Source organism: Mesorhizobium sp. M00.F.Ca.ET.216.01.1.1, assembly GCF_004010325.2.
Taxonomy (GTDB): Bacteria; Pseudomonadota; Alphaproteobacteria; order Rhizobiales; family Rhizobiaceae; genus Mesorhizobium.
Genome location: NZ_SADR02000007.1, coordinates 114,169 through 171,839, shown reverse-complemented (window position 1 = coordinate 171,839; position 57,671 = coordinate 114,169). Strand labels below are relative to the sequence as shown.

The window sequence follows — 57,671 nt, the reverse complement described above, 5'->3', positions numbered from 1 at the left end:
TCATGCAGTTGCGCACCAACAACATGCCCGACATCGACCTGCCGACGGTCACCGTCACGGTGACGCAGCCGGGCGCAGCGCCGAGCGAGATGGAGGTGCAAGTCGCGCAGGTGATCGAGAATGCCGTGGCGAGCTTGGAAGGCGTCGACGACGTCTCGACCTCGATCAGCGAAGGCTCCTCCGTCACCACCATCGAGTTCTCGCTCGACACGGACCCGGAGACGGCCACCAACGACATCCGCAATGCGGTTTCGAGCGTGCAGTCCAGCCTGCCGGCGGCGGCCACGGCGCCCGTCGTGTCGAAGGTCAATGCAACAGGCAATTCGGTGCTGACCTATGTCGTCGAAGCGCCTGCCATGTCGCCCGATGCGCTGAGCTGGTATGTCGACAACGACGTCGCCAAGGCCCTGCTCGGCGTCGACGGTGTCTCCAAGATCACGCGTTCCGGTGGCGTCGACCGAGTCATCCGCGTCGAGCTTGATCCCGACCGCCTTGCTGCGCTCGGCATCAGCGCCGGCGATGTCAGCCAGACGCTCGCTTCCAGCAATGTCGACCAACCTGGCGGTCGCACCACCGTCGGCGATCAGGAGCAATCGGTCCGCACTTTGGCGAGTGCCTCGACCGTCGAGGCGCTGGCCGATACACGCATCGCCCTTTCAGGAACCGGCGACGTCAAGCTCTCCGATCTTGGCACCGTGGTCGACAGCTGGGAAAAGCCGCGGCAGGCCGCCTATCTCGATGGCAAGCAGGTTGTTGCCTTCAACATCTACAGGTCCATCGGGTCGAGCGAGATCGACGTGGTCAAGGCCGCGCGCGCGGCGATAGCCGAAAAGGGCGCCAAGACGAAAGCCGCGAAGTTCACCGAAGTCACCTCGTCTTCCGGTTTCGTGCAGGAAAGCTATGAGGCGGCACTAGAGGCGCTTTGGCTTGGTGCGCTGCTGGCCGTTGGCGTCGTCTGGCTGTTCCTGCGCGACATCAGGGCAACGCTGGTGTCGGCGATCGCCATGCCGCTGTCGCTGATCCCGACCTTTGCGATAATGGCGGCGTTCGACATCTCGCTCAACAACATCACGCTTCTGGCCCTGTCGCTGGTGGTCGGCATTCTCGTCGACGACGCCATCGTCGAGATCGAGAACATCGTGCGCCATATGCGCCAGACCGGCAGCAGCGCCTATCAGGCGGCGATCGAGGCGGCCGACGAAATCGGGCTCGCCGTGGTGGCGACCACCGCGACCATTGTTGCCGTCTTCCTGCCGGTGGCCTTCATGCCCGGCATTCCCGGAAAGTTCTTTGTCAGCTTCGCCGTCGCCGTCTGCGTGTCGGTTCTGTTCTCGCTGCTTGTGGCACGCATGCTGACTCCATTGATGGGCGCCTATCTGGTGCGCGCCGGCGGCCACAGCGAGGAGGATACTCCGGCCTGGGTGCCAACTTATCTGTGGCTGCTGCACAAGGCGCTCACCTATCGCTGGATCACGCTTGTTGCCGGCATCGCCTTTTTCGTCGGCTCGATGGCGCTGGCGACGAAACTTCCGACCGAGTTCATGGCGGCGACGGATCGCGGCCGCTCGATGATCTCCGTCGAGCTGCAGCCGGGATCGACGATCGAGCAAACGACGGTTGTAGTGCAGGAAATCACGACACGCCTGGAGGGCGAACCGGCAGTAGACAGCATCTTTGCCACAATCGGCACGGCCGCCGCATCGGGCGGAGGCCCAAATCGCGGCTCGACCTCGGCCGAGGTGCGCAGCGCCAATGTCACCATCAATCTGAAGCCTCGCAACCAGCGAACTGTTAGTCAGCAGGAATTCGAGGCCGAGACCTCGCCGAAGCTCGACGACATTCCGGGCGCGCGCATCCAGTTCGGCGCCGACGGCTTTTCGGGCGCCAAGGTGTCGATCACCCTGGTCGGCGACAATGGCGAGGCACTGCAGAAGACCAGTGACGCGCTGATCGACGAGATGAAGTCGGTGCCCGGCCTTATCAATGCGACCTCGACAGCCGCAACGACCAAGCCCGAGCTGATCGTGCGCCCCGACAGCGCCAAGGCGGCTCAGCTTGGCATCACGCCGACCGAGATCGCCGATACGGTGAAGATCGCCACCATCGGCGATACCGACACCAGCCTGGCGAAATTCAATCTCGGCGACCGCCAGGTGTCGATCGTCGTGACATTGCCTGACGGGTCCATCGACGACCCTGCGAAACTGGCCGTCCTGCCGCTGACCGGCACCAAGGGCACGGTACCGCTCGGCGCGGTCGCCGATATCAGCTTCAACGCCGGACCGAACAGCATCGAGCGGGTGGACCGCAGCCGCAGCGCCACTGTCGAGGCGGATCTTTCCAGCATCACGCTCGGCGAGGCGACCACGGCCATCCGCGCCTTGCCGGCAATGCAGAATTTGCCCAAAGGCGTGCACGAACTGGCGCGCGGCGACGCCGCCCGCATGCAGGAGCTGTTCGCCGGCTTTGCCATGGCAATCGCCGCCGGCATCTTGCTGATGTACCTCACGCTGGTTCTTCTCTTCCGCAGCTTCGTGCAGCCGGTAACGATCCTGGTCGCGCTGCCGCTGTCGATCGGCGGCGCGCTCGGCCTGTTGCTGATCACCGGCAAGGCGCTCGGCGTGACACCCCTGATCGGCCTGCTGATGCTGATGGGGATCGCAGCGAAAAACTCGATCCTGCTCGTCGAATACGCGCTGATCGCCGAACGGGAGCGCGGCCTGAGCCGCTTCGAGGCGCTGATCGACGCCGCACGCAAGCGCGCGCGGCCGATCGTCATGACGTCGATCGCCATGGGCGCCGGCATGCTGCCGATCGCGCTCGGCATCGGCGCCGATGCCGAGACACGGGCGCCGATGGCCATCGCCGTGGTCGGCGGGCTGCTCTCCTCGACCGCTCTCAGCCTGATCTATGTGCCGGTGGTCTACACCTTCATGGATGATATCCAGCGCTTCCTCGGCCGCCATCTGCGCAAGCTGCTGGTGGAAGAATCCAACGCTGACGAGGCGACGGCTCTGCCGGGCGCCGAGACCGAAAGCACGTGATCGATACTCAGATTACGGAAGGTCCTGTTTTTGTCGCCCCACATCGGGTTTCCACGAATGCCGGCGTGCCACGGACGCCAGGCCGCAAGCAACGATAAACCCGAATTGAGGGCAAGAGCATGACAGGTCAGGACTTCCAGAACCGCACGACCGGGCGACACTCGACGGGAAATGCTCGGGCGCCGGCAAGACGGTCGGTCTGGATGCGCTTGACCGTCCTGGTGTTGACGTCAACTGCGCTGGCGGGCTGCGTCGTCGGGCTGGACTATCAGAAGCCCTTTTTGGCGATGCCTGCAAACTGGAGCGACCAGAAGAAAGCCACGCCCGCCAAGCCACCGCAACTGTCAAGATGGTGGCAGCGCCTGCGTGATCCCGAATTGAACGCGCTCGTCGAGGAGGCGGTTGCCGGCAATCTCGACGTCGCCACCGCAAAAGCCAAGATCCGTGAGGCGCGTGCAAATTATCGAGAGACCGCCGGAACATTGTTGCCGTCGGTCGACGGATCCGCTTCCGCCACGCGCAACAAGAACAGCTCGTCCACATCGGGCGGGGCCGCCAGCGATCCCTACAGCCAGTACCAGGCCGGCTTCGACGCCAGCTGGGAACTTGACCTGTTCGGCGCCAACCGCAGGAGCGTCGAGGCCGCCCGCTATGGGCTGGATGCTTCCGCTGAGGAACTTCGTTCGACCCTTTTGACCCTGGTCGGCGACGTTGCCTCCAACTATGCCCAGGCACGCGGCTATCAAGCGCGCATTCAACTCGCCCAGCGCGCAGCCGCCTCGCAAAAGGAAACCGCGGCGCTCACCCGCACGATGGCGCAAGCCGGCATGTCGACAGCGGCGGATGTCGCCAAAGCCATGGGACAGGCCAGCAGCACGGAAGCCGACGTTCCGGCGCTGCAAGCGAGCTATGCTCAGTCCGTCCATCGCCTTTCGGTGCTCACTGGCCGAGCGCCGGCCGCGCTGACGGAGCGGCTGAAGCGTAGCGCGCCGATACCAGCACCGCGCCTGCCGATACCAACCGGGATCCCAGCCGATGTTCTGCTCTCGCGGCCCGACGTGCGCATGGCGGAGCGGCAATATGCGCAGTACACCGCCAGGATCGGCCAGGCCGAGGCGGCCCGCTATCCGAGCGTCAGTCTGACCGGAGACATTGACACGTCGGCCTTCAAGGTCGGCGATCTCGGCAAGAATTCCACGATCGGCTGGTCTTTTGGGCCGACGCTCAGCGTCCCGATATTCAATGCCGGCCAGTTGAAGGCCGCCGTCGAAGTCGCCAAGGCCCAGCGCGATCAATACTTCATCGCCTACAGATCGTCCGTGCTGACAGCGCTCGAGGAGGTGGAAAACGCCATCGTTTCACTGCGCCAGGAGCGCATCAGGAATGCAAAGCTTGCCTCGTCCGCTAAATCCTACGGAAACGCCGCGCGTCTCGAGCGTTCGCGCTATCAGTCCGGGGAGACAAGCCTTCTTGACGTGCTGGACGCGGAACGGTCGCTTTATTCGGCCGAGGACGACCTCCTGCAAAGCCGCATCTCAATCGCAGCCGACTACATCGCGCTCAACAAGGCGCTCGGCGGCGGCTGGGACGGCGCGGTCGACTCCGCAAAGCCCGAGATCGTCGACGTCAAGACCGGCCCACGGCTGGCGTCGAAGCCTATGGTGCAGTGAAGAACGTTCCCGAGCCTGACCGTCAAACCGGATTTCGCCTGCCGTCAATCGACCAATTTGGCCACTACCGCAGCGCAGTCGCCGGCCTTGACCAATCCGGGAAAATGCCGCGCTGCCAGCAGACCCGACATTTTGGCCCGTATCTCCTGCGCAGCAGAACCGGTGCGGCCGATCGCATGGATGCGCGCCAGAACCTGGTTTTCTTCGACCGGCTCGCCGAGATCGACCGTCGTCTCGATCATCCCGTCCTCCTCGGCAAAACAGAAGCAATCGCCCGACGGCATGTCCAGCCAGTGGGTCGGATGCTTGTCGACCGCGCCGGCGACGACGCCGGCATGCCGCAGCACATTCAGCACGCCGCGACGGGCGATCCGCACGGTTTCGGCCCTTGATGTTCCACCACCGCCGAGCTCGGTGGTCACGAATACCTTGCCCATCTCCTCCGCTGCCGTATCGTACATGCCGACGGCATCGATCTCGATCATGCGGTTGGAAAACGGTGCGGAGAACGCCTCGACCGCCGCGAACGCCTTTTTCTCCTGCTCCTTGTCCGCCAGCACATGGGCAGCACAGAACGGCACGAAGTCGAGCGTCTTGCCGCCCGAATGGAAATCGAGCACGATGTCGGCACGAGGCAGCAATTTACGCTGGAAATAATCGGCGATCTTTTCGGTTACCGTACCGTCAGGCCGGCCCGGAAAGCTGCGGTTCAAATTGCCCTTGTCGATCGGCGAGGTGCGCGTGCCGGCGCGGAAGGCCGGATAATTCATCGCCGGCACGATGATGACCGTGCCGCTGACATCCTTCGGATCGAGCGTGCGGGCGAGGTCGAAGAGCGCCAGCGGCCCTTCATACTCGTCGCCATGGTTGCCGCCGGTGAGCAGTGCGGTCGGGCCCTTGCCGTTGCGGATCACGCAGACCGGGATCATCACCGATCCCCAGGCCGAGTCGTCACGGCTGTAAGGCAGGCGCAGGAAACCGTGCTGGACGCCGTTGCGATCGAAGTCGACGCTCGGCGTAATTGGCGATGGACGAAGATTCGACATCGGTTTTCAGCCCTTGATCACTAGCTTGCGCGGCACGTTGGCCAGGCACTCCACGGCCGTCTCGGTGATAAGGATCGATTCGGTAATCTCCAGCCCCATCGTCTCCAGCCATAGGCCGGTCATGAAATGGAAAGTCATGCCGGGTTTCAGTTCGGTGCGGTCGCCGGGGCGCAGGCTCATCGTGCGCTCGCCCCAGTCCGGCGGATAACTGAGCCCGATCGGATAGCCGGTGCGGTTGTCCTTGACGATGCCGTACTTCTTCAGCACGGTGAAGAACGCATTGGCGATATCCTCGCAGGTGTTGCCCGGCTTTGCCGCGGCAAGCCCCGCGTCCATGCCTTCCAGCGTCGCCTTTTCGGCATCGAGGAATTCCTGCGTCGGCTTGCCGAGGAAGACAGTGCGCGACAGCGGGCAGTGGTAGCGGTTGTAGCAGCCCGCGATCTCGAAGAAGGTGCCCTCGCCCGACTTCATCGGCCTGTCGTCCCAGGTCAGGTGCGGCGCCGAGGCATCGGCGCCGGACGGCAGCAGCGGCACGATCGCCGGATAGTCGCCGCCAACACCGTCGACACCGCGCGTGCCTGCATCGTAGATCTCGGCGACGAGGTCGCATTTGCGCATGCCGACTTCGATCTTGTCGACGATGCGGGCATGCATCGCCTCGACGATGCGGGCAGCCTTGCGCATGTAGTCGATCTCGGTCGAACTCTTCACCGCGCGCTGCCAGTTGACCAGTGCCGTGGCATCGACAAAGCGGGCATTGGGCAAATGTTTCTGCAGCGATGCGAAGGCGGCCGCCGAGAACCAGTAATTGTCCATCTCGACGCCGATTGTGAACTTGCCCCAGCCGCGATCGCCGAGCACGCTGGACAGGTAATCCATCGGGTGGCGTTCGGTCGACTGCACATAATGGTCGGCATAGCCGACGATGTTGTCGTGCGCGAGATAGGCGGTGCGCTTGGCGCCATTGGCGTCCTGGCCGCGTCCGTACCACACCGGCTCGCCCGACGGCGGCACGATGACGGCCTGGTGTACATAGAACGACCAGCCGTCATAGCCGGTCAGCCAGGCCATGTTGGACGGATCGCTGACGATCAGCAGATCGACGCCCTTGGCCTCCATGGCCTTCCGGGTCTTGGCGAGGCGGTCCGCATATTCGCCGCGCGAGAATTTCAGGTTAGGCTGCATTGTTTTTTAGTCCTCGTTTGTTGGGCCTTGCGGCCAGCATCAGCTTTCGAAAATGATTCCGGTGTTGGCCGCCCGCGCCCGGTCGCGGGCGAGCGTTGCGATCGCCGTATCCTGCACGCCGGTGCCGGTGAGGTCGGCGATGGTGATGTCGCTGTCCGACCGGCGGCCGTGCTTTTCGCCGGCGATGATCTGGCCGAGTTCCGTCACCTCGGCATTGGCCGCCATCACGCCTGCCGCGATGGCATGGTGCAATTCGCCTAGAAGCCGCGTCTGGCGGGCGCTATCGGCGACATAGAGATCGGCCATGCGCAGGATCGCCGGCGCGATCTCGTTCTTGTGCTCGGCGTCCGAGCCCATCGCGGTGATGTGCTGGCCAGCCACGATGAAGCCTGCCTTGATCAGCGGCTCGGTCGAGGGTGTGGTGGTGACGATGATGTCGGCATCGGCCGCCGCTTTTGCTGCGTCAGGTTCGGCGCGCACGATGATGCCCAATCGTTCGCGCAATTCGGCCGCCGCTGCTTCGGCCTTGAGGGCATCCCGCGCCCAGATGCGGGCCTCGGCGATCGGCCGCACAAGCCTCAGCGCCTCGAGTTGCAGTCCGGCCTGAACGCCGGCACCGAAAATCGCGGCAACAGACGCGTCTGCTCGCGAAAGATGTTTCGCCGCGACCGCCCCGGCGGCAGCCGTGCGAATGTCGGTCAAATAGCCGTTGTCGAGCAGCAGTGCCTCGACCAACCCTGTCTTTGAGGAAAGTAGCACCATCATGCCGTTGACGCTGGGCAGGCCAAGCTTCGGATTGTCGAAGAAACCGGGGCTGATCTTGATGGCGAAGCCGTCGATGCCAGGCACGTAGGCGGTCTTCACATCGACCTCGCCGCGATGTTCGGGAATGTCGAGCCGCAGGATCGGCGGCATCGCGACCGGCAAGGTGGCAAGCGCACGGAAGGCATTTTCGACGCAGGCGACAGCGTCGAGATCGAGCTTCACGATCGTACGCAATTCGGCTTCAGTGAGGATCGTCATTCGGCTCATAGGTCACGCTCCGTGATTGCTTCGCCGCAGACGACCTTCCTGTGCAGCGTCATGTCGATGTTGCGGCCGGACAGAATGAGTACCACGGGTCCGTTCGCCCTGAGCTTGCCGGCAAGCAGCGCCGCGATGCCGACCGCACCGGCGCCTTCGACGATCTCGCGTTCCTGTTCATAGGCGTGGCGGATGCCGGCAGCGATCTCGTCCTCGCCAAGCAGGATCACGTCGTCGAGCAGGTCGCGGCACATCGAGAAAGTCAGCCGGTTGTCGAGACCAATGCCGCCGCCAAGCGAATCCGCCAGCGTCGGCAGTTCCTCGACCTGCACTGGGCGGCCGGCGTCGAGGCTCGCCTTCATCGCAGCACCCCGCTCCATCGAAATGCCGACGACCTCCGCACCGGGACTGACGCCCTTCACCGCAGCAGCGACGCCCGACGCCAGCCCGCCGCCGGAAAGCGGCACCAGCACCAGGGCAGCGTCAGCAACCTGCTCGATGATCTCCAGCCCAAGCGTCCCCTGCCCGGCGATGATGGCCGGATGGTCGAAGGGCGGCAGCATGACCAGTCCCTCTGCAGCAACGAGCCGTTCGACTTCTTCCTGCGCATCGTCCTGGCTGTTGCCGACAATGTGGATCTCGGCGCCGAGATGACGGATTTCGTCGAGCTTGTTCTGCGGCACCAGCCGCGACATGCAGATCACCGCGCGCATGCTCTCGAGCTTAGCCGCATGGGCGAGCGCCCGGCCGTGATTGCCGGTTGACGCCGCAACGACGCCGCGCGCTCTTTCCTCCGCGCTCAGCGAAGCGATGGCGTTCGAGGCACCGCGCAGCTTGAAGCTGCCGGTGGTCTGCCGATGTTCCAGCTTGAGGTGAACCGGTATGCCCAGCCGCTCCGACAAGGTCGGAGAAAGCACGGTCGGCGTCGCCAAAACCTTGCCGGCAATGCGTTCGCGCGCGGCGCGAATGTCGGCGAGTGTGATCCTGCTTGCGGTCATGGCCGGTGCCTTGCAATCAGTTCAGCGGCAACGTCATCAGACGGCCGAATTCGGGACGCGACATGTCGTCGCCGCAAAGCCGCAGGCAGGTCCAGGCCGTTGCCTGGTTGCTGGTGACGACAGGACGGCCGATCGCCTCTTCCATGCCGACGACCGCAAGTGCTGCCCGCAGCGCCGTGCAGGAGACGAACAGCGCATCGGCTTGCGGATCCATCGCCTCGCGAGCCAGATCGACCAGCGAAGCCGGCGCAATCCGTGCCATCTCGCGGTCGTCCTCGAAGCCGAGACAGGTGAAGCTGGCGATCTCGAAGCCGTGCGCCGCGAAATAGGCCGCCATCGGCTGGCTTGTCTCGACCGTGTAAGGGGTGAGGATGCTGATCCAATTAGCGCCTAGCGCCCTCAATCCGCGTACCCCCGCCATCGGCGGCGTGACGACAGGCACGCCGGGCTTGGCGGCTCGCACCGCCGCCTCGACCTCGGCATCGCCGATGACTACTGAGGCCGAGGTGCAGGAATAGCAGATCGCGTCGAGCGGCTCGTCGGGCAGGATGAGCGCCGCGCCGGCTGTCAGAGCCGGCTGCATCTTGCGCAGGTTTTCCGGCGTCGTCGGATTGGCGTAGGGAATGCGGGCGACATAGACGCCGACCCGGTTGCTTGCCACCATGCGGCGAAAATCCGGCTCGGTCGTATGGTCGGTGGCAAGGATGATCAGGCCGACGCGCTTGTCCAGCGGACGCTTGTCGAGCCTGGGTTTTGTCGGTCTCAGGCTGATTTCAGGCAGCGGTGTCATCAAAGACTACCTCTCGATCTTACCGTAACGACGTTCCAGCCAGCGCAGCAGCACGACCGAGGAAAGGCTGATGACAAGGAAGAACGCACCGACCAGGGTCATTGGTTCGACATAGCGATAATAGCTGTTGGCGACGCTCTTCGCCTGGTTCATCAGTTCCAGCACGGTGATTGCCGAGAGCAGCGGCGTCTCCTTGAACATGGCGATGAAATAGTTGGCAAGCGCCGGGATCATCGGCGGAATCGCCTGCGGCAGGATGACGTGGGTCCATGTCTGCCTGGCGTTCAGGTTGCAGGCCTTGGCTGCTTCCCACTGGCCGCTCGGCACGTTGTCGATGCCGGCACGATAAACCTCGGCCGTATAGGTGCCGTAATGCAGCCCGAGCCCGATAACGCCCGCCACCAGCGGCGGCAAGAGGATGCCGATGTCGGGCAGCACGTAGAAGATGAAATAGAGCTGCACGAGCAGCGGCGTGCCGCGGATGAACTCGGCAAGGAATCCTATCGTGCGCGACAGGCCCTTGTTCGGCGAGCGCCGCGCCAGCGCGATGGCCAGCCCCAGGATCGCGGCCAGCACCGAGCCAAGCAGCGTCGCCAGGATGGTGATCCTCACGCCCTGGATCAGCGTCGGTAGGATCTCCCGGACAAAGCTCCAATCCCAGTCCATTACAGGGCCCAATCCATCAGATGCGTACCCCGTCGAGGCCCCGCGCCATGCGGCGTTCGAGCGAACGCACGCCCCACGAAATGATCAGCGCGAGGGCGAAATAGATGACGAGGATGGTGGCGAACGGCACCATCGTATTGCCGGTCTGCGAGCGCACCACCTGCGCCTGGAAGGTCAGGTCGGCGAGAGAGATCAGCGAAACGACGGCAGTGGCCTTGAGCAGCTCGATGGCGTTGTTGCCGAAGGTCGGCAGCATGACCAGCAGCGCTTGCGGCAGGATGACATGGCGCATGCCGTGCCAGCGGCCGAGATTGAGCGCGGTGCAGGCCTCATATTGTTCGCGGCCTATCGACTGGATGGCGCCGCGTACCACTTCCGCCGCATAGGCGCCGACATTGAGGCCGAGCGCCAGCACGCCGGCCTGCAGCGGCGTCAGCGATATGCCGATGAAGGGCAGCACGAAATAGGCCCAGAACAGCTGCACGAAGATCGAGGTGCCGCGAAAGAATTCGATGTAGGCAGTAGCCAGCGCGCGAAGCACGAAGAAGCGCGACAGCCGCCCCAGCCCGGCTAGAAAGGCCATGATCAAGGCCAGCACCGACCCCATCAGCGTCAGCTCGATGGTGACAAGCGCTCCTTGCAATATCAGGCCGAAATAGCCGGACCATTGGGTCATAGAGTTAGGTTTTTCCCCATTGGATCATCGTAGAGCGTCGGAGCTGCCCCTCACCCGCCTGCCAGCACCTTCTCCCCGTATAGAGACGGGGAGAAGGAACTTGCCGTAACGCTGGCGCCGCCCTCTCCCCGTACTTCACGAGGAGAGGGCAACTTTCTCACTTAGCCGAACACTGCTTGTCGCGCGTCGTCGACATCGCCGCCGCCGCCGAGAAGCCGTAGGGCTCGATGATCTTGGCGAACTCGCCGGACTTCTTCAGTTTCGCCAGCTCGACATCGTAGGCGTCGCGCAGCGCTTCGTCGCCCTTCTTGAAGGCCGCGCCGTCGCAATAGACCGGCGCGCCAACCACAGGGGCGATGACTTCGAGGTTCGGATCGTTGGACTTCTTGACCAGGTCATTGATCGACAGCACCGGTAGCGAATAGGCATCGATGCGGCCGTCCTGCAGCATTTTCAGGCCGCTCTGGCCGTCCGGCACCACGATGACGCGTTCGCGCGGCACGCCGGCAGTGAGCGCCAGCTTCTCCTCGGTGCCGCCGCCCGGCGCACCGATCGTCGCGCTCGTATCCTTGGCGACATCCTCATAGCTCTTGAAGCCTTTCGGATTGCCCTTCTTCACCAGCATCGCCTCGGCGTCGCACAGCACCGGCTCCGAATAGGCAACCGCCGCGCAGCGCTCCGGTTTCATGAACAGCCCGGCGGTGACGACGTCGAAGCGGCCTGCCTGCAGACCGGGGATCATGGCGCCATATTCCGAGATCGAGGCGACGATGTCGTTGACCCCAAGTCGCTTGAATATCTCGCGTGCCACGTCGGGTGCCGCGCCCGAAACCTTGCCGTCGGCGGCGACCGCCGTATAGGGCGGCTCGTTGGCGATGGCGACGCGGGCAAAGCCTTGCGCCTTGAGCTCTTCAAGCTTGCTGTCGTCGGCCGAACCCGCGGTCGAGGCAGCCAGGACCGCCGTCAATGCAATGCCGGCGACGCCGGCCAGAATGCCAAGTTTCTTCACTGTTCCCAACTCCTTGTTTCTTGGTTGATTTGGGCGTCTGCCCCACATGGCGGTCAGACGCGATGTCCGGCCGCGATGATCTTCTTCAGGAAGCCTTGCGTGCGCTCCTGCTTGGGATGGCGGAAAATCTCGTCGGGCTTGCCTTCTTCGACAATCTTGCCGCGATCGAAGAACAGCACCCGGTCGGCGAAATCATGGGCAAAACCCATCTCGTGGGTGACAAGCAGCATGGTCATGTCGGTCTCGGAGCAGAGCCGCCACAAGACATTCAGCACCTCCTCGACCAGCTCCGGATCGAGCGCCGATGTCACTTCGTCGAACAGCATTATCTTCGGCTGCAGCGCCAGAGCTCGGGCAATCGCCACGCGCTGCTTCTGCCCGCCGGAAAGCTGCGCCGGCATGCTCTTGGCCTTGTCGGCCATGCCGACCATGTCGAGCAGTTCCATCGCCCGCTTTTCGGCGGCAGCACGCGGCATGCCCTTGGTCAGGATCGGCGCCAGCGTGACGTTGTCGATGACGCTTTTGTGCGGAAACAGGTTGAACAGCTGGAAGACCATGCCGATCTTCTGGCGCATTCTTGCCAGATGCCGTTCGTCGGCGGTCAGCAACTGGCCGTTGCGCTCCATGTGGTAGAGCTGCTCGCCGTCGATCTGGATGTGGCCGCTGTCGATCCTCTCCAGCGTCATCAGGATGCGCAGGATCGTCGTTTTGCCCGAGCCGGATGGGCCGATCAGCGCCAGTTTCTCGCGCGGCATGACTTGCATCGACAGGCCGTCCAGCACCTTGAAGGTGCCGAAGCTTTTCGAAATGCCGTCGATCTTGATGATGGGCGCGGTCAATGAATTTCCCCGCTCTGGAGAAGCCTGTGCCTTCAACGATGCGGAACGCGCCAAATCATGTCAATTAGGAAAATAATATCATGACAATGTTTCTGGCTCCGCACAATTTCGCGGCAGCTTCTGCCTAGATCGCCAGCAGGAGATGCTCCGGATCGCCGAGCAGAAGTTTGGTGACAACGCTCAACCCGGCGCGCAGTTCCCCCTCGGTTGTCGAGCCGAGCGAGATACGCACCGCCGGTTGCCAGGGCGCCTGCGAAATGCGGAAGGACGTGCCCGGCGCGATCGCAACGCCCTGCAGGCGGGCCTGTGAGACGAAACCTTCCTCGGCTCGGTCGCCGGGCAGCTGCAGCCACAGATGCAATCCGTCGCGATGGACGCGATAATCGACCCCGGCGAGCACCTCGGCGGCGATGTCCTGCCGCCGCCGCAGTGCCAAACGCTGCCAGCGCACGAGATCCATCGCCGTGCCGTCGCCCACCCACTTGGTCGCGATCTCGGCCACCATCGGCGTCGCCATCCAGTTCGAGACGAGATGCCGGTTGGCAACGGCAGCGACATAGCGGTCAGGCGCTGCGAGATAACCGATGCGCAGGCCCGGCACGACGATCTTGGTGAAGGAGGTCACGTAGAGCGTGCGCTCGGGCGCGAAAGCGGCGACGGGCGGCGGCCGATCTTCGACCAGCGGGCCGAGCACATCGTTCTCGATGATGGCGATGTCGTGCTTGCGCGCCACCGCTGCTATCTGCTCGCGCCGCGTGACATCCATCAGCGTCGCGGTCGGATTGATCACCGAGGGCTGCACGAACACGGCGCGAATATCGGAAAGCCGGCACGCCTCGTCCAGCGCCTCCGGGATCAGGCCATTGTCGTCGATCGGCAGTCCTTCGAGGTTGAAGCCGAGATAGCGCGCCAGCGGGATCAGCGTGTGATGGCCGATCGCCTCCGTAGCGACGGTCGAACCGGGCGGCGCCACGCTCATCAGTGCCACCGTCATGCCGGCCGTGGCGCCGTTGGTCAGGCTAACGTTCTGCGCGGACACGTCGAGACCGCAGAGCCGCAGCCACTCGACGGCGACGGCACGGTGACGCGGGAAAACCATGTTCGGCCGAAACGACAGCGCCGAGCTCGATGGCAGGTTTTCGGCAAGCCAGCCCAGCGCCTGCTTCAGCCGCTCCAGATGCATCGGCTCGCAGACCGGCTTCAGGATGGAGAGGTCGATGACCTCGCCCAGGCGCTCGGGCAGATAGGGCGGCTCCGGCTCGCGGCGCTGCGTCTGCACGAAGCTGCCGCGGCCGATCTCGCCGGAAACCAGGCCTCGGCGGATCAGCTCCTCATAGGCGCGGCTGACCGTCTGCACCGACAGCCTCAGGTCGTCAGCCAACTGGCGATGTGTCGGCAGCCGCGCACCGTTGGCGAGCCGCCCGTCATGGATGGCGCGCGCGAACTGGTCGGCGAGCGACTGGTAGGCAGGCCGCCGGATGAGCGTGGGATCTGGGCGCCACAATGTCATGACTTATTAGAGATCGAAATCAGTGCAATTGACAATCGAAATAATGCGCCATCATGGTGTCGCAGACAAAAGTGGACGATCATGGCCGCAGCGAAACTCGATCCGATCGACCTGAAAATCCTCGACGCCATCCAGCGCGACGGGCGCATCACCAAGCTGGCGCTGGCCGACAAGGTCGGCCTGTCGCCGACGCCGTGCTGGATGCGGCTCAGGAAACTGGAAAAGGCCGGCATTGTCTCCGGCTATCATGCCAGGATTGCGATGCGCGTCATCGCACCGGTCGCCACCGTGCTGATGGAGGTGACGCTGGCCAGTCACCGCCAGGCCGATTTCGATCGTTTCGAGCGCGTCGTCCGCGACATTCCCGAGATCGTCGCTTGCTGGTCTGTGGGCGGCGGCGTCGACTATATGCTGAAGGTGATGGCGCGTGACATCGACGCCTATCAGCGGCTGGTCGATGCCTTGCTCGAACGTGAGATCGGCATTGACCGCTACTTCACCTATATTGTCACCAAGACGGTGAAGGAGGAGACTGCGCTGCCGGTGGCCGACCTTCTGCCGATGCAACCCTAGCGGCGCCGGAGAAATCGTCTGCCGAAGCAGTGCAATAGAGACAATCTCTCTACGCGCAGGCTCGCAAACAGCTTCTCCGTCTGCGCCGCACGAATAGTCTTCCCGCATCACCCCAATCCGGGAGACCTTGATGATGTCCGCACATTTTGCCCGCTCGCACCGCCATGAAGCGCTCGATCGCCTCACCGACCGCCGGCTGCTGCGCGAACTCGCCTATGTCGACGGCCACTGGACGGCGAGCGAGGCCGCCGGGAGCTTCGAGGTGACCGATCCAGCGACAGGCGCCACCGTTGCCTTCGTCGCCGCGCTCGATGCCGGACAGACGACGCAGGCGATCGATGCCGCGTCCCGCGCCTTGCCGGCCTGGCGTGCCGCGCTGCCGCAGGAACGCGCAAGGGCCCTGCGGAAATGGTTCGAGCTGATCATTGCCGCCAGGGAGGATCTGGCCCTGCTGATGACGCTCGAACAGGGCAAGCCGCTGAAGGAATCGCGGGGCGAAATCGACTACGCCGCTTCCTTCATCGAGTGGTATGCCGAGGAGGCCAAACGCCTCAATGCCGAAAGCGTCTCCAGTCATTTGCCGGGCGCCGAGATGATCGTGTGGCGCGAACCACTCGGCGTCGTCGGCGTTGCCACGCCGTGGAATTTCCCTTCGGCCATGCTGACCCGCAAGGCGGCCGCGGCGCTAGCCGCCGGCTGCACCATCGTTGCGCATCCCTCCTCTGAAACGCCGCTGTCGGCGCTGGCGCTGGCCGAACTCGGCGAGCGCGCCGGCTTGCCGGCAGGTGTATTTAACGTCGTCACTGGCAATGCCGCTACCATCGTTGGGCGGATGTGCGAAGACCCGCGCATTCGCGCTATGAGCTTCACCGGCTCGACCGAGATCGGCAGGCTGATCGCCGCGCAAAGTGCGCCGACGATGAAGCGGCTGGTGATGGAGCTTGGCGGCCATGCGCCGCTCATCGTCTTTGCCGATGCCGATATCGACAAGGCGGTGAGGATGGCCGTCGCTGCCAAATTCGCCACCTCCGGCCAGGACTGCCTGGCCGCCAACCGCATCTATGTGCAGCGCCCGGTCTACGAGCGCTTCTGCACCGCCTTCGCCAAACGCGTCGAGGCGTTGCGGACCGGCAGTGGCCTGACTGACCAAACCGACATCGGGCCGCTGATGCACGAGCGCGCCATCAAGAAGGTCGAGGAGCAGGTCGCCGATGCCCTCGCCCATGGCGCGCGCTGCCTCACTGGCGGCAAACGCCATCCGGCAGGACCGCTGTTCTACCAGCCGACCCTGCTTGCCGACGTTTCCGACGACGCGCTGATCATGCGCGAGGAAACGTTTGGTCCGGTCGCGGCCGTGGCATCCTTCGACAGCGAAGAGGAAATCGTCGCCCGCGCCAACGCCACCGAATATGGCCTTGTCGCTTATGTCGTCACCGAGAACGGCGCCCGCCAGATGCGCATGGGCCGAGCACTCGATTACGGCATGATCGCCATCAACCGCGTGAAGATCACCGGCGCGCCGATCCCGTTCGGCGGCGTCAAGCAGTCCGGCATTGGCCGCGAGGGCTCGCGCCACGGGCTCGAAGCCTTTACCGATCTGAAATATCTCTGCCTCGACGTAGCCTAGAGATCAGAATTTCCTTCAAGGAGTAGATAAAATGCTCGACCAGTCCAACGAACTCGCTGCCTGGGATCGCGATCACTTCTTCCATCCCTCGACCCACATGGGCACGCATGCGCGTGGCGAATCGCCCGCCCGCATCATGGCCGGCGGCGAAGGCGTCACCGTCTGGGATAACAACGGGCGCAAGAGCATCGATGCCTTCGCCGGCCTCTATTGCGTCAATGTCGGCTATGGCCGCCAGAAGATCGCCGACGCCATCGCCGCCCAGGCGAAGAACCTCGCCTATTACCACGCCTATGTCGGCCATGGTACCGAGGCATCGATCACGCTCGCCAAGATGATCATCGACCGCGCGCCGCAAGGCATGTCGAGGGTCTATTTCGGCCTTTCCGGATCCGATGCCAACGAAACCAACATCAAGCTGATCTGGTACTACAACAACGTGCTCGGCCGGCCGGAGAAGAAGAAGATTATCTCACGTTGGCGCGGCTATCATGGTTCCGGCGTCATGACTGGATCGCTGACCGGGCTCGACCTGTTTCACAACGCCTTCGACCTGCCGCGTGCGCCGATCATGCACACCGAGGCGCCCTATTATTTCCGCCGCGCCGACCGCTCGATGAGCGAAGAGCAGTTCTCCCAATACTGCGCCGAAAAGCTCGAGGAGATGATTCTGGCCGAAGGCCCGGACACCGTCGCCGCCTTCATCGGCGAGCCGATCCTCGGCACCGGCGGCATCGTGCCGCCACCGGCCGGCTACTGGGAAAAGATCCAGGCGGTGCTGAAGAAGTATGACGTACTGCTGGTTGCCGACGAGGTGGTGACCGGTTTCGGCCGGCTGGGCACCATGTTCGGCTCAGACCATTACGGTATCAAGCCCGACCTGATTACCATCGCCAAGGGCCTGACTTCGGCCTATGCGCCGCTGTCGGGAGTGATCGTCTCGGACAAGGTCTGGCAGGTGCTGGTGCAGGGTTCCGACAAGCTCGGCTCGCTCGGCCATGGCTGGACCTATTCGGCGCATCCGATCTGCGTCGCCGCAGGTGTCGCCAACCTCGAACTGATCGACGAGATGGACCTGGTGAAGAACGCCGGCGAGACCGGCGCCTATTTCCGTGCCGAGCTGACGAAGGCCGTCGGCGGCCACAAAAATGTCGGCGAGGTGCGTGGCGATGGCATGCTGGCGGCGGTCGAGTTCGTCGCCGACAAGGACGACCGCGTGTTCTTCGACCCCTCGCAAAAGATCGGACCGCAGATCGCGACGGCGCTTGCCGAGCGCGGCGTTATCGGCCGTGCCATGCCGCAGGGCGATATTTTAGGCTTCGCGCCGCCGCTCTGCCTGACTCGCGAAGAGGCCGACATCGTCGTGTCGAAGACGACCGATGCCGTCAGGTCCGTCTTCGCGACGATGTAGTAAGGCGCTAGGCGCGGCGTAGCAGCGACGCAATCAACAGGATGAGGAGGCCAGCCGCCGACACCGCTGCTCCCGCCACGAGCATCGCAACCGGCGGGTGCTCCACCATTCGGACGATGAAGAGATTGGCCTGCATACCCGGCGGCGCGAAGGACAGTTTCACGGCACCGGGTGGCGGCCGATAGAATGTGAAAAGGACGGCGATCAAAATCATCGCGAAGATCACGCCCGCAAGCAGTCCGAATCTGCGGGCGATCAGCCCGATCGGCAGGATCAACAACGCCAGATAGGCTGCGACGGCCAAGGCGGGTCCACCAATCAGTAAGGCATAGAAAAGGATGACTTCCACGATCTGTTCCGTGCAGCTGCCTCGCTGTCACGTACTACGACAACCTTAGAGCGACATTAAAATCCGAGCGGCGCATCGCTGAAACCAAGTGCGCCAGCTGCTTTCCCTGGAAGAGAAACAATGAACGACACAGATTTGGTTCCTCAGACTATGGCGGCCGTGCTGCTAACCGGCCATGGCGGGCCGGAAAAGCTCGTCTACCGCACCAATGTGAAAGTGCCCTCGCCCGCGCCTGGCGAAGTGCTCGTCAAGGTCAGCGCTTGCGGCATGAACAACACCGATGTCTGGGTCCGTCAGGGGGCCTATGGCACCGAGGAGGACCCTGCTGCAGTGTCGACATGGCGGCGCCAGGGCAACACGCTGACCTTCCCGCGCATCCAGGGCACCGACACGGTCGGCCATATAGCTGCCGTCGGCGACGGTGTCTCGCCTGATCGTATCGGCGAGCGGGTGATGGTCGACTTCTCGATCTACAACCGCGATGACGATTCGCTAGCCGACATCGATTACATGGGCCACGGTCGCGACGGCGGCTATGCCGAATACCAGGCCGTGCCGGCCGAGAATGCGCACGTCGTCGACACCGACCTGACCGATGTCGAACTCGCCACCTTCTGCTGCGCCTACCTCACTGGCGAACAGATGCTGGAACGCGCCGCCCTGAAAGCCGGCGAGCGCGTGCTGGTCACCGGCGCCTCGGGCGGCGTCGGCTCCGGCATCGTGCAGCTGGCGCGGGCACGCGGCGCCATCCCCTATGCCGTCGTCGGCAAGGGCAAAGAACAGGCCGTGCTCGACATCGGCGCCGAAGCGGTGATCACCCGTGGTGTTGCCGACCTGCCGGCAGCAGTGGACGAGGCAACCGGCGGCGAGCCGATCGATGTGGTTGCCGATCTGGTCGGCGGCGCCATCTTCAACGATCTGTTGCGCATCCTTCGGCCCGAGGGCCGCTATACGACAGCCGGCGCCATTGCCGGCCCGGTGGTGCAGCTCGATTTGCGCACCATGTACCTGAAGCAGCTGCAGCTGCATGGCTCCAGCCAAGGCACGCGGAAGGACTTTCGCCGCATCGTCCGCTACATCGAGGACAAGAAGATCCGGCCGCTGGTTGGCGGCGTCTACAAGCTTTCCGATTTCCACCGCGCGCAGGCGGACTTCATTGCCAAGGATTTCGTCGGCAAGCTGGTGGTCGTGCCTGACGCCGTCGCCAATCAGGACTGATGGAAACGTCAGCCAAGAGCCGGTGGACCGGACAGATGCTTTGGCATCACGCCCTCAAGCCCCTCGTCTCGCCACCGCGCTTGCCGGGGAACATCATGTCCCTGGCCAACAGCCCGCTCACCCGGCAGAACGCCATAAATGCCCGGCAGGCGTCTTCGGTCTTGACCACATCCACCGTGGCACCGAAGCAGGCGTTGAACGCGGCCTGATAAACCTTGCCTTGCCGGCGAGCCGGCCAATCCTGCAGGAAGTCCAGCGCCTGTTCGACACTGTAAATCTCCTCGACCGGCAAGCCGGGCGCTGGCGTGATCCGCACCGGCACCTCGAATTGCAATCTGTCCATTCCAAGTCTCTCCCGAACCGACGCCCACGGCAGCAACGCCGATCGTTGCAAGAAGGTTGTCTCGCCGGCTTTTCGGCAGGCCAGCTTTTCGCCCAAGCTAGCTTTTCACTCAGGCCGGCTTTTTACTCAGGTCGGCTTTTCACTCAGGCCGGCTTTTCACTCAGAAATGTGTCGTCACTGCGGTCGCTAGGTCCGTGCGGAAGCGCCCCTCGTGGAGTCAAAAAAGAAAACTTCTGCGACCGGACAGCCCTCCCACAGCATCGTCCGAATAGTCACAAGATGCAGCGGCAAGGCACGAATATATCAGGCATACCGCCTCTGACTGGCAGTTCGTCCTTGAACCCAGCGCCTTCTGGTGCCAAATCTGGGGGGATTTTTTCGCGTGGGGCTTCCTATCGACAGCCCACCCAGCCGGCAAACGGACAAAATGGTCACCTATCTCGACGCCGCCACGGCACCGCTCAGAAACACCGGCCAGATCCGCCTCTATGGCGAAGAAGGCTTTGCCGGCATGCGCAAGGCCTGCGACCTGACAGCACGCTGCCTTGATGAACTGGTGCAAATGGTCGGGCCGGGCGTCACCACCGAAGCCATCGACCGCTTCGTCTTCGAGCTCGGCATGGATCACGGCGCGCTGCCGGCGACGCTCAACTATCGCGGCTACACGAAGTCGTCCTGCACCTCGATCAACCATGTCGTCTGTCATGGCATTCCCGACAACAAGCCGTTGAAGGACGGCGACATCGTCAACATCGACGTCACCTATATTCTCGACGGCTGGCATGGCGATTCCTCGCGCATGTATCCGGTGGGCACGATCAAGCGCGCCGCCGAACGCCTGCTCGAGGTCACCCATGAATGCCTGATGCGCGGCATCGCGGCGATCAAGCCCGGCGCCCGCACCGGTGCGATCGGCGCCGCCATCCAGACCTATGCCGAAGGCGAGCGCTGCTCGGTAGTGCGCGATTTCTGCGGCCATGGCGTCGGCCAGCTTTTCCACGACGCGCCGAACATCCTGCACTATGGCAGCGCCAATGAAGGCGTCGAAATGCGGCCGGGCATGATCTTCACCGTCGAGCCGATGATCAATCTCGGCCGGCCGCATGTGAAGGTGCTGTCGGACGGCTGGACGGCGGTGACACGCGACCGCTCGCTGTCGGCGCAGTACGAGCATACGATCGGCGTCACCGAGACCGGATGCGAGATTTTCACGCTGTCGCCAAAAAAACTCGACCGCCCCGGCCTGCCTGCATAGAGCCTGATCGCGAGCCGGGGAATAATAGACCTTCATCGCAGCCCTCGCAGGGTTTTAGTCGTCCAGGCTGCCCATGGTCAGGTTGACAGTGGTTCCCGTCATCCCGCTCGCCTTGTCGGAAGCCATGAAGACCGCCATGTTTGCCATCTCCTCAAGCTTCATGACCCGTCGCGGGTGGGTCGTACTGGCAAGGTATCCTTCGAGCTGTTCCCGGGTCATGCCGGCGCCCTTCGCGGAGAATTCCTTCATCGTGATTGTCTCCGGCATGCCGTGTGGCCGTAAACAGACCACGCGAATGCCCTGAGGTGCGAGCTCGGCGGATAGATCTCGAGTGAGTGCCTCCTTAGCGGCCTGCGCTGAACCGTAGCCTCCGTTCAATGTGGTGCCCTGCCGTGCGAGGAGGGCGGTAACGGTCATGATCACCCCCGATTTGTTCGCGACCATCCGCCGGGCCGCCAGGCGTGCGGTCAGGAAATATGATCTCGTGTAGGCCGCGATCGGCAAGGAGAACTGCTCGACATCCAGTTCGGCCAAAGGGACGCCCAGAATCTTCGTGTTCCGGATCCCAGCGGCGTTGAACGAGATATCGACGCGGCCCGCCTTGTCGATCACGGACTGCAGATGCTTGTCGATGGCCTGCTCGTCGAGCGCGTCTACCTCCGCCGCCTCAGCGGATCCGCCAGCGGAAACGATATCCTTAGCGACCGCTTCGACCGGCGCCTGGCGGCGCCCGGTTAGAAAAACCCTGGCCCCCTCGCCCGCAAAGGCGCGTGCGACAGCACCGCCGATCGCACCTCCGGCTCCGTAGATCACTGCAACCTTGTTCTTTAGCATCATCTCTGGTTTCCTTGATTTGTCCTCGGGTGGTTACACATGCCCACCTCATGCGTAAGACAGGCGCGGCGGCTGAAACTCATCGGTGCTCGGCGACTTTTTTTCGGTCCGTCGGGTGACGTGCACTGCCGGCACCTCATCGATGCCAAGCATCGTGGTCCGGCCAATCCAAGCTCGGGTAAGATCGCGCGAGCGGACCGAAGGTCAGCGCGGCAAAAGCCGGTTTCCACTTTTCGGGATCATGGTCTAGTGTCTGCGCCGGTCTGGCGAATACGGGCGGCTCAAGGGAAAGATCGACGACGACGAGCGGGGATTCTTCTCCGAAGCATGGGTCGAGCCGCCTCCGAAGGCCGTAGCGATCGAGAAGCCGCATTATCTCGGTCACCGCGACCGCTTGCGCAAGCGGTTCACCGGCGGCGGCCCCAATGCCCTGCCCGACTACGAGCTTCTGGAGCTCTTGCTCTCTTTCGCCTGATCCCACGCGCCGACACCGAACCGATCGCCAAGGCTCTGCTGGCGCGCTTCGGCACGCTGGCTGAAGTGCTCGGCACCCCTGCGGCGCTGCTCGAGGAGGTGAAGGGCATTGGCCCGGCGGTGGCGGTCGATCTCAAGGTCATTGCCGCGGCGGCACAGCGCATGGCGCGCGGCGAGATCAGCGGCCGCGAGCTCCTGTCGTCCTGGACGCGGTCCTCGAATACTGCCGCTCGGCCATGGCTTTCGAGAAGCGCGAGCAGTTCCGTATCCTGTTCCTTGACAAGAAGAACATGCTGATCGCCGATGAGGTGCAGCAGGTCGGCACCGTCGACCACACGCCGGTCTATCCGCGCGAGGTGGTCAAGCGCGCGCTCGAACTTTCGGCCTCGGCGATCATATTGGTCCACAACCATCCGTCGGGTGACCCGACGCCGTCACGCGCCGACATCGAGATGACCAAGCAGGTCATCGACACGGCCAAACCGCTCGGCATTGCCGTCCACGACCACATCATCATCGGCAAGAACGGCAACGCCAGTATGAAGGGCCTGCTGCTGATCTGAGGCTTGTCAGCGCCAGTCAAACCGAAATCAACTTGACGATACCAATCCGCGCTCGCGCACATGCCGGATCCTCTGACGGATACGATCAGCAAGCGAAGCGAGCGTGCCTAGCGCCGTGCGCGCCCCAAGAACGGATTGCAGGGTAACAGCCTGCGTTGCGAACTTGTGCTTGAAGGACTCTGCGCCACAGAGGAAATCGATCATGCCCAAGCCGTGGTCGATCGACCACTGTATATAGTCCATCATCAGGATCACCCCCGGCGACGCTCGGCTGAAATCCGGATCGTAGGTGGTCACGAAGGCCATCATGACGCCGTGCTGGATGAAGTTAATGGAAACCGCGATCATCGCGCCATCGCATTCAATAACGAAAATGCGCAGCACGCCGGCACGCGCCAGCGCATCGACAAGTGCGGCGAGTACTGGCGCCCCCTCTTCGAAAAGTTGGGATTCGCGCGTGTGCAGTTCCAGCCATCTGCGTTTAAGCACCGAGAGCCGGTCCAGGACCGGCTGCAGCGGCTCGTCGGGCGCAAGCAGGCGAAATTTCATTTCTCCGGCTTCTTCCAACGTCTTCATGCCGCGCCGATAGTTCTGGCGTGCTTTTTTTGACTGGTCCTCTAACCATGCCGCTCCACTCTCCCACTGTCCGGCGACGCGGTAACTGACTTCCTCTCTGTGATTGGGGCGAAGCTTGACGCCGCCGGAAGCTCCCGGAGCGAAAATTTTGTGGGCGGCAGCATCCGGCAACAGACGATTGAGAAACGCAATATCGAAACCACCGGCGTCACAGAGCTGCGCCCATAGGTCCTGCAGGGCCGACAGTGAGCATTCCAGAGCAACGAGAATATCCCCATAGTCGGTATAGCTGCTGGCCGCCCATTCAAGAAACCGCAGGCCCCTGCGCTTGCTGATCGCCAAGGGAAAGACAGCAACGAGCCTGTCGCCGTTCCAGATCAGGCCGATCCGCAGTGCGCGCTGGTCGCGGTCCGATACCGTACTCCACCATGCCGAAATCCAGGCATGGCTCTGAAAGATCAGCCCATCGGTGCGACGCCAAAGATGCATCCAATCGGCTTCGACCGCGGCCAGGCGATCCGCCGAACGGACAATTTCCAGACGCTCTGCGCCCGAAACGTCAATCGAAGCATTGGTGTTCATGAAGGGGAACGATCCTGTGGCTGCGCGACTACATCAGGCCGCCTCTGCAACAGCCGGATGACATGCCCCGCCATCTTCTTGAGCGGCAGGACGTAAAGACCAAACAGCGATTGATAATCGCGCACATCGCGATCGATCAGGCCAAATTTGAGATCTTCATCCGGGTCCGGGACAAACTGCGTTCCGAAGAGGCGATCCCAGAACGAAAAAAGCAGGCCGAAGTTCTTGTCGTAGTGGCGAGGGTCGATGCTGTGATGCACCTGGTGCCAGTGCGGACACAAGATGATGTTGTTCAACGGGCCGAAGGAAATCTTGAAATGGGTGTGGCGAACAAAGTCCATCATCAGGATGTTGCGGATAACATAGACGTTGATGCCGAAGACGGCGATCTCTACCGGATCCAGCGCGATCAGGCTCCAGATACCGAAGCAGATCCCCGGGATGACGCCATCCCAGATACGGTTCATCAGATCGTCCATCGGATGAACCCGATCCTTGGTGATCCCCACCAACACTTCGGCCGAATGATGCACTTTGTGCAATTCCCACAGGAACGGGAAATGGTGCTGGGCGACGTGGTAGAAGTAGTACGAGATATCGTAGGCGACCAGCATGGTTGCGGTGAAGACGACGATCGTCACCGGTCCGGCCGGGCCGCCGACGAGCGGTGCCTGGATGTGCAATATCCAGCCGATTGCCTCGTGTGTTCCACAGCCCACGGCGGCAACGAACGTGACGCCGGCAGGAATGAGCAGGAAAGGCATCATCGCCCGTTTGGTGATCCAGAACAGAATGTCCGCTCGCGCCGACGGGTGCAGGACGACTTCCGCCGGAACGGCGAAATCAAAAAAGTCCCTGAAGGATTTATGCTCGACAGTTCGCCAGTAAGCGACCACCGCGCTTCCGAATGCCGTGAGAAAAAGCAGGCCGAGAGTCAGCAGATTGATGTTCGAAAGCTTTTCCACAATCATTCTGATAAGTTCAAACATCGGTGCAGTGGCTCCTGGGTCGTGAGATGGCGATCCGGCGAATTGTAAAGCACAGATTTGCCAACCCGCAGCATGTTGCCTGTAACCAGATGGCTATTGCGGATGCACGAGCGAAGCATGCCGGGTTGCACCAGACTAGCAGATCAACCGTAACAAAACCGCTAAATGTCCGAACGTAATTAATGCCAAATACGGCCGGAACGCCGGATGGCCGCTCTGTCCTTATCGTTGCGACCGGCTGATTGCCGCGAGGTGGATATTGGTTCCATCTACGCCAACTTCGCCACGCCAGGCGAGGCGTTCGGCTGGCTGCCTGGTGCCAAAACGCGGTGAAACCCAGCCGCCTTGCCCCGGCAGGTCGCCGCCGGCGCGGATATCGACCGCAGCGTCCGGAAAGCGGATGGCCATCAGCGGCTCATCGCCGCGCAACACCGTGACCGTGTTTCCGTCCCGGTTGGCACTGAGGCCGGCGGCGAGCTGGAAGACGACCTCGGCAACGCGCCCGCCGCCGAGCAATTGATCGGTCACGAGGATGCCGTCGGCCTGGCGCGTCACGGTGCGCTGATGCACGACGCCGAAGCGGCTTCTATACCCGTCGTGCCGGGCACACAGCCGCCAGTGTGCTCCCTGCTCGCTCTCCACCAAGGCTGCGACCGCCTTGTGCGACCAGTTGAACGTCCCGGCGATGATGCTTTGGCTCTTGCCCTCGATATTCAGGGTGTTGTGCGCCGGCGTGGAGCGGAACCAGTCGCGCCAGACGCCTCCCGAGCCGTAGAGCCAGGTGCCGGGGTCGACCAGCACCGGCTCGCCATCGATGCATAGGGTGAGCGACAGCGCGTCAGCATGGCCGTGAGCCGCTATCGAGAGATAGCCGAGCGGGCCATGGTCGAATGTCAGATCGATGCTGCGGCCATTCATCTCACCGCGCCAGACGGAGAGCCCGCCCTGCGTGAACGTTTGCAACCCGTACGGAACCGGCGCCGGTGCCGGCGGCGCGCCATAGAAAAGCGCACGAAAATCGTCAGGCTCCGCCGCGCTGCCCGGGGTCCGTAGAAAGCCGTGGATGGCGGCTGCAACGGATCGGACATAGTCCTGTTCGTCCCCCAGTGTCAGCACGCGGCCTTCATCGTCGTCGCCAAAGCCGGCAGCTTTCGGTGGCAGCCAGTCCACGAAATTGGCGAAGGCGGCCAGACGCGCTTCGACGGGCGCAGGGAACGGCGTTCCGGCCTGTTGCGCCGCAGCGGCGCACAGCAAAATGAGTTCGGCAGTGAAGGCTGCATAAGTCGGGGTCTGCTCGGCACCGGCGCCGTCGGCAAGAATCTGCTTGTCCACCTCGGCCAGAAGGTCATTGCGGGCAGCGGCGGATTCGGCTCCGAACGCCAGGCTGATCAGATAATGGCCAGCCAGTTCCGCCACGAGATGATTGTTGGCGGAGGAAAACCGGGAGGGAAACCGCGGCAGCCAGTAGGCGCTGGCTGCCAGTATTTCACCCACCTGCTGCCGTATCGCCACGCCAAGTCGCTCGCCGATGAGGTCCATGGTGACTATCAGGCTGATGGCTCGTAGCGCTACTTCGATGCCGGAGGCCCAGCCGACCCCCCAAAACGGTGGGTTGGCGCAATGCCAACTGTCGATTGCCGCCTCGATGGCGATCCGGGACCGATCGTCGCCGGCGAGAAGCAGGTGGGCGGCAAGGGGCGGCAACTGCTGCAGCCGGTTGATCTCCCAGACGTATTTGACATCGCCACGGTCGCCGCGATGGCGAAAATCGACATCGAAAGTATGGCTCTCGGGACCTGGCCAAGCCTTGCCGATTACCGGATCAAGGCACCAAAGCTCGGGAGGAAACAAGAGATCGGAGTCGCGCTGTGGCCATGTCCGCCCAAGTGCGGAAAACCGGCCCGCAAGCGTGTTTTGCGCCGCCGCCGCTATGGCTTGCCGTTGTGCCGCTGTCGCAGCCAGCACCGCATCGCGCCACCGACCCAGCACCGGGTGTAATTCGGGCGAGGCATAGCGCTGCCAGCCGTTGTCGCGGCGGCGCGAAGCGATCCTTCGGCGCTGCTCGCCCAGCCGGTGCAACACCTCGGCCGGCTCCATGCTGCGCAATCGGTTGATGTACCAGCCGATCCTCATACACGCTCCGCCAAGGTTCGATCCTCATATACCATGCCGTCAAAAAGCCGCGCGGCGGCAATCCTCTTTTCCGTTCCTGCAGTTAATATTCGACAATGACACGGAGGCTGGCCATGAAAAGAGTGGCGTGTGTTGCAGCGTGGGTGTTCGGCATCGTGATAGCCGCCAACGCAGCACCGATTCCTCTCGAGCGTGGCGTTGGAGTGCATGAATGGCTCAACTGGTCGCCGGTAGAGAAAGATGGGGCCTATCGTTGGCCGCCTTACCGCAGTGAGAAGGAATGGCTCGCGGGAAATAGGCCGCTCACCGACTGGCCAGGCGGCGAGGAGTTTGCGCGCATTCGATCGATGGGCTTCGACTTCGTCCGGCTGAGTGTCGATCCCGGCCCTCTGCTTGCCAGCGAGGGCGCCAAGCGCCAGCAGGCGCTGGACATACTTGCTGCCGTGGTCAGGCGGGTCGCGTCGACCGGCCTCAAGGTGGTATTCGACCTGCACGGCGTCACTCAGGTTCCGGCCTATAGCATGGAGATGATCTATGGCGGCGCCGACAGCGAGGGCGTTGCCCGCTATCGCGAAATGGTTGTGGCGGTCGCCACCATGCTGGTCAAGGTTGGCACCGACAAGGTAGCCCTCGAACCCTACAACGAGCCGGCATACTACCCTTGCGATTCGAGCGGGACCGATGACTGGCAGCGGATCATGGCAGGCACGGTCCACGATATTCGCACGGTCAGCAGCGAGCTCACCGTCGTCGCAACGGGCGCTTGTGGCGGCAGCATTGCCGGACTGGTCAATCTAACCCCCGGCTTTGACGATCCGAACCTCTATTACAGCTTCCATATGTATGAGCCGCACAGTTTCACGCACCAGCGGGCCGACGGAACACACACCTTCGCCTCGGGTCTTCCTTGGCCGGCCGACAACAGTACGCCCGAAGTGGTGACCGAAACCCTCAAGGCGCAAATGGACGCCGCCGGCTTGAGCCCGGTCGAGCAGGTGATGAACATGGTCTCGGCGCGTGCAGCAATCGCCCGCTACTTCGAGCAGAATTGGGGGCAGAGCCAACTCGAGGCGAGCTTCCGGCAGGCGGTCGACTGGGCCAAGGCTCATGATATTCCGAGCAGGCGGCTCTTCATGGGCGAATTCGGCGTCATCCTCATGTCTGCGGACGGCCGCATGGGCGCGTTCGACGCAGACCGTCTGCGCTATATGACAGCGGTACGGCAGGTAGCCGAGCGTTTCAGCATTCCCTGGTCGGTCTGGGAATATGCCAATCCGTACGGCATGACACTGATTCTTCCAAAGGGACCAGCCGCACCCGATCCCGGATTGATGCAGGCGCTGGGTCTGGCGCCTCAATAACGCGACATGTCGAGCCGCTGGTCGACGAGGGCGCGTTTGCCGCCGCGTCCCGCGGCAATACGGTCCACATGCTTCAGATAAAACTGGATGCGACCACATGCGCGGTCAACCAACGTTTCGGCAACTCGCTTGGCGCTGGCGGATTGCGCGCCGGCTGTAAGGATATAGCGGATCAGCACCTCACCAGGCCGGTCCTGGTAGAATTGCACCTCCTCTATACCGTCGAAAAAAGCGGGATCGTCGGGCACCAAGTACGTCGTCACGATCCGGCTGCCGTCGGCGGCCACCAGATAATCGACGTTTCGGCGCGGCATGATGGTCTGGACTTTTAGTCGTTGGCCGTTTGCCTCATTCGGCAATTCCAGCAACCGGGCGGAGTCGCCGGTGTCGTAGCGGATGAAAGGCATGCCGGTCGACAGGAAGCCGGTTCCAATCAGCCGCCCTTCCTTGCCCGTCTCGGTTACCGGCGCGCCGGCCGCGTCGACCAGTTCGGCCAGGCCGTAAAGAGGGTTGAACTCATAGCTGCCGGGGCTTCCGGGCAATTCTTCGGCGAACAGCACTTTCTCGCTAAGTCCATAGAAGCAGGAAAGCGGTACATCGCCGAGAACGCCCCGGATGATCTCGCGCTGATGCTGATAGACCGGTTCGGAAATCATCATCATGCCTTTAACAGGCCGTTTTGGTGTGCGGTTAAGCGTGCGCATATGCCGGCAAAACAGCTCGATGGCCGAGGGATAGCCATAAAAATAGCTGATGGCCCGCGCATCGATCAGGTCGAGATAGACTTCGGCGTCGGCGACCGTCATCGGAAATACTGAGAGCCGTAGTTCGCGCAGAGCCGGCTCCCATTCGTGTCATCGCTTGCCCTTGTCGTCGAGGCTGAAGCCGCGAAAACAGACACGCGCCGTACATTCATCATAACCGATCCGCGACCAGGCGTCGTAAACGAAAGCCATCTCGCGGGCACTCCGGTCCCTGTCGAGGTAAAAGCAAAATGGCTTGTCGGTGCTGGAGCCGTTGGTCGAGGCCTCATCCAGTTCGGCAATCGGCACCGCCAACGTCGCAAGCCCAGCCGCCCGCAGTATCTCCTTGGACAGGATCGGCAGGCGTCGCAAGTCGACAAGTTCCAGTATCGAAAGATCAAAGCCAGGGCCGAAGACCTGGTCGATCGAAGCGCGATAGAACGGACTGCCCGCATGAGCCTTTTGCAACAACGCGCGCAGCGCGGCCAGATGCGATTCCCCGGCATAGGCAGGGTCGGCAGCGGCCTTGGCGATATAGTCCCGCCAGGACCGATAGGTCGCGCCAAACTTCATCCGGGTCGGCGCCAGCGCCAGCACGGGTGCCAGTGTCCGCCTGAGCGAGGCGGGGCTTCGCACATAGGCACCGCGCGCCACGTCAAGCAATTTCATGATTTTGCTCCGGGCCGCATGCCGCGTGCTGCCTCATGCCACACACACCGAATCGATGCCGCGAACGAAGAAAGCTCAAGCCGTTCCCGATGCACGGCCATAGCGGCAGCACCAAGCCTGGCCCTCAGTGCGGTATCCTCAATCAAGCGGGTCAGCGCCTCGGTCAATGCCGCAACGTCGCCGGGCGGCACCAGCAAGCCGGATTGCTCGTTGGTGATGATGTCTTCCACGGCGCCGACAGGCGTCGTCACCACCGCAAGGCCGGCGGCCATCCCTTCGATGATCGAGACCGGCAGATTTTCGGCAAAGGAGGGAAGTACCAGAATGTCCGCCGAAGCGATCAGTGATGCGACCTTGGTGGGTCCGACCCAGCCTGGAAAACTGATGCGCTCGGCAAGGCCGAGTTCGGCCGATCTCAACCGTGTCGCCTCGACTTCGCCATCGCCGGCGATCGTCGCGCGCCAATCCTTGATGGGCTCCATGCGGTGCAACGCATCCAGCAATTGCGGTATGCCCTTGCGGTCGCCGATACGACCCAGGAACAGGATATGAACGGTGTCTCCGCCACCAACATGAGCCAGGGACGGGACTTCGGTGGCATTGGGCACGATAACAATGTTCCCGGCAGCGCCTGGCGCCCGGGCTGCGACGAAGTCACGCCAGATACGGCCCAGAACCACGACTCGACTGGCATGCTCGAACATTTGCCGGATGCGGTGGCTCATAAAGCTGCGGTTTTCTTGCCAGAATGTCTGGTACTGTGCTCCGTGCAAATGCAACACATATGGGATACCGAGCAGTTGGGCACACTTCGCAATGACCATCTTGCGGTAGGTGCTGCCAAAGCTCGACACATTGATGTGGACGACATCAACGTGTCCGGCCATGCGCGCTGCAAGCATCCGCAAGCAAAAGCCGGTCATGTGGAAGGCCGACAGCGCAACCGGGCCCGAACCACGGCTGGGAAGGAAACGGGCGTCGATATCGGTGCCTCCTTGCCGTTCGAGTTCGTGATTTAGCGCCCCCATGATGCGGTCGATGCCCCCCTGCCCCGAAACGCCCGCGGGCGTCGCGACCAGGACATGCACTTTTCGGTTGTGAACAGGACGCTGCAACATGACTCCGTTTCGGATAACACATGCCGGGTAACCGCAAAGCAAAGCTTGCAAATAAGGTTTACGACAAATCTTTTAGTTCAAACTGAATCTGTTCACCCTTTGCCGTCATCGCCCTGGATTTTCCGCCGGTCGACGGTTAATCGAAGGTGAATTTCTCGGGGACGAACCTTTGCTGCTCCGTTCCACGCTCATCTATGCTCCGGCGATCCTGCTGACGCGAATCTCCGCACTGCTCCTGCTGGTCGTCGTGACGCGGTTGATCGACCAGACCGAGTATGGCCTGCTGACCCTGGTGGTGACCGTAGGCGAAATGACCGACATTGCCGTCACCAACTGGCTGCGCATCGCCTTGCTCAGGCTTGGCGGCAAAGGCGACATCAGCCGCGGCAGCCTGACGCTGGCCGGCCAGGTGTTGCTTGCCACCACGGCATTAGCGCTGATCATATCCGTGGTCGCCTCGGCAGTGATCGTGCCGGAGCGCTGGGTCGAGTTCGCAATCGCCGTCTGCAGCTACCTGATCGCCGGCTCGATCGGCCGCTTCGCGTTGACGGTGCTGCAGATGCAGCAGCGCCATTCGGTCTATTCGATGCTCGAAGCCCTGCGCGCCCTGCTGCAACTCGTGCTGCCGATCGGCGCCATCGCCATCTTTCAGGATTCATTTCTGACGGTATCGCTTGGCTCCAGCCTCGGCGTAGTCATCGCCGGCCTCGCGGCGGGCATCATGGCATCGCGACGTGTCGTTGCCGGTCCGCCACGCTTCACCCAGAAGGAGTTCTTTGCCCTCGGAGTGCCCCTGATCATCATGGCGCTGGTAGGCTTCGGCCTCAACAGCGCAGAGCGGGTGTTCCTCAAGATCTATTACGATGCCGGCGCCGTGGCGATCTTCGCCGCAGCCTATGCGCTGGCCCGCCAGCCCATCGACATGGTCGCCAACGCCATCAACATGGGTGCCTTTCCTGAGGTGGTCAGCCAGTTCGATGAGGCGGGGCCTGCGGCATCGGGCCGGCTGCTGTCGCAATTGATGGCCTTGATGATCCGCCTTTGCCTGGCGGTTGCAGCGATGCTGGTCGCACTCAGCAACGACATCACGCAACTCCTGCTGCCCTCGGAATACCACGGCCGCTTCGGCCTGCTCTTTCCGATCATTGCCTTCAGCGTGCTGTGTGCCAACCTCACGAGCTTCGTCTATGGCGCGGTGGTGCACGCGCACAAGCGGCCGTGGCTGCTGATCATCGCCAACTCCTTCGGCTCGGTGGCAACGATCGCACTGTCACTTCTGTTGATCCCTAAGATGGCGGAGGTCGGCGCCGCTTTGGCGCTGGCGGGTGGATCGCTGGCCGGCCTCGTAGCCTGCATCATCATCAGCGAGCGGCTCACTCCAGTGCCGGTGCCGTGGCGCGACATCGGCGTCTCGGTCGTCATCTCGTTCAGCGCGGGGCTGGCCGCCAGGCTTGCCAGCGCTGTACTGGGCGATACGCCGGCCATCTTCTCGCTCGTCGCGGGCGGCACCGCTGGCGCAGTGGTTTTCTTCGGGCTGACGTGGCTGTTCCACCCTGCCGCCGCAATGCAATTCGCGTCCAAGCTGTGGGCGCGGCTACGGATCGCATAGACCCGCGATGGCGCGCGCATGTGTTCGCGCGCGAAGAACCAGCCTTTTTGAACTTGCTATGTCGTAGTTCCGGAAAAGCGATTCTGACCTGGGCCGATGCAGCAGCTTCAGAGCCGGCGCTGCTGTTGTCCGGATAACTGTACTTATAGATCGACGTTTCGGCGCTGGCGGTTCCAGAACTCCCGCCACAGCAGCGCTGCGTAGGCAGTGTTGGTATCGTAGTAGCGGCGCCACAAGCGTCGCGGCTCCTGTGCGACGCGAAATAGCCACTCCAGACCGGCCGCTTGCACGAGTTTCGGCGCCCGCGCAACCTTACCGCCATAGACATCGAAACTGCCGCCGACGCCCATGACGAAACTCGGAGCGAGTTCGTCGCGATAGCGCTTGAGAAAGCGCTCCTTGCGCGGCGTCGGCATGGCCACCAGCAGGCAGTCGGCGCCCGAGGCGTTGATCATCTCGACGATCGCGGGCTCGTCTTCCGGCTTGAAATAACCATCTCGCATGCCGGCAATGACGAGGCTCGGATAATCACTGGCAAGTCGCCCTTTGACCGCATCGAGAACGTGCTGTTCGGCGCCCAGCAGGAAGGGTCTATAGCCGCGCCTTGCGCACAGGCGCAGCAGATTGACCATGATGTCGACACCCGCTACCCGCTCCGGTAGCGCGATGCCGCAAAGACGTGCCCCCCAAAGCACGCCCTTGCCGTCGACGTTAATCACATCCGCCGTTGCAACATCCTCGCGCAGCTCGTTGTTCTTGCGCATGTTTACAAGCTTGGCGACATTCACGACCACATGATGCAGCGGCCGCCGTAGGCTCATCGCCTCATCGGCGATGGCCAGCGTCTCGGCCATGGTCAGTGCATGGATCGGCGTGCCGAGGAACTCCCGGCGCCGCGACGCCAGCAAAGAGTGCTGCGCCCATGCCAAGTCGTGTGCGCTCATGCAGCCTCCTCTGTTCTTGCAAGAATCTCTGATTTCTTGCCTTCAATGCGGGCGTCTGGCTTGCGTGCCTTGCGCCACGTCCACAGACCACGGGTGTCGACGAGCTTCTTGTCCTTGAGCGCTTCAGGATCGATCAGATTGAACTGACGATGGTCGACCAGCAGGACGACCATATCTGACCGGTCGATAGCGGAAAGTGCATCGGTGAACACGATGCCCTTGCCCTCGAGTTCATGCGGCAGCCTATCTGTGTTGGGTTCAGCCGCAATGATCTTCAGATTGGGGATGTCGGACAAAAGTTTCACCACCTCGACAGCCGGGCTCTCGCGCATATCGTCGATGTTGGGTTTGAAGCTGAGGCCAAGACAAGCAATCGTCTGCTTGCGGGTAGGGTCGAGCAAGGCTTCAATATCCCTGACGACCGACAAGGGACGCTCGGAATTGATCCGGCGTGCCGAAGCTATCAGCCGAGTATTATTTGGCGCCGCGTCGATGATAAAATATGGATCGACCGCAATGCAGTGGCCGCCAACGCCGGGGCTCGGCTGCAGGATGTTTACGCGGGGATGTCGGTTAGCGAGATCGATCACCTCCCATACGTTGAGTGACAGGTCCTGGCACACTGCCGCAAGCTCGTTGGCGAACGCGATATTGACGTCGCGGAACGCATTCTCGGTCAGCTTCACCAGTTCCGCGCTTTCGGCCTGGGTCATAAACAGATCGCCGGCAACGAAGGTTGAATAGAGTGCTGCGGCTCGTTCCGACGACTTGCGTGATAGTCCGCCTACCGAGCGATCATTGTTGATCAGCTCGGTCAGGACCTTTCCCGGCAGTACGCGCTCAGGCGAATAGGCGACCAGGACATCGGCCTCTTCGCCATGCAGGACAGGAAATTTGAGATCGGGCCGCAGCTCGGCAAGCAGCCCCGCCATGATGCGCGTCGTGCCGACTGGCGATGTCGATTCCAGCACCACAAGGTCTCCCCGTTTCAGCACGGAGGCGATGCTTCGTGCCGCCGCGAGCACGTAGCTCACGTCCGGCTTGTGGTCCTGGGTCATCGGGGTTGGCACGGCGATGACGTAGGCATCCGCCGGCTGCGGCGTACGGAAGGCCCTGAGCTTGCCGTTGGCTACAACCTTCTGGATCAAACCATCAAGGTCCGGCTCAACGATGTGGATTTCGCCGCGATTGACCTTCTCGACCACCGACTCGTTAACATCGACGCCGATGACGTCGAGCCCGCGACTGGCGAAAATGGCACAGGTCGGCAGGCCGATATAGCCCATGCCGATAACGGAAACGGTCTTGATTTCAGCCATGATGCAGCAGTTCCTCAACGATCCGGTTGCTGGCCCGGCCATCGCCATATGGGTTGTGTCGTTCCGCCATGCCGCGATAGGCCGCCTGATCATCGAGCAGGCTATTGGCATTGGACAAGATTTTTTCGACATCGGTGCCGACGAGACGAGCGGTACCCGCAGCGATCCCTTCGGGTCGTTCGGTATTCTCCCGCATCACCAGCACCGGCTTGCCGAGCGAGGGCGCTTCTTCCTGCACGCCGCCGCTATCGGTCAGCACCAGGTAGCTCTGCTTCTGCAGGTACAGGAACGGCAGGTAGTCCTGCGGGTCGACCAGATGGACGTTCGGCACGTCCCCTAGTTCTGCATTGACCACCGACCGCACATTTGGGTTGGGATGGACCGGGTAGACGATCTGCACGTCCCCGCGCACTGCCAATCCCTTCAGCGCCGTACAGATACGGTGGATGCCGCCGTCGAAATTCTCACGGCGATGACCGGTGACGAGGATCATTTTCTTGGCGGGATCGAGGAAGGGGAAACGGGTGGCTAGCTTTGCGCTCATCAGTCTGTCGGCGTCGATCGCCCCGGAAAAATGCAACAGCGTGTCGATCACCGTGTTGCCGGTCACGAAGACGGTGCTCGCAGCCTTCCCTTCGGCGATGAGATTGTCGCGCGCCTGGATGGTCGGCGCAAAATGCCAGGTAGCGATGTTGCCAGCGATCTTGCGGTTCAGTTCCTCCGGGAAGGGAGAGTAGATATCGTGGCTGCGCAACCCTGCCTCGACATGGGCGACCGGAATGCGCTTGTAGAAGGCAGCCAGAGCCGCGGTCATCGCCGTGGTGGTGTCGCCCTGCACGACGACGATATCGGGTTTCGCCTTCTCCAGCACTTCGGCCATGCCCAGGAGCACGCGCGAGGTCACGTCGAACAATGTCTGGCCGGGCTGCATGATGTTGAGGTCGTGATGCACCGGCAGGCCCGTCAATTCGATAACCTGATCGACCATCTCGCGATGCTGGGCAGTGACGCATGTCTCGGTAATAAAGCCTGGATGGGCAAGCGCGGCACGCACCACCGGAAAGCATTTGAGCGCCTCTGGCCGCGTGCCGAACACGATCAACAGTTTTTGCCTGGATGGCAGTTTTGGATGCGAAATGACGTTCATTGCTGATCCTGGTCGCCAGAAGCCCACACGACCTGTTGACTGTTCGTCGTAAGAATCATGATAACGGCAGAAAGCGCGTTCGTAATCTTAATCTTAATATATGATTAACAACTGACCTCACGTTGCTCCCCTTGTGAAAGGTCTAACCGGCAAGTATCTTGCATCAGCAGTCTTGAAAAGAATATATTCGATTGAGTAAGATTTTAATCATCAGCCATGCCGCTGGATCTCGGCGCTGGGAAAATGAGCTTCTGGTGCGGTTGAATGCGGCTGGTCACGTGGTTTCGAGCTGCCGCGCGCTGGCCCCTACGCCCACCGCACGCGGGTTGGATGGCGTGCTAGCGATCGAGAGCCAGCGCTTCGGTCCCTCATTGGCAAGCCGTTGCGAGCCGTTGCCGTCTGACGGTTCTGGTCCCGCCGACCTTGTGGTCGATCTCACTGCCACTGCCGCAGGACGAGGCACACCGGTCCTGACGCTCGAATTTTGCGGCCACAGCACCTTTCCCGCCGGTGTGGCCGAGATGCTGGCGAGCGGGCGACTGCCCGAACTTGCCGTTCGCCTCGACGGCGTTGCAGTCGCCCGGGGGCGGCCAATGCTCAGCGATCGGCTCTGGCTGTCTCGCATCTGCAACGACTTGCTCGCCGGGGCCATCTCGCTGGTCGCGCAAAGCGTCGCCCGTTTTTCCCAGGGCCAACTTGTGCCGATTACCGATTGCTCGCCGCCGACCCTGAAAAACGGCGGCTTTGTCCGGCACTATCTGCCGTTTTTCTGCAGGGGGTTGGTCGACCGCACAGTGCAAAAACTCAGACTTGGACGGCGCCCCTTCTATTGGCAGGTTGCCTATCGGCTGATCGACGGGCCAGGTGTCGCCGAAACCGGGCAACTCAACGGTACGCCGTTCACCGTCCTCGCGGACGATGGCCAGCGCTTCTACGCCGACCCGTTCGTCTTCGAGCGCGATGGCCGCCACTATCTATTTGTCGAGGAATTTCCCTACGCTACCGGTCGCGGCGTGATTTCTGTCGCCGAACTTGGTGACGATGGCAGGTTCGCTATACCGAGGATGGTGCTGGAGGAGCCGCATCACCTGTCTTACCCGCAGGTGTTCGCTCAGGCCGGCGAGATTTTCATGATCCCCGAAAGCGCCGCCGCACACGAGCTTGTGCTCTACCGCGCTGTGCAGTTTCCGGATCGCTGGGTACGCGACACGGTGCTGCTGACGGGCAGGGATTTCAATGACGCCACGCTGCTCGAATCAGATGGGCGCTTCTGGCTGTTGGGGACGGAGCGGTTCGGTTATGGCAGCGCGTCGGATACGATGGCCGTCTATTCCGCGCCTTCGCTGCGTGGGCCGTGGGTTGCGCATGCGCTCAATCCGATCGCCATCAATCATTCGGCCGCTCGACCTGGCGGCGCCTTTATCCGCCAGCGCGATGCTCTGGTGTTGCCGGTGCAAAACGGGTCGAGAGCCTATGGCGGCGGTCTGGGGCTGATGCGGCTGGATCGGCTCGACGAGCTCGATGTCCGTTTTGCGCCGCCCCGCCCGATCGGCCCGGGACCGGCATGGGCCCGCGTGGGCATTCACACGCTTAATCGCGCAGGCAATGTCGAAGTTGTGGATAGTGCCGGCTGACTGCGTTTGCAGTCTGTGCTTTACTGGAATCGATGCCTACCGGCCCGGATGAAGCAGCGGCCAAAGACGTGCTCTCCGGCGGGTTTCTATAGGCAAGCAGCAGCACCACTATAATCGCAACCTCCGGCGTTTTCGACGAGAGCGCGTTGTTCGACAGCGCAGCAAGCAGGTACGTTATAGTGGCGATCCACGCTGGCAGCGGCGCCGCGCGCAGCAGCCGAAAAACAAACCAGAATATCAGCGCGGTAAAGAGCAGCCCTAAGGGCAAGCCGAACAGCAGCGTGATGACCACTGGCGCACTCTCGATGTAGGGCAGATGCAGCTTCGCGCGGACGATCGCCAGGAGGTCGTCAACGTTCATGCCAAACAGGATGTCTTTCCAGCTGACGAGCCCAAACACCTGGTAGATCGTCACCCGCGCCATGAAATTTTCATCAAAGATCGTCTTGCCGAATCGATTTAGTAACCCGCCCGAAAACAGCACGGCTACCAGCATTGCGCCGCCAGCCAGGGTGAACAGCAGCACGACAGTCTTGGCCTGCCGTCCGTGCTTGAGCGACAGGCGCGGCCAGCGAACGAACAGCAGCAGAATGAGGATTTCGCAAACAGCCAGGATCAGGGCAGCACGGGCGCCCGACGCGGCACAGCCGACGAACAATACGAAGATCGATACCACCCGCACCCAAATGCGCCAGTGCGTCAACGCCACGAATCCGATGGCCGTGGCGCAGAGCGCACCCAATGCCAGCGGGTGCATCGACAGCCCGATTGGCCTGAACTGCAGTTCCTGCAGACCGTAGGGCAGAAGCCGATGTTTAGTCACAGCTTCGACCGTGCCGATCACCGCGCTCAGGATCAGCATTCCAAGCACAACATCTCCCAACGATCGCCGCACATCCGCACTCAGCGCCAGCATTGACAAGCCTGCGGCGCCCGCCACCAGATACGTATCGATGATAAACCCGGAGGAACCCGCCCTGCCGGCGATGAACAGATAGGGCACTAGCGCGAAAATCAGCACTGAATAGCGGATCAGCGCTTTGAATAGTCCAATTTCGTCGCCCTGCAGCAGGAACGGTCGGCTGAAAAGCACGACAGGAAGTAGCAGGAAGATAGCATAGGTGCCGAAATGCAGTTTCTCGTAGAATGGCCCTCCCTCGGTCGTATAGTCGACGACCATGTTCATCAACTGCGGTGACACCGTGAAGCGAAGCAGGAACGCGAACGCTGCGCATAGGAAAAACAGAAGCGACAGCGCGTTCCGACAGCGCATCTGGCTGGACAACATTCGTTCTGATCCGGCAGTGGGATAGCTCATGGTCCATCCAAGTGGGGATGTTCGAACGGCATTCTGGCCAACGAGATCCATTCCGCCGAACGGGCTTGGCGCGTGAAGCGGCAGAATAAGCCAGCATGGAAAATGAGATGTTAACGATGTTTCCGTAAAGCAGGCCACGCGTAATGAATAACAAGGGTTGGCGCGATGTCTGCCGCTTCCGGTATACCCCCCTCCTCTGCGGCGGAATCCGCTACCAGCGCATTCGAGCGGATCGCCAATGCGCGGCGCAGGGCAATGCTGCAACAAGGTACTCCAGTCATGGCACGCCCCGTACCTGACATGCCGCAGGCGTCCGAGCCCGTCGCGACGGTGACGCTTGACAAGATCGGCGACTTCCTCGAACTCGACTTTCGACGCTTGTTTGTCTGGCTGCGGGCCGGCCTCGCCTTGGCATGCATGCTAGCAGTAGTCGGCGGCGTCATCGGCGGCGCCTATTCCATGCTGAGCAAACAGCGTTATACCGTCAATACGGAAATCCTCATCAATCCTGGCAATTTGCAGGTTGTGGAAAACGATCTCTATGCGCAGCCGGGCCAGGTCGATAGCCAACTGCTCAACGCGCGCAGCAAGCAGCGCATCTTGACCTCGGGCAACGTGCTTTCGCGTGTGGTGAGCGACCTCGACCTAGCCAACGATCCGGAGTTCTTCGACCCGGACCGTAGCGCCTCCACGTCTGGCGGTGGAGCGAATGGCAGCAAGTCCGATCCGAAGCTTATTGCCCTGAAAAACCTGGCGGAGCGAGTCAGTACCACCGCAGATGAAACCTCGTTTGTCACAACCCTGTCGGTATCGGCCGAAACCACAGACAAGGCGATCCTGATCTCTCAAGCCATAGTCAAGACTTTCCAGGAAGAGCTGGCCAAGGCCGAAGCTGCCGATGCCGGCCGTGCCGCAGCTGCTCTTGACGGACGGCTTGGCCAGCTCAAGCGCGACGTACAGTCGGCCGAACAGAAGGTCGAGGCTTACAGGCGCAGCCACAACCTGTCCTCCAGCAACGGTCAGCTTGTCAGTTCGCAAACGATGACGCAGCTCAACAGCCAAATTGTAGAGGCGCAATCGCGCGTCATCGCCGCCCAGGCAAGTTACGACGCCCTGGGTGCCTCCGGTGCCAATGGGACCAACTCTGGCCCCGCGACTTCGGAAGCACTTGCCGCGCTGCGCGAGAAGGCAAACAGCCTGCGGCAGCAAATCGATTCACAGTCGATGACCTTTGGACCACGCCACCCGACGATTGTCAGGCTCAAGACAGAATTCCAAACCGTCAGCTCGCAACTCAGGGCGGAGTTCTCGCGCACCGTCGGCTCAGCAAAGGTCAATCTTGATGCGGCCAAAGCCTCGCTGGCTTCTCTCGGTGCCAAGATGAACGATCTGAAGGGCAATGTTTTCACCGACAGCGAGTCCGAGGTCGCCCTGCGAGAGCTTGAACGCGACGCCGCCTCGAAGACGTCGATCTATGAAAGCTTCCTGTCGCGCGCTCGCCAAATCACTGAGCGCGAGCAGATCGACTCCACGAATGTGCAGGTGATTTCCTCCGCGGTGCCGCCAAAGGCGCGCTCATGGCCGCCCCGCACTGCCCTGGTCATAGGCATGGGAGCTTTCGCCGGCTTTGCTCTAGGCATGCTGCTCGCCATTGCCATGGGCATCTTGCGCGACATGCGCCAGCCGCCGAACCAATCAGGCATTGCCACCAGCCGAGCCTGAACCAAGGCATGGCGAAGCGTATCGTCTTTCACATTGCCAGTCTCAGGGGCGGCGGCGCCGAGCGTGTTTTCGTCCTCATGGCAAATGAATTGGCATCGCGTGGGCACGATGTCACACTTTTTACCTGGAACGCGGAAGGGCCTAACGCCGCGCTGCTCTCCACTGCCGTGCATCTAGTCGATTTCGGCCTTCCGCTGCGCGGCGAAGGTTACGGCAAGTGGGCGACGCTGAAAGGCATCGTGCGAAGCGCACGTTTATTCAACCGCCTTGGCCCCCATGCGGTCTATAGCGCCCCGGAATTCGCCAATCTGATCGTGGCGCTGGCGCTTTCATTGGCGCGAAGCCGAGCGAGGTTCTTTCCAAGCTTCCACGCAGCCGCCTCACTGCCTTCCGGCAGCCTCGGCGCGAGAATGGCGGTCTGGCTTTCCGCGCCGGTTGCAGCGCGCACTACCAAAGCCATCGCCGTTTCGGCGGGCGTCGGTCGCGATATCGTGGCCCGCGGCTTTCCACAATCCAAGGTTGTCGTCATCAATAACCCGCTGCCGCCGGCTGCGATATCGCAGGAACATTCCTACGCTTGGCAGGCAAAGCTTGCGACGATGGGCGGTGGCCCGGTCATCGCCACCGCCGGACGTCTGGTGCCGGTCAAGGATCATTGGACTTTACTCCGGGCCTTCGCTGTCCTGCGCACCGGCCGCCGCGCCCGACTTGTCATCTTCGGCGAAGGTCCACTAGCGGCCGAGTTGCGCAGCTATGCTGAACAATCCGGTATCGGCGCGGATGTGCTTTTTGCCGGCTACGTCAACGATCCCGCGGCCTGTTATGCCGCAGCCGACCTGTTCGTCCTTTCATCCACGAGCGAGGGCTTTGGCAATGTGTTGGTCGAAGCTTTGGCTGCTGGTGTTCCCGTAGTCTCCACAGATGCGCCGCATGGCCCGCGCGAGATTCTCGATGAAGGCCGTTTCGGCGCCTTGGTGCCGGTTGGTGATGTCGCGACCCTGGCAAAGGCGATGGCTGAGATGCTGGACCGGCCGACTTCCGCCGCCGTCCTGAAAAGCAGAGCGGCGGATTTCGAAGTTGAAAAGATCGGGGATCGATACGAAGCGTTGCTCGCTGCTAGTGCGTGAACCGCCTTGTTGTAGCAATAGGAATTCCGCCGTCGGCAGGGGAAAAGGAAAGTGTTTCCTGTGCCCACGCGAAGAACCGAAATTCTTGATATTCAAAACAAGGTGTGAGCCGCGCCGATAAAACTCGGCTTGCAATCTTTAATGTCAGTTTACCCGAGGTTGGTAACAACAATGACGCGGGTTTCATCCGCTAAGCAAAGGACCAACCTTGCCGCAGCATTACAGCTCTCCTGTCGGCCACCTGAACGAAAGCAATCGGTCGAGATTGCACCGCTTCATGGAGGTCGAGTTGGAACTCGCGCCTGACGTTCTCGTGCCAAGAGAGGAAACGGAACTGCTTGGCTGGAAAGCCGCGGCCATTCTTCGCGAACGAGCAAGCGAAACGATCCTGATCGACATGTGCTGCGGTTGCGGCAATCTGGCAATAGGGATCGTGAACGGTTGTCCGCGGGTGCGGGCATGGGCGGCCGACTTGACCGACAGCACGGTTGCCCTTGCTCGCCGCAACGTCGTGCGCCTCGCCCTGCAAGACAGGGTCGCGATTCGCCAGGGCGACCTGTTTGCCGCATTCGAGGGTGACGATCTCGAAGGCATCGTCGACACGATCGTGTGCAATCCCCCCTACATTTCGTCTTCCCGTCTCGATAGCGAAAGCGTCCATCTGCTGGAGAATGAACCCCGCGAAGCTTTCGATGGCGGTCCTTATGGCATTTCGATTCTCCAAAGGCTGGTCCGGGATGCGGCGGTCTTCCTCAAACCGGGCGGATGGCTGTTGTTCGAGTTCGGAGAAGGCCAGGATCGGCAGGTAGCCGCCCTTTTGTCGAGAACGAGTTCCTACGAACACCTGACGTTCGCCGCGATGGCCGATGGGAAGCCTCGCGTCGCCATGGCCCAGAAACGCGGTGGATGGGACTCCGGTGCCGGGAGCCAGGCGTGAGCGTCATTCGCGCCTTGGAATGCGCCGACCTTCCGGCAGTCGCGGGCATGTTTCAACGCGTGCTGCGCAAAGACCGAACCGAGGCGCCAGCCGCCCTCGTCGAGTATATGAAACGGTTCTACCTGGATGCTCCCGGTTGGGGGAGCGACCTCCGGTCGCTTGTCCACGTCAACGACGCCGGTCACGTTTCCGGATTTGTCGGCGTTCACGCGTTGCCGATGAAGTTCAGCGGCCGACAACTACGCGCGGCTATCTGTAGCTCGCTCATGGTCGAGGATCATGAGCGAGACCCGATGGCTGGCGCCCGCTTGTTGAAAGCTTTCCTGGATGGTCCGCAGGACATCTCCTTCAGCGAGACGGCCAATGATACGTCCGTGAAATTGTGGACCCGGCTTCGCGGCGTGGTCCTGCCGCAATACAGCCTTGACTGGGTACGCGTAATGCGGCCGTCTACCTTTATGCTTAGCCTTTTCGCCAATCGCATAGAGCTCGCCCGGATGCTCAATCCGTTTGCGCACACCTTCGACCGATTCTACCGCAAGAGAATGAAGCGCAGTGAACGACGCTGGACTGGCGTAGCGGCGGACGGAGCAGGCCAAGGAGCATTTCGGGCGTCCGAAATTGGCAGCGACACGTTTGCCAAACTCGTCGAACCCTTTACCGCTCAGTTTCCCCTGCGCCCGGAGTGGATGGAAGGCCAGCTCGATCATATCCTGAGCCATGCGGCACAAAAGCCGGATCTGGGCGAGCTTGTCTACGTTTCCGTGGCATCGCCAACCGGCACCAATGTTGGCGCTTTCGCCTACTACGCGCGAACAGATAGAATCGGTCGTGTGCTGCAGATCCTCTCCCTCCCCGGCCAGGCGGGCCCCGTGATCGACTGTCTGATCGATCATGCCGCCGCACGCGGCGTCTGCGGCCTGCGCGGCCGCATCCAACCCGCTCTTCTGGAAGCAATGCTTGGACGACGCATAGCTTTCGTGCCCGTTGCCTCGACCGTCGTGCATTCACACGACCCCGAGCTTTTGGATGCCATGAAGAACTCGCAAGTTTTCCTGAACGGGCTTGCGGGCGAGCAGTGGAGCCGGCTGATCGGTGGCCGCTTCACCTGAAGCGCCCCCAGGGACGTAGCCCGGATCGAGGCTAGGTCAGGTGCCTATTTCCTCGACTTCATCAACGAGTTGCGGACGCAGGTGCAGATAGCGCGTCGCCTTGCGCTTGGCGGCAATGTCGGCCCAGACGCGTTCAATTTGCGAGGCGGCCAATCCTGCCGCCTGCCCCACCACTTCGGCTGCCACGCCGTTGTTGAGGCCGTAAAGGCAGAGATCCATGCGGTCATAAGAGAGCGAGAAGTAGAACTCCTCCTGTGTCTGCGCCAGCGAGTAGGTATCGGTTGTCGGCGGCCGGCTTCGGATTTCCTCCGGAACGCCGAGATAGGCGGCCAGCGCGTAGACCTGTGTTTTGTAGAGGTGTGCGATCGGCTTGACGTCCGCTGCGCCGTCACCGTTCTTGACGAAGAACCCCTGATCATATTCCAGCCGGTTCGGCGTTCCAAGAACGGCGAAGTTCAGGCGATCGGCATGATAGTATTCGATTTGCTTGCGCGTGCGCTGTTTCATGTTGGTGGCTGCGACGATACCGAGATAGACCGGAAGTGGCATTCTTAGTTTCGTTTGCTTGCCTTCCGGGTCCTGCACCACCAGCGATGAGATATTGTAGCCCTCGCCCTCGAGGGCGTTCGCAATCACGATCTTCGAGGCCCAGCCTTCGCCGTATTCCGGGACCAATCCGCGGATGAAGGCGTCGCGACGGTGATAGCAGCCCATTGCGCGTAGGGTCGGCCCGATATCCTCTACAATAGCCTCGACACCGAAAGTATCGGCGACGAGGCGGCCGAGCCGCAGACTTTCGGGATCGGAATCGCTCTCCGGCATGAAGAGGCAGAGTACATTCTGGCGGCCGATGGCTCGCGCGGCCAACGCGACCGAAACGCTTGAATCGATCCCGCCCGAAAGGCCGAGCACGAGACCGCGCTTGCGCATCCCGCGCAGTTGCCCGCGCAGGGCCGTCACGATCCTGTCCGTCTCGGCGGCGGGGTCGATCGCCAGAGCCTGCGTCAGGAAGGTCTGCACGTCCCCGGTCGGGCGAACATTCATTGCGCGGCCTCCATCGCCTCTGCTGCAAGCCGACGGCTGACCTTGCCGGTATCGGTCTTCGGCAATTCCATCCGGAATTCGATGATCTTGGGGACCATGAAGTCCTCGAGGTGACGTGCACAGTGACGAATGACATCCTTTTCGCTAAGCGCCGGGTCCGACGATACGACGAGTGCTGCGATCGCATGCCCGAGCACCGGATCCGGCACGCCGACGACCACGGCTTCCGCGATGCCCGGATGAGCGTGAAGCACGGCTTCCACTTCCTTCGGGGCCACCTTCTCTCCCCGCGTCTTTATTATGTCGTCCTTGCGGCCGACGAAATAAAGAAAGCCGTCCTCATCGGTCCTGAACAGATCACCGGTGTAGAGAACCTTTTCCCAAGGGTTCGGCCCCGGTCGCAGCATTCGTTCCGTCGCAGTTTCGTTTCGCCAATAACCCTGCATGACATGCGGTCCGCGAATGACCAACTCACCCGCTACGCCCGGTGGCACTCGTTGCCCGCGGTCGTCGACGACAAAGGCCTCGGTGTTCGGAATGGCTATTCCGACCGACCCCGGCCGGCGGTCGAGCTCCTCGGGCGGCAGATAGGTGCAGCGCTTGCATTCCGTCAGGCCATACATCGAATAGAGCCTGACACCGGGAAAAAGGGACCGCAGGCGTTCTATGTGAGCCGGGGGCAAGGCAGCCGCCGTGTTGGAAATATAGCGAAGGCTGGGCAGGAAGCCCGGCGCCAGGTCACGCATCTGCAGGATCATCGCTGCCATCGTAGGCACGAGCGGAAGACCGGTGACGCCTTCCTCGCGGATACGTTCAAAGACCGCCTGAGGAAAAGCGAAGGACTTCTCAAGCACCAGTGTGGCACCGAGCCTGACAGCCATTAGCAACTGATAGAGGCCATAGTCGAAGGCAAGGGGAAGAACATTCAAAATGATGTCATCTGGCGAGTTGCGCAGGTAGGTGGTGATGGAGTCTGCTGCCGCGTCGCAATTGCGGTGCGTCATCATCACGCCCTTGGGCCGGCCCGTTGAGCCTGAGGTGTAGATCAACATCGCAAGATCGACGTCAATGCCGCGGTGGTCTATCTCCCTGGCTTGGAGCGTCAGGCAGTCTGCCAGGGATGCAGCCCCTACCGGGCATTGGTTATCGGCTCCAACGGTAGAAGCCACGAAGATGCCGGTATTGCCGTGCGAAGCGCAAGCTTCGGCAACCACGGGCATTAGTTTTGCTTGCGTGAGGATCGCCGCGGCGTCGCAATCGGCGATGATGTAGGCAAGCTTTTCGGCCTTGGTGGATGGGTTGACCGGACTGAAGGTCGCCCCTGCCTTGAGCACTGCGAAAATCGATACGGCAGCCTCCCAGCAATTGTCCATGAAGATCAGGACCCGGTCGCCGCGCCTGACGCCATTCATGAAAAGGGCGGTGGCAAGACGGCTGGAAAGATCATCCAGTTCTTCATAGCACAGACTTTTGTCCTTGGTGACCAATGCCGTTTTAGCGGGATGGGCAGCGGCCTTCGCGGCCAGAAAATGTTCGATCCGCACGGACGCTCCTCTCGCTGGCAACTACGCTGCCAGCGTTTCTGCTTTCGCCTTGATGAAGGACGAAATACGGTCAAGCGAATCCAGATTGGCGGGTACGATGTCGGAATCGACCATCGCTATGCCGAAATTGTCCTCTATGAAAGCCACGAGTTCCAGCACGGCAGTCGAGTCGATGATGTCGTTCTCGATGAGTGAGGCTGTATCTGCAAGTTCATACGAGGTGTCGCCAAACAGGAAGTTGTCAACGATAAAGGTTTTGACCTTGTCCTTGATTGTCACCATCATGCCTTTCCTTTCCTGGATTCTCAGGCCGCTCGTGCTGCACCGACCTCTTGGCCGGTGAAGTTCTTCTGCCACAGTTGCGTTGACAAAATGCCCACGAAGGCCACGTTGTCGCGGAACCCGGACGCTGGCTGCGTGCGGCATTTCTCATGGAGGTTCGCCACGGCCCTGGCGTTGAACAGTCCGCCGGCAGCGATGCTCGCTTCACTCAGGGAGTCGCGTACGTAGTCCAGTTCTCCGGCTCCAACAAAGGAGCGGGCTTCCGGGGCCCGGTAAGGTTGTTTGGTGCGTTCCCGGATCGCCGTCGGAAGCACGTGCTCGGCCACCTTGCGCAATATGTTCTTTTCCACCAATCCCTTCAGCTTCATTTCCGGCGGAAGTCTTGTCGCGAACTCCACCAAACGATGGTCGAGGAAGGGGAACCGTCCTTCGATGCCATGCGCCATTGCCATGCGATCGCCTTGGCTGGAGAGGATATAACCCGGCAGGAGGAAGCGGGTTTCGAGATATTGCGCCTGATGCAGCGGATGCCACAGGGAGAATGCCTCGGGCAACCGGCTGGCTAGTTCCTCGGCCGCGTCATAGCCCTTCAACATCGCACGCAGGTCGCCTGAAAAGAAAATCTTCGCCGCCGCCGTGGTCTTGAAGCGTGGCCGATGCGAGAACAGTGGATCGTCGAGGGCAGCGTTGCCGGCGCCGAAGAATGCAGCCAAGTACTCCACGGATTGCTGTTGCAGACCCGGCAGATAGGGATAAAGCCTGCGGAACAGCTGTGGCCTCATGTGCGATGCAGGCTGCCGTCCGCAGAACCGGCGAACACGGGCTTCCTTGAAGACATCATACCCCGCGAAGACCTCATCGGCGCCCTCGCCAGTCAGCACCACCTTCAGGCCGGCCTGGCGAACGAGGCCGGACAACTTGTAAAGGGGGGCCGGGGCTGTGCGGACGATCGGCCGCTCGGCAAAGCGGATGACTTCGGGAAAAACACCGGCGATATCGCCGGCACGGCAGGCAATGGCTCGATGGTAGGTGCCTAGCGTTGAAGCCATCTTGGTCTGGAAGGCGCTTTCGTCGTGCTCGGCGCTGTCGAACGTTACGGAAAATGTCTGCAGCCTCCGCGGCGTCATGCCAGCGGCAAGCGCCGAGACAAGGGACGAATCGAGCCCGCCCGAAAGATAAGAACCGACCGGCACGTCGGCCCGCATGCGAAGCCTCACCGCATCGGTCAAAAGCGCCCGCAGTTCCTCGGCCGCGTCGTCCTCATTCGTGATCTTCGGTGGCGCATCCCGATGCGGATAGTCCAGTTGCCAATATCGTTTGACCGTGACCTGCTCCTGTGCAGCGATCATCACGCTTGCCGGCTCCAGCTCGTGGATGTGGCGGAAAGCCGTGCGCGGAGCGATCGGCGCCCACAGCGTAAAGATCTGGTCGAGTGCAATCGGATCGATTTCGGCTGAGACGCCGGGTACCTTCAGCAGGGCTTTGATCTCCGACGCAAAGTAAAGCACCCCGTCCTTGCTCGTATAGAACAGCGGCCGGACACCCATCCGATCTCGTGCAAGCACCATACGCCGATGCCGATTGTCCCATATCGCGAAGGCGAAATCACCGTTAAGGAGAGACAGGCAGTCTTCGCCCATCTCGTCATAAAGGTGCAGGATGACCTCTGTGTCGCTCGACGTACGGAAGCGTCGGCCTTTGGCCAGCAGCCCTTCGCGCAGTTCTACGTAGTTGAAAATCTCGCCGTTGAACGCAATCGTCAAATTGCCGGTCTCGTCGGACATCGGCTGCTGGCCATCACCGATCCCGACCACGGACAGGCGTGCATGCCCGAGCCCAGCGTCGGGTGCTACAAATTTCCCTTGCTCATCCGGCCCGCGATGAGCGATCGCACCTGTCATGCGCGTAAGCAAAGCTTCCGCGTCCCGGATTGAACCGAAATAGCCCCCGAATCCGCACATCCCTACAACTCATATTGAACAGCAAGCTACGAAATATAACCTCGATATAGGCCTCAACGGTTAATCGGATATTTTCAGCGAGCATGTGATTAACAAGAAGTTAAGACAACAATCGTGCTTGACCGATTTCTACCAATGATAGTTGGAACAGGCGTCGCCTCCAAAGCAGCGGAGGAGCGTTCAGCTGTCCCAAGGGCGCTAGCGAGAAAGATCAGCGCCCGGAAACCGTGAGACGACCGAGGAACCCGCTGCTGACCAGATCGTTTCGCGATATCTGGCCCAAACTGACCAGACGGAGGCAGCCATGCTCGACATGCGGCATGCTCGCAATCGCATGGTCGACGTGCATATAGCCGGCCGTGGCGTTCGCGATCGTAACGTGCTCGACGCGATGCGCGAGGTCCCGCGCGAAAAATTCGTCGATCCCGGGTTCGAGGAATTCGCCTATGAGGACAGTGCGCTGCCGATCGACGTCGGTCAGACCATTTCTCAACCCTATATCGTGGCGCTGATGACAGAAGCCGCCGAGATCAAGCCTGGCGACCGGGTGCTCGAGGTTGGCACCGGCTCGGGCTACGCCGCTGCGGTAATGAGCCGAATTGCCACGCGCGTCCACACGATCGAAAGGCACGCGACACTGGGCCAGTCGGCCAGCAAGCGGTTCGAAAAGCTCGGCTATGAAAACATCGAGCTCAGGATTGGTGACGGAACCAAAGGCTGGCCGGAGGCTGCTCCGTTTGACGCCATAGTTGTGGCAGCCGGCGCGCCTGGAGCGCCCCAAGCGTTGATGGACCAACTTGATGTCGGCGGCCGGCTCGTCATCCCGCTCGGTGAGGAATTGCGCAGTCAACGCCTGGTCAAGATCACCCGCACCGGTGGGACAACTTTCGAGGAAGAGGACCTCGGCGAAGTCATGTTCGTGCCGCTGGTTGGCGAACAGGGATGGGCCGAAAACGGAAGCCGCTCCGCGAGCAACCATCTGCCCGGGCACTCAGGCGGCCGCAGCTTGCCGGAAATGATCGCCGCCAGTGCCGAACCGCTTCCCGATTTCAGCGATCCAGCCTTTGGCAGGCTGTTCGATCGCTTCGCCGACCGCCGCGTCGTGCTGCTAGGCGAAGCGAGCCACGGTACTTCCGAGTTCTACCGCGCCCGTGCCGCGATCACGCGCCGGCTGATCAAGCAGCACGGCTTCACCATCGTGGCTGTCGAAGCGGACTGGCCCGATGCGGCGGCGGTCGATCGCTATGTTCGCCATCGACCCGTTGCGGCTGGGACGGCCGAACCACCGTTCCAGCGCTTTCCCACCTGGATGTGGCGCAACACCGACGTCGCCATCTTCACCGACTGGATGCACGAGCATAATGAAGCCATTCCGGACCATGATCGCCGGGCGGGCTTCTATGGCCTCGATATCTACAATATGAGCGGTTCAATTGCCGCCGTTCTGGCCTATCTGGACAAGGTCGACCCGGAAGCGGCAACGGTGGCGCGTGAGCGTTACGGCTGCCTCACGCCATGGCAGAAAGAACCGTCGACCTATGGCCGCGCTGTGCTGACGGCCGGGTATCAGAAGTGCGAGCAGGCAGTGATCGAGCAATGCCGCGAGTTGCTCGCCAGTCGGCTCGAATATGCCACACAGGATGGGGAGCGCTTTCTCGATGCCGCTCAGAACGCCCGCTTGGTGGCATCGGCCGAGCGCTACTACCGCATCATGTACTACGGTGGCGCGGAATCCTGGAACCTGCGTGATACTCATATGTTCGAAACTCTCGAACACCTGCTCGAGGCACGCGGACCCGATTCAAAAGCCGTCGTCTGGGCGCACAATTCGCATATCGGCGACGCCCGCTACACCGAGATGGGGACGGCGCGCGACGAACTGAACATCGGCCAGCTCTGCCGCGAGCAGTTCGGAGACGCGGCGGCGCTGATCGGCTTCGGCACCCATACAGGGACGGTTGCAGCGGCCAGCGACTGGGGCGGCAACATGGAGGTCAAGCGCGTGCAACCCTCGCATCGTGGCAGCTATGAGAGGCTCTGCCATGACGCCGGCATGCCGCGCTTCCTGCTCGACTTCGGGCGCGACGATGCGCTCCGCTACCGCCTGCTGGCGCCAAAGCCGGAACGTTTCATCGGCGTCATCTACCAGCCGGAAACCGAGATGATGAGCCATTATGCCGATGCGTCACTGCCGCAGCAGTTCGACGCCTTCGTCTGGTTTGACGAGACTTCGGCGGTGACCCCGCTCGGACCGCAACATGCCAAGGCCGGAGTACCCGATACCTATCCGTTCGGGCTCTAACACCGATGCTGCGCGACGTTGACCACGTTCTGCGGAAGTTCGACTGGATGTGCGCCGAAGGCATCAAAAAAGCGGCCACTGACGCGGCCCGGCTTCACCTTGGTCGTTCGTAGGTTCCGACCAACTCCGTCTCCTCAAGCGCGTGCTTCTGGGCTTCCTTCCAGACAAGATGCACGCCTGCCTGTCCCGGTATAGTGAGGCTAGGCACGTCGAGCGCGGCCAGCAGGAAATGATAGTGATGAACGCCATGCCCCACAGGCGGCTGCGGACCGTCGTAATAGGCATTGCCGAAATCGTTCGTGCCCTGCCTGAGTGCCGACGGGCCCGGCTTGCCGTCTTCCGCCTCGGCAAGCTCACCGGCATCGGGCGGGATATTGAACACCGCCCAGTGCCCGAAGGTCCCGCTTGGCGCATCCGGATCCTGCACGACAAGAACAAGGCTCTTCGTACCATCCGGAACACCGGACCACTTCAGCGGCGGCGAGACGTTCTGGCCGTCACGGGTATACCTTTCAGGAATTTTTCCGCCCGCCGGGAATGCGGGGCTGATGAGGGTGAGTGGCATTTGTATTTTCTCCAAGGAGCATTGTGGCCGAGACCGCCGAGGTCAGCCGCCGTTTCACGCCGCTTGCTGAGCTTCCGCGACGCTCCTGATTTCTCTTGGCAAGGATTCCCAAACCTTGAGCATCTGTCCTTCTCCGACATGATGGGCAAGCACCTTGGACACCACCCTCAAGGCATCCTTGGAATCGACCGGACGGGTGGATTCCAGCTCTGTCTTGATCTTGGCCAGAAACTCGTCGAGCGACCGCAGCTTCTCGGGAGCTTTGGAAGGCTGATAGTGGTCGTAGTAGGCGCCGCGTACGAGGATCGGCAGCTGCGAGCCGAGGTGAGCCGCTAAATCCGGCTGCAAGCGGTCCCGAAACGCGTGGAGCACCGCTCCGAGAACATGCCATGCGATCTGCCGATCCGGTCCCATCTCGTCCATGATCTCGTCGAGCCAGATGTTTGTGCTCTGCAGCGTCTTGTCGAATACGTCGAGTCCGGTGGCGCTCATTGAATCCTCCTTCCCTGCCAACTCTTTTGATGGCTCATTCGGTCAACGACCTTGACCGCCTGTTGTTCCCGTTCCCAAACCTAAGAGACGATCTCTCGCGATAGCCTGCGATCAACCCCACGGAGAGTCCCGAATGGGCGATCCTCGAGTGCTCACGCCTCTGTGCCGAAATTGATTGGAACCTCCAGCCCATCGTCCGGTTAGGAAGGGATCACAGTCGGAGCCAGCGAAAGGAGCACCACCATGCGGATCAGCAACTTTAAAGACATGTATCTTGCCGAACTTCAGGAACTCGCGAGTGTCGAAGAGCAGCTCGGGGAAGCATTGCTGCAGATGGCTGACGCGGCATCGCATCCAGCCTTGAAAGAGACGCTGGCGCACCACCGCGAACAAACGGAGGTGCAAAAGGGACGTCTTGTCTCGCTCCTGCAGAAACACGGAGCCGACCCGACGGCGCATACCGATCAGGCAATGCAGGCGCTCGCCCACGAAACCGAGAAGATGATTGCCATGCTGGAGGGAAACGACCTCCGTGATGCAGGCCTTATCGCCTCTGCCCAGAAGCTCGAGCATTACGAGATCGCGGCATACGGGACGGCTGCGGCTCTCGCCGGCCAGTTGGATCTGCGCGACGATCAACTAATACTGCACAGGAGCCTCGAAGAGGAAAAGCAAACCGACATTCTTTTGACCAGACTGGCCAAGCGGGAAGTGAATCCACACGCGGTGGCCGCCTGATCGATCCGCTCCACGGCGATGGCCGTGCATGTGATACTCGGCGCTCTGGTCGCCATCCTTTCTCTGCCTGGCCGTTCTGAAAGGCGGGGCTGGTCAAGGTGAACGCCATCACTTTCCTCCTTGCACGGTTAGACTCTTCAAAATAGACGCTTCGGGCGCGCTCACCGCGGCGTCTTCTCCATCAGATGATCCCAACAACCGCAACCGGCTGTTGTTCCTCCGCGAACGACGCTCATGGGGTGGCATGGGATCATATGAGCGCGGGCCGCGTTCACTTGCCGAGGCTTGGTCGACGAGCCGCGCGATCGAGGCGGCGACAGTTCAACGAGGACCCGATGCTCATCCAACCGATCGACTACTTTCTCGTCGCCTGGTTCGCAGTTGCTGCCGTCTCGACGCTCTATGTCGGCTTCGATCAATACCGGAACAACCCCGAACCGGTCGTGATGAAATGGGGTTTTATCCTGGTGACCCTCTATATGGGTCCGCTCGGACTGTTGCTCTACGTCCTTGCCGACAAGGAGCCGCGCCCGGGCGGACATGAGGATTTCACAAGGCCGCTGTGGAAGCAGGGCGCCGGTTCCACGATCCATTGCGTCGCCGGCGATGCCACCGGCATCATTCTCGCCGCCGCCATCACTGCGGCGCTCGGCTTGCCGATGTGGATCGACCTGATCGTCGAATATCTCGCCGGCTTCGCCTTTGGCCTGTTCATCTTCCAGTCGTTGTTCATGAAATCGATGATGGGCGGCACCTATTGGGAGAACGTCCGCAAAAGCTTCCTGCCCGAATTCATTTCCATGAACTTCATGATGGCCGGCATGGCCCCGGTCATGAGCTTCCTCATGATGGGTCGTGACATGCGCGCTATGGAGCCGACGGAGCTGTTGTTCTGGGGTGTGATGTCGCTTGGCGTCATCGCCGGCTTTGCTCTCGCCTACCCTGCCAATGTCTGGCTGGTCGCACGCGGCTTGAAACATGGGCTGATGACACAGCGCCCGCCAACCGCTGAGACGCGCGGTCGAGAGCAGCCTGCCGAGAGGCAACATGCGCAGATGCAACTGCAGCAGGCCGACGCCCCTGGCCAAGGCCATCACAGCCAAGGCCACGACATGGCTTCCCACAAAGGCAAGGGCGGCGGCCACCAGATGGAAACAGACGCGACCTTACCGCAGATCGCCGCCCTCAGCATGGTCTCCCTGCTTGCGCTCGCCATCGGCATGATCGCGCCGGCGAACTGGCTGAACCTGACCCTATCGGCCCGCGATGTCGGTGGGGTGATCATGCCGCATGGCATGATCATGGACCGCGACACGCCGGCCGATACCATGCGCGACATGGCGGCAACCGATCCGCGCCTCGTAACCGCTTCCTATGATCTCGCGGCCACGGGCGACCGGGAATTGCCGTTTCGGATGGAAAACGGAGCGAAGGTATTCGAGCTCAGGCCTTCGGTAATCCGCTGGCAGATCCTGCCGGACGTTGCGGTCGATGCCTATGCCTATAACGGTCAGATTCCCGGCCCACGCATTCACATCCGCCAGGGCGACCGGATCCGTATCAACGTCACCAACGACCTGCCGGAGGAAACGACGGTTCATTGGCATGGCCTGATACTGCCGAACCAGATGGATGGGCCGGCGGAGATCACCCAGGCGCCGATCAAGCCCGGGCAATCCTATTCTTATGATTTCACGGCAACGCAGCACGGCACCTATTTCTACCACCCGCACGCCAAGTCTGACCGGACCCAGGCTCTGGGCCTCTATGGCGCTCTGATCATCGATCCCGCCAATCCAGCCGACGAGGTCCCGGCCGACTATGACTATGTGATCGAGCTTCAGGAATGGCTGGTGCGGGAAGGTCTGACCTATCCCTCGATGCCGATGGAAGGCGGCATGCCGAACTTCTTCACCATCAACGGCAGAGCCTATCCCTCGACCGAGACGATCCACATGACGGTTGGCGAAACCCTGAAGGTGCGTTTTATCGGCACCAACAACGGCTTCATCCATCCGATGCATATCCATGGCGGACCTTTCGAAGTCGTCGCCCGCGACGGCGAGACAGTCCCGGCCTCCGCCCGTTTTCTTGCCGACACGATCGATGTCGGACCCGGACAGCGATACGATGTCATGTGGAAGGCGCGGCACCCCGGCAAATGGTTGATCCACTGCCATATCCCGCATCACACGACGAACAACAATGTCGAGGAAAAGGGCGGCGGCGGGCTGATGGTCATCATCGACGTGAGTTAGCCCGCACCGCGACCGGTAGCGCCAAACACCAAGTGAGCCCTTGAGCTTTGGCGGCTAAACGCTAAAGAGAGCGATCAAGCCTTGGTGTCACCGTGCGCTGCGCGTCAATGCACTATTTTTGCCCTTAGCCAAGCGAGAAATCTGTTTCCGCTAATTGTCCGACGAACTCTGGCGGCAGCCCAGCGCGCTTGCATCGTAGCGCCGACATGGCAATGGCAGACGATGTTGTGCAACTGCCAGTCACTCAGTTCGAAGAAGCGCTTTGCCTCGCCGTAGGTATCGTCTTTCAGGCCCATTGCGCGCAAGACAGGATCCTCATAGGCAACGGTAATTGGCGACCCCGCGCCACGCGCTACAGCACGGGCCTCAGGGCTCAGATATTCGGTGCCTGGAAGTGCTCCGAGGCAGCGCCTTGGATTTTGTTCGAGAAGTTCTGCCCAACGCTCGATCCGCTGCGTTCGAGTCATGATCGGGTATGTCGCCGAGGGCTCAACTTCCGCAATTGTCTGCAGTTGGTCGAGTGTTTGGTGTTTCATGGTCGGCTCCTATGAAAGGTCGAAGTGCCCCATGCCCTAATGGAAAATTATCGCGCCTCGACGCGCTGACAAGGCCGCAATCGCGCGGCAGGTGCCAGAGACCGCGACGACCAGGGTAAGGCGCCAGTGCTGGCCAGCCAGACCGCAGGCGTTGCACGCCCTGGTCTGCAGCCGTGACGACCTGGTGCCCAGCGGCTGAAGGTGTTTGTTCCCCCGGGGCAAGCTCACATCTCTTGCCGCGCAAGTTATGTCGTTGGAACCGGCGCTGGCGCCGTTTTGGCCGAGACCAGCAGAGAACGCTTTCGCGGTCACTTCTTCACGTAAGCGCCTGGATGGCGGCCACTCTTCGAAGCCGTTGCATCCTTGGAACGCTCCGGACGTGGGGCGGCCTGCTTGGGCGGGTTTTGTCCCTCCGATTGACGGGTTTTGTCTTCCACCTCGCCCAGCTTCCGTGTCAGGCCCATCCCGCCAGCAGGTTTTTTGTTGCCCGCCGCCTCTTGAGAGAATTGATCCGAAGCGTCCGCATCTTTCTTGGCCGGGTACTTGGTCGCGCCATGTTCGTAACGGGTTTCGTTTTCCGTCATCGCGTCTCTCCTGTTGCATGACTGTTAAACATTCCGGTGATGGTCCGGGTTCCCGGCTGCTTTCGGCATAGTCGAAGCAGGAGAAGCGCCCGTTGCTCCGCCCAAGTAGGGAACGGCAACTTTCTCACAAAACGGAACTAACCGCTGATCCCAGGATTAAGAGCACCAGGAGGCATCATCATGGACAGAGTAGAACGTATCAGGCAGCGAGCCTATGAAATTTGGGAACGCGAAGGCCGTCCGAAAGGCCGAGCGCGCGAGCATTGGGATCAAGCGGTGCAGGAGATCGAGGCAGAGGCGTCCGAAGACGACCGCGGCCCAGTCGCACCCGATCCAACCGTTGGCGCTGGCTCCGATGCCGACAATGGCACCACCAAACCCTGATGACGAGCCGAAATAAACCCGAACCGGATGCTGCGTTTCGACTTCCGTCTAGTTTGGGTTGCAGTGCACCGGGCCGAATGAGCGGCCCTAACACCCAAAGAAGCCGCCATATTGCTTGATGTGGCGACGACGTCGCTCTCAGTTCTGCCTAGGCAATCAGATTGCCGGACCGGACGATCTCGTAATGCTCGATGGCTTCCGCTGCTGCGACCAATACGAAATCGAGCGCAGAAGCACCCTGATGGTTCCTCGATGATATCTGAGCCCTCTTCGGTGATAACATCGATCGCGGGCAGGTCTTGCCACCCGCAACCGGCTCAATCGATCCGCCTGATGCGGCCCTTTTCGAGGTGAAAGACTCCGTCCCCTCCGCCCTGCTTCTCAAAATCGGTTAGCAGATCGTCCCATGTCCCCAGGAATTCGCCGCAGTCATCGCAAACAATCCGGTCGTCGGGACCAGCGTCGGCGGGAATCCTCAGCCTTACGGTGAGGCAATAAGGGTATTCCAGTTGGTGGTCGAGATATTGTTTGGTCATGGGCGAACACAAGAATGCATCCCGCAATATGCCCTCTGCAACCTACCCGCGCTGGCCTGACGAGCTTTGGTAAAAACGTACCCGCGACCTTTTCCATCGGTCGGAGGCCGCTCCGGCGCCCCCGGTCAGCTGGGATGCTTCTTTCGTGACTGCATCGGCGGTCCGGGTGGCATCAGGGCGATTGTTGCGATCCGCCCGGAATAAGGAGAGCGCCCTCATTGGGTCCCGAATATTCAAAGCCGATAAAAAAAGCTGCAAGAATTAGCGCGCAGATGATTGCAATTGCCACCAGTGCGGTTCGG

50 protein-coding genes and 1 pseudogene (1 of these 51 running past the window's edge) are annotated in these 57,671 nt (G+C 61.7%); 19 read left to right on the top strand and 32 right to left on the bottom strand.

Translation table 11 applies throughout. The annotated features are described in order from the left end of the window. Positions 1-3,044, top strand: partial view of an efflux RND transporter permease subunit gene (locus tag EN859_RS11925; RefSeq protein ID WP_127851372.1) — the 3' portion only. The gene continues 88 nt to the left of window position 1, outside the view; the window shows 3,044 of its 3,132 coding nt (coding positions 89-3,132); the start codon falls outside the window, past its left edge; the stop codon is at positions 3,042-3,044. 203 nt (positions 3,045-3,247) lie between these two features. Further along, complete coding sequence (locus EN859_RS11920) at positions 3,248-4,714, top strand: efflux transporter outer membrane subunit (protein WP_127851784.1); 1,467 nt, start codon at positions 3,248-3,250, stop codon at positions 4,712-4,714. A gap of 44 nt (positions 4,715-4,758) precedes the next feature. On the opposite strand, the gene doeB is transcribed toward EN859_RS11920, so the two are convergent. The 10 genes from doeB to EN859_RS11870 form a co-directional block, all read right to left on the bottom strand. After that, on the bottom strand, positions 4,759-5,760 hold the full coding sequence (doeB, locus tag EN859_RS11915) for a N(2)-acetyl-L-2,4-diaminobutanoate deacetylase DoeB (RefSeq protein WP_127851373.1): 1,002 nt from the start codon (positions 5,758-5,760) through the stop codon (positions 4,759-4,761). A 6-nt stretch (positions 5,761-5,766) separates the two neighbouring features. Then, positions 5,767-6,945, bottom strand: coding sequence for an ectoine hydrolase DoeA (gene doeA / locus EN859_RS11910; RefSeq protein WP_127851374.1), 1,179 nt, complete (start codon positions 6,943-6,945; stop codon positions 5,767-5,769). 39 nt (positions 6,946-6,984) lie between these two features. Then, a complete protein-coding gene (locus tag EN859_RS11905) occupies positions 6,985-7,977 on the bottom strand; it encodes a cyclodeaminase (RefSeq protein ID WP_127851375.1) in 993 nt (330 codons plus the stop codon). After that, on the bottom strand, positions 7,974-8,966 hold the full coding sequence (gene eutB / locus EN859_RS11900; RefSeq protein WP_127851376.1) for a hydroxyectoine utilization dehydratase EutB: 993 nt from the start codon (positions 8,964-8,966) through the stop codon (positions 7,974-7,976). The genes EN859_RS11905 and eutB overlap by 4 nt, the downstream gene beginning before the upstream one ends. 16 nt (positions 8,967-8,982) lie before the next feature. Beyond that, positions 8,983-9,756 carry an ectoine utilization protein EutA gene (gene eutA, locus EN859_RS11895; protein WP_127851377.1) on the bottom strand — a complete coding sequence of 258 codons (774 nt, stop codon included), beginning with the start codon at positions 9,754-9,756 and terminating at the stop codon, positions 8,983-8,985. A gap of 6 nt (positions 9,757-9,762) precedes the next feature. Continuing rightward, entirely contained in the window at positions 9,763-10,422 is a 660-nt protein-coding gene (gene ehuD / locus EN859_RS11890) for an ectoine/hydroxyectoine ABC transporter permease subunit EhuD (RefSeq protein ID WP_127851378.1), read from the bottom strand. Positions 10,423-10,438: 16 nt separating this feature from the next. Beyond that, positions 10,439-11,098 (bottom strand): ectoine/hydroxyectoine ABC transporter permease subunit EhuC, encoded by a 660-nt coding sequence (gene ehuC / locus EN859_RS11885; protein WP_127851379.1) that lies wholly within the window; start codon positions 11,096-11,098, stop codon positions 10,439-10,441. Between the two features lie 157 nt (positions 11,099-11,255). Then, positions 11,256-12,107 carry an ectoine/hydroxyectoine ABC transporter substrate-binding protein EhuB gene (gene ehuB / locus EN859_RS11880; protein ID WP_127851380.1) on the bottom strand — a complete coding sequence of 284 codons (852 nt, stop codon included), beginning with the start codon at positions 12,105-12,107 and terminating at the stop codon, positions 11,256-11,258. A 53-nt stretch (positions 12,108-12,160) separates the two neighbouring features. Continuing rightward, entirely contained in the window at positions 12,161-12,946 is a 786-nt protein-coding gene (ehuA, locus tag EN859_RS11875; protein ID WP_127851381.1) for an ectoine/hydroxyectoine ABC transporter ATP-binding protein EhuA, read from the bottom strand. Positions 12,947-13,070: 124 nt separating this feature from the next. Then, entirely contained in the window at positions 13,071-14,456 is a 1,386-nt protein-coding gene (locus EN859_RS11870) for a PLP-dependent aminotransferase family protein (protein WP_127851382.1), read from the bottom strand. Positions 14,457-14,537: 81 nt separating this feature from the next. Here EN859_RS11870 and EN859_RS11865 point away from each other — a divergent pair, with 81 nt between their 5' ends. From EN859_RS11865 to EN859_RS11855, 3 genes are all read left to right on the top strand, one after another. Then, positions 14,538-15,029 carry an Lrp/AsnC family transcriptional regulator gene (locus tag EN859_RS11865; protein ID WP_127851383.1) on the top strand — a complete coding sequence of 164 codons (492 nt, stop codon included), beginning with the start codon at positions 14,538-14,540 and terminating at the stop codon, positions 15,027-15,029. Between the two features lie 133 nt (positions 15,030-15,162). Then, positions 15,163-16,656, top strand: a complete 1,494-nt coding sequence (locus tag EN859_RS11860) for an NAD-dependent succinate-semialdehyde dehydrogenase (protein WP_127851785.1) — start codon at positions 15,163-15,165, stop codon at positions 16,654-16,656. Between the two features lie 31 nt (positions 16,657-16,687). Then, positions 16,688-18,067: an aspartate aminotransferase family protein gene (locus EN859_RS11855; RefSeq protein WP_127851384.1), complete on the top strand. Its 1,380-nt coding sequence runs from the start codon at positions 16,688-16,690 to the stop codon at positions 18,065-18,067. Positions 18,068-18,074: 7 nt separating this feature from the next. Here EN859_RS11855 and EN859_RS11850 read toward each other — a convergent pair whose 3' ends face one another. Beyond that, a complete protein-coding gene (locus tag EN859_RS11850) occupies positions 18,075-18,416 on the bottom strand; it encodes a hypothetical protein (protein ID WP_127851385.1) in 342 nt (113 codons plus the stop codon). A gap of 120 nt (positions 18,417-18,536) precedes the next feature. Here EN859_RS11850 and EN859_RS11845 point away from each other — a divergent pair, with 120 nt between their 5' ends. Further along, on the top strand, positions 18,537-19,634 hold the full coding sequence (locus tag EN859_RS11845) for an alcohol dehydrogenase family protein (protein WP_127851386.1): 1,098 nt from the start codon (positions 18,537-18,539) through the stop codon (positions 19,632-19,634). Positions 19,635-19,680: 46 nt separating this feature from the next. On the opposite strand, the gene EN859_RS11840 is transcribed toward EN859_RS11845, so the two are convergent. Next, entirely contained in the window at positions 19,681-19,977 is a 297-nt protein-coding gene (locus EN859_RS11840; protein ID WP_127851786.1) for a DUF982 domain-containing protein, read from the bottom strand. A 427-nt stretch (positions 19,978-20,404) separates the two neighbouring features. Here EN859_RS11840 and map point away from each other — a divergent pair, with 427 nt between their 5' ends. Further along, positions 20,405-21,232, top strand: coding sequence for a type I methionyl aminopeptidase (gene map, locus EN859_RS11835; protein WP_127851387.1), 828 nt, complete (start codon positions 20,405-20,407; stop codon positions 21,230-21,232). Positions 21,233-21,286: 54 nt separating this feature from the next. Here map and EN859_RS11830 read toward each other — a convergent pair whose 3' ends face one another. Then, positions 21,287-22,069: an SDR family oxidoreductase gene (locus EN859_RS11830; protein ID WP_127851388.1), complete on the bottom strand. Its 783-nt coding sequence runs from the start codon at positions 22,067-22,069 to the stop codon at positions 21,287-21,289. 355 nt (positions 22,070-22,424) lie between these two features. Here EN859_RS11830 and radC point away from each other — a divergent pair. After that, positions 22,425-23,103: pseudogene (gene radC / locus EN859_RS11825) on the top strand (DNA repair protein RadC). A 27-nt stretch (positions 23,104-23,130) separates the two neighbouring features. On the opposite strand, the gene EN859_RS11820 reads toward radC, so the two are convergent. From EN859_RS11820 to EN859_RS11810, 3 genes are all read right to left on the bottom strand, one after another. Further along, complete coding sequence (locus tag EN859_RS11820; RefSeq protein WP_127851389.1) at positions 23,131-24,261, bottom strand: GNAT family N-acetyltransferase; 1,131 nt, start codon at positions 24,259-24,261, stop codon at positions 23,131-23,133. Beyond that, positions 24,258-25,250 (bottom strand): sterol desaturase family protein, encoded by a 993-nt coding sequence (locus EN859_RS11815; RefSeq protein ID WP_127851390.1) that lies wholly within the window; start codon positions 25,248-25,250, stop codon positions 24,258-24,260. Before EN859_RS11815 ends, EN859_RS11820 begins: the two co-directional genes overlap by 4 nt. A 222-nt stretch (positions 25,251-25,472) precedes the next feature. After that, a complete protein-coding gene (locus EN859_RS11810; RefSeq protein WP_127851391.1) occupies positions 25,473-27,383 on the bottom strand; it encodes a heparinase II/III-family protein in 1,911 nt (636 codons plus the stop codon). 113 nt (positions 27,384-27,496) lie between these two features. Between EN859_RS11810 and EN859_RS11805 the strand changes: the two genes are divergently transcribed. After that, positions 27,497-28,744 (top strand): cellulase family glycosylhydrolase, encoded by a 1,248-nt coding sequence (locus EN859_RS11805; protein WP_127851392.1) that lies wholly within the window; start codon positions 27,497-27,499, stop codon positions 28,742-28,744. On the opposite strand, the gene EN859_RS11800 is transcribed toward EN859_RS11805, so the two are convergent. Genes EN859_RS11800 through EN859_RS11790 form a run of 3 tightly spaced genes read right to left on the bottom strand, consistent with a single transcriptional unit; the run spans position 28,738 to position 31,325 of the window. Continuing rightward, a complete protein-coding gene (locus EN859_RS11800) occupies positions 28,738-29,550 on the bottom strand; it encodes a hypothetical protein (RefSeq protein ID WP_127851393.1) in 813 nt (270 codons plus the stop codon). The genes EN859_RS11805 and EN859_RS11800 overlap by 7 nt on opposite strands. A 48-nt stretch (positions 29,551-29,598) precedes the next feature. Beyond that, on the bottom strand, positions 29,599-30,156 hold the full coding sequence (locus EN859_RS11795) for a hypothetical protein (protein ID WP_127851394.1): 558 nt from the start codon (positions 30,154-30,156) through the stop codon (positions 29,599-29,601). Beyond that, entirely contained in the window at positions 30,153-31,325 is a 1,173-nt protein-coding gene (locus EN859_RS11790) for a glycosyltransferase family 4 protein (protein WP_245525542.1), read from the bottom strand. Before EN859_RS11790 ends, EN859_RS11795 begins: the two co-directional genes overlap by 4 nt. 118 nt (positions 31,326-31,443) lie before the next feature. Between EN859_RS11790 and EN859_RS11785 the strand changes: the two genes are divergently transcribed. Continuing rightward, positions 31,444-32,883 (top strand): polysaccharide biosynthesis C-terminal domain-containing protein, encoded by a 1,440-nt coding sequence (locus EN859_RS11785; protein ID WP_127851395.1) that lies wholly within the window; start codon positions 31,444-31,446, stop codon positions 32,881-32,883. 143 nt (positions 32,884-33,026) lie between these two features. On the opposite strand, the gene EN859_RS11780 is transcribed toward EN859_RS11785, so the two are convergent. Genes EN859_RS11780 through wecB form a run of 3 tightly spaced genes read right to left on the bottom strand, consistent with a single transcriptional unit; the run spans position 33,027 to position 36,293 of the window. Beyond that, a complete protein-coding gene (locus EN859_RS11780) occupies positions 33,027-33,827 on the bottom strand; it encodes a WecB/TagA/CpsF family glycosyltransferase (protein WP_127851396.1) in 801 nt (266 codons plus the stop codon). Continuing rightward, the gene (gene wecC / locus EN859_RS11775) at positions 33,824-35,146 is read right to left on the bottom strand and encodes a UDP-N-acetyl-D-mannosamine dehydrogenase (protein WP_127851397.1); all 1,323 of its coding nucleotides are present in this window, start codon (positions 35,144-35,146) and stop codon (positions 33,824-33,826) included. The genes EN859_RS11780 and wecC overlap by 4 nt, the downstream gene beginning before the upstream one ends. Continuing rightward, positions 35,139-36,293, bottom strand: coding sequence for a UDP-N-acetylglucosamine 2-epimerase (non-hydrolyzing) (gene wecB, locus EN859_RS11770; RefSeq protein WP_127851398.1), 1,155 nt, complete (start codon positions 36,291-36,293; stop codon positions 35,139-35,141). Before wecB ends, wecC begins: the two co-directional genes overlap by 8 nt. Before the next feature lie 191 nt (positions 36,294-36,484). On the opposite strand from wecB, the gene EN859_RS11765 reads away from it, so the two are divergent. Then, entirely contained in the window at positions 36,485-37,927 is a 1,443-nt protein-coding gene (locus EN859_RS11765) for a hypothetical protein (protein WP_245525541.1), read from the top strand. Here the strand turns inward: EN859_RS11765 and EN859_RS11760 are convergent. Next, the gene (locus EN859_RS11760; protein ID WP_210237687.1) at positions 37,884-39,245 is read right to left on the bottom strand and encodes a VpsF family polysaccharide biosynthesis protein; all 1,362 of its coding nucleotides are present in this window, start codon (positions 39,243-39,245) and stop codon (positions 37,884-37,886) included. The genes EN859_RS11765 and EN859_RS11760 overlap by 44 nt on opposite strands. Before the next feature lie 279 nt (positions 39,246-39,524). Between EN859_RS11760 and EN859_RS11755 the strand changes: the two genes are divergently transcribed. From EN859_RS11755 to EN859_RS11740, 4 genes are all read left to right on the top strand, one after another. Continuing rightward, positions 39,525-40,967 (top strand): GumC family protein, encoded by a 1,443-nt coding sequence (locus EN859_RS11755; protein WP_245525540.1) that lies wholly within the window; start codon positions 39,525-39,527, stop codon positions 40,965-40,967. 8 nt (positions 40,968-40,975) lie between these two features. Further along, positions 40,976-42,094 (top strand): glycosyltransferase, encoded by a 1,119-nt coding sequence (locus EN859_RS11750; RefSeq protein ID WP_127851400.1) that lies wholly within the window; start codon positions 40,976-40,978, stop codon positions 42,092-42,094. 277 nt (positions 42,095-42,371) lie between these two features. Continuing rightward, positions 42,372-43,031, top strand: a complete 660-nt coding sequence (locus EN859_RS11745; RefSeq protein ID WP_127851789.1) for a class I SAM-dependent methyltransferase — start codon at positions 42,372-42,374, stop codon at positions 43,029-43,031. Continuing rightward, positions 43,028-44,143, top strand: coding sequence for a hypothetical protein (locus tag EN859_RS11740; protein WP_127851401.1), 1,116 nt, complete (start codon positions 43,028-43,030; stop codon positions 44,141-44,143). Before EN859_RS11745 ends, EN859_RS11740 begins: the two co-directional genes overlap by 4 nt. A 36-nt stretch (positions 44,144-44,179) precedes the next feature. On the opposite strand, the gene nadE is transcribed toward EN859_RS11740, so the two are convergent. From nadE to asnB, 4 genes are read right to left on the bottom strand one after another with little or no spacing between them, the layout of a single operon-like run. Further along, positions 44,180-45,187 carry an NAD(+) synthase gene (gene nadE / locus EN859_RS11735; RefSeq protein WP_127851402.1) on the bottom strand — a complete coding sequence of 336 codons (1,008 nt, stop codon included), beginning with the start codon at positions 45,185-45,187 and terminating at the stop codon, positions 44,180-44,182. After that, complete coding sequence (locus EN859_RS11730) at positions 45,184-46,731, bottom strand: AMP-binding protein (RefSeq protein ID WP_127851403.1); 1,548 nt, start codon at positions 46,729-46,731, stop codon at positions 45,184-45,186. Before EN859_RS11730 ends, nadE begins: the two co-directional genes overlap by 4 nt. A gap of 21 nt (positions 46,732-46,752) precedes the next feature. Next, a complete protein-coding gene (locus EN859_RS11725) occupies positions 46,753-47,016 on the bottom strand; it encodes an acyl carrier protein (RefSeq protein ID WP_127851404.1) in 264 nt (87 codons plus the stop codon). A 20-nt stretch (positions 47,017-47,036) separates the two neighbouring features. Further along, positions 47,037-48,974, bottom strand: a complete 1,938-nt coding sequence (gene asnB / locus EN859_RS11720) for an asparagine synthase (glutamine-hydrolyzing) (protein WP_127851405.1) — start codon at positions 48,972-48,974, stop codon at positions 47,037-47,039. Positions 48,975-49,278: 304 nt separating this feature from the next. Between asnB and EN859_RS11715 the strand changes: the two genes are divergently transcribed. Beyond that, complete coding sequence (locus tag EN859_RS11715; protein ID WP_127851406.1) at positions 49,279-51,276, top strand: protein-L-isoaspartate(D-aspartate) O-methyltransferase; 1,998 nt, start codon at positions 49,279-49,281, stop codon at positions 51,274-51,276. 94 nt (positions 51,277-51,370) lie between these two features. On the opposite strand, the gene EN859_RS11710 is transcribed toward EN859_RS11715, so the two are convergent. Both EN859_RS11710 and EN859_RS11705 read right to left on the bottom strand, forming a co-directional pair. Beyond that, a complete protein-coding gene (locus tag EN859_RS11710; RefSeq protein ID WP_127851407.1) occupies positions 51,371-51,841 on the bottom strand; it encodes a YbhB/YbcL family Raf kinase inhibitor-like protein in 471 nt (156 codons plus the stop codon). A gap of 54 nt (positions 51,842-51,895) precedes the next feature. Further along, positions 51,896-52,333 carry a DUF2267 domain-containing protein gene (locus EN859_RS11705; RefSeq protein ID WP_127851408.1) on the bottom strand — a complete coding sequence of 146 codons (438 nt, stop codon included), beginning with the start codon at positions 52,331-52,333 and terminating at the stop codon, positions 51,896-51,898. 243 nt (positions 52,334-52,576) lie between these two features. Between EN859_RS11705 and EN859_RS11700 the strand changes: the two genes are divergently transcribed. Next, positions 52,577-53,071 (top strand): DUF892 family protein, encoded by a 495-nt coding sequence (locus EN859_RS11700; protein WP_127851409.1) that lies wholly within the window; start codon positions 52,577-52,579, stop codon positions 53,069-53,071. Positions 53,072-53,406: 335 nt separating this feature from the next. Further along, on the top strand, positions 53,407-55,329 hold the full coding sequence (locus EN859_RS11695) for a DUF4396 domain-containing protein (protein ID WP_127851410.1): 1,923 nt from the start codon (positions 53,407-53,409) through the stop codon (positions 55,327-55,329). Between the two features lie 104 nt (positions 55,330-55,433). Here the strand turns inward: EN859_RS11695 and EN859_RS11690 are convergent, their stop codons facing one another. Continuing rightward, a complete protein-coding gene (locus EN859_RS11690; RefSeq protein WP_127851411.1) occupies positions 55,434-55,865 on the bottom strand; it encodes a hypothetical protein in 432 nt (143 codons plus the stop codon). Positions 55,866-56,173: 308 nt separating this feature from the next. After that, positions 56,174-56,449: a hypothetical protein gene (locus tag EN859_RS11685; RefSeq protein WP_127851412.1), complete on the bottom strand. Its 276-nt coding sequence runs from the start codon at positions 56,447-56,449 to the stop codon at positions 56,174-56,176. A 180-nt stretch (positions 56,450-56,629) separates the two neighbouring features. Between EN859_RS11685 and EN859_RS11680 the strand changes: the two genes are divergently transcribed. Further along, the gene (locus EN859_RS11680; RefSeq protein ID WP_127851413.1) at positions 56,630-56,833 is read left to right on the top strand and encodes a DUF2934 domain-containing protein; all 204 of its coding nucleotides are present in this window, start codon (positions 56,630-56,632) and stop codon (positions 56,831-56,833) included. A gap of 317 nt (positions 56,834-57,150) precedes the next feature. Here EN859_RS11680 and EN859_RS11675 read toward each other — a convergent pair whose 3' ends face one another. Then, positions 57,151-57,369, bottom strand: coding sequence for a hypothetical protein (locus EN859_RS11675; protein ID WP_127851790.1), 219 nt, complete (start codon positions 57,367-57,369; stop codon positions 57,151-57,153). Positions 57,370-57,671 lie beyond the last annotated feature (302 nt).

Bases quoted from the DNA above. Each gene is read 5' to 3' on its own strand.
- EN859_RS11745 (WP_127851789.1), top strand. From the start codon at position 42,372: ATGGAGGTCGAGTTGGAACTCGCGCCTGACGTTCTCGTGCCAAGAGAG.
- EN859_RS11805 (WP_127851392.1), top strand. From the start codon at position 27,497: ATGAAAAGAGTGGCGTGTGTTGCAGCGTGGGTGTTCGGCATCGTGATA.
- wecC (WP_127851397.1), bottom strand. From the start codon at position 35,146: ATGGCTGAAATCAAGACCGTTTCCGTTATCGGCATGGGCTATATCGGC.
- wecB (WP_127851398.1), bottom strand. From the start codon at position 36,293: ATGAACGTCATTTCGCATCCAAAACTGCCATCCAGGCAAAAACTGTTG.
- EN859_RS11815 (WP_127851390.1), bottom strand. From the start codon at position 25,250: ATGTTTGAACTTATCAGAATGATTGTGGAAAAGCTTTCGAACATCAAT.
- EN859_RS11755 (WP_245525540.1), top strand. From the start codon at position 39,525: ATGGCACGCCCCGTACCTGACATGCCGCAGGCGTCCGAGCCCGTCGCG.
- EN859_RS11870 (WP_127851382.1), bottom strand. From the start codon at position 14,456: ATGACATTGTGGCGCCCAGATCCCACGCTCATCCGGCGGCCTGCCTAC.
- nadE (WP_127851402.1), bottom strand. From the start codon at position 45,187: ATGAATGTTCGCCCGACCGGGGACGTGCAGACCTTCCTGACGCAGGCT.
- EN859_RS11845 (WP_127851386.1), top strand. From the start codon at position 18,537: ATGAACGACACAGATTTGGTTCCTCAGACTATGGCGGCCGTGCTGCTA.
- EN859_RS11860 (WP_127851785.1), top strand. From the start codon at position 15,163: ATGTCCGCACATTTTGCCCGCTCGCACCGCCATGAAGCGCTCGATCGC.
- EN859_RS11800 (WP_127851393.1), bottom strand. From the start codon at position 29,550: ATGACGGTCGCCGACGCCGAAGTCTATCTCGACCTGATCGATGCGCGG.
- EN859_RS11905 (WP_127851375.1), bottom strand. From the start codon at position 7,977: ATGAGCCGAATGACGATCCTCACTGAAGCCGAATTGCGTACGATCGTG.
- EN859_RS11690 (WP_127851411.1), bottom strand. From the start codon at position 55,865: ATGAAACACCAAACACTCGACCAACTGCAGACAATTGCGGAAGTTGAG.
- EN859_RS11695 (WP_127851410.1), top strand. From the start codon at position 53,407: ATGCTCATCCAACCGATCGACTACTTTCTCGTCGCCTGGTTCGCAGTT.
- EN859_RS11700 (WP_127851409.1), top strand. From the start codon at position 52,577: ATGCGGATCAGCAACTTTAAAGACATGTATCTTGCCGAACTTCAGGAA.
- doeB (WP_127851373.1), bottom strand. From the start codon at position 5,760: ATGTCGAATCTTCGTCCATCGCCAATTACGCCGAGCGTCGACTTCGAT.
- map (WP_127851387.1), top strand. From the start codon at position 20,405: ATGGTCACCTATCTCGACGCCGCCACGGCACCGCTCAGAAACACCGGC.
- EN859_RS11715 (WP_127851406.1), top strand. From the start codon at position 49,279: ATGCTCGACATGCGGCATGCTCGCAATCGCATGGTCGACGTGCATATA.
- EN859_RS11750 (WP_127851400.1), top strand. From the start codon at position 40,976: ATGGCGAAGCGTATCGTCTTTCACATTGCCAGTCTCAGGGGCGGCGGC.
- ehuC (WP_127851379.1), bottom strand. From the start codon at position 11,098: ATGACCCAATGGTCCGGCTATTTCGGCCTGATATTGCAAGGAGCGCTT.
- EN859_RS11710 (WP_127851407.1), bottom strand. From the start codon at position 51,841: ATGCCACTCACCCTCATCAGCCCCGCATTCCCGGCGGGCGGAAAAATT.
- EN859_RS11705 (WP_127851408.1), bottom strand. From the start codon at position 52,333: ATGAGCGCCACCGGACTCGACGTATTCGACAAGACGCTGCAGAGCACA.
- eutA (WP_127851377.1), bottom strand. From the start codon at position 9,756: ATGACACCGCTGCCTGAAATCAGCCTGAGACCGACAAAACCCAGGCTC.
- asnB (WP_127851405.1), bottom strand. From the start codon at position 48,974: ATGTGCGGATTCGGGGGCTATTTCGGTTCAATCCGGGACGCGGAAGCT.
- EN859_RS11840 (WP_127851786.1), bottom strand. From the start codon at position 19,977: ATGGACAGATTGCAATTCGAGGTGCCGGTGCGGATCACGCCAGCGCCC.
- EN859_RS11920 (WP_127851784.1), top strand. From the start codon at position 3,248: ATGCGCTTGACCGTCCTGGTGTTGACGTCAACTGCGCTGGCGGGCTGC.
- EN859_RS11675 (WP_127851790.1), bottom strand. From the start codon at position 57,369: ATGACCAAACAATATCTCGACCACCAACTGGAATACCCTTATTGCCTC.
- EN859_RS11830 (WP_127851388.1), bottom strand. From the start codon at position 22,069: ATGATGCTAAAGAACAAGGTTGCAGTGATCTACGGAGCCGGAGGTGCG.
- EN859_RS11780 (WP_127851396.1), bottom strand. From the start codon at position 33,827: ATGAGCGCACACGACTTGGCATGGGCGCAGCACTCTTTGCTGGCGTCG.
- EN859_RS11680 (WP_127851413.1), top strand. From the start codon at position 56,630: ATGGACAGAGTAGAACGTATCAGGCAGCGAGCCTATGAAATTTGGGAA.
- EN859_RS11725 (WP_127851404.1), bottom strand. From the start codon at position 47,016: ATGATGGTGACAATCAAGGACAAGGTCAAAACCTTTATCGTTGACAAC.
- EN859_RS11795 (WP_127851394.1), bottom strand. From the start codon at position 30,156: ATGAAATTGCTTGACGTGGCGCGCGGTGCCTATGTGCGAAGCCCCGCC.
- EN859_RS11810 (WP_127851391.1), bottom strand. From the start codon at position 27,383: ATGAGGATCGGCTGGTACATCAACCGATTGCGCAGCATGGAGCCGGCC.
- EN859_RS11855 (WP_127851384.1), top strand. From the start codon at position 16,688: ATGCTCGACCAGTCCAACGAACTCGCTGCCTGGGATCGCGATCACTTC.
- EN859_RS11865 (WP_127851383.1), top strand. From the start codon at position 14,538: ATGGCCGCAGCGAAACTCGATCCGATCGACCTGAAAATCCTCGACGCC.
- EN859_RS11820 (WP_127851389.1), bottom strand. From the start codon at position 24,261: ATGAACACCAATGCTTCGATTGACGTTTCGGGCGCAGAGCGTCTGGAA.
- doeA (WP_127851374.1), bottom strand. From the start codon at position 6,945: ATGCAGCCTAACCTGAAATTCTCGCGCGGCGAATATGCGGACCGCCTC.
- ehuD (WP_127851378.1), bottom strand. From the start codon at position 10,422: ATGGACTGGGATTGGAGCTTTGTCCGGGAGATCCTACCGACGCTGATC.
- EN859_RS11685 (WP_127851412.1), bottom strand. From the start codon at position 56,449: ATGACGGAAAACGAAACCCGTTACGAACATGGCGCGACCAAGTACCCG.
- EN859_RS11760 (WP_210237687.1), bottom strand. From the start codon at position 39,245: ATGAGCTATCCCACTGCCGGATCAGAACGAATGTTGTCCAGCCAGATG.
- eutB (WP_127851376.1), bottom strand. From the start codon at position 8,966: ATGACCGCAAGCAGGATCACACTCGCCGACATTCGCGCCGCGCGCGAA.